The following is a 56,257-nucleotide window of genomic DNA, read 5'->3' on the forward strand; positions in this document are numbered from 1 at the left end:
GCCTCGGAGGTTTCAGGGGCCCCGGGCGCTTCGAGGTCGCTTTCGATCAACCGATAGCCGTGCGTGTAGACCGATACCAGGCGCACGCCGCTTGCATAGCCGAGCGACAGCTTCCTGCGGATTCTCGAGATGTGCGTATCGATGGTCCGCGATGCGCCGTCATGCTCGCGTCCCCATGCGAGGCGCGCGAGCAGATCGCGCGAAATGATCCGGCCGGGATGCTTGAACATCACGACCGCCATGTCGAATTCCTTGTCGGTGAGCGTGACGAGCTGGCCGTCGAGCAAGAAATGGCGGTTATGGATATCGAGCACGTATCTGCCGAGCCGGAGCGTGCTGCTCGACTGCGCGTCATTGCTTAGACGCCGCCGTAGCGCGTTGACGCGCGCGATCAGTTCGGACTGCCGGAACGGCTTGACGATGTATTCGTCGGCGCCGCTTTCGAGTGCCTGGACGATGTCGATTTCCAGCACCTTGCTCGTGAGGAACAGCACGCCGGGCTGATCGCCGAGCCGATGCCGGATCCATCCGAGCACCTCGAGTCCGGACATTCCCGGGAGCCGCCAGTCGAGAATGACGAGATCGACGAAGTTTTTTTCGAGAAAGATCACCGCTTTCTCGCCCGTGTCGACCCGCGTGATTTCGTGTCGGGCGTTGGTCAGCGCAGCCCTGACTGCCTCCGCCTGGGGCGAGTCGTCTTCTACCAACAGTATCTGCATGATTACCCCATATCAATCTGGCCTCGGTTTTGGTTTTTTGACCCGATGCCGGAAATTCTGAAACATGGTTTCGCGAAGAAATTGCCGAATTAACTTTTAATCGGATTTGTTACTGCATGCCCTGCGTTTCGACGCGTAGTGAAATTAACGCGTTTGCGAAAAAAGGTAAATTCGATATCAAGTTTATCGATGGACGCGGGGGGTGCGGCGGGCGTCTTTCATATGCTGATGCACAGCGAACCGCCTGGCTTCCTACGCCGGATGACAGCTTGTCGGCTTGTTGCCCAGCAGAAGAAGGAACGGGCAAATTATATGATTTGCAGTCCGTTAAAGGGGAATTCGATTGTGCCAAAGTGTTTAGTACGCGACGAATTTTTCAAATATTTGCAATCGCATGAAGCACAATTGTTGAAATTTGTTTCGACGTTTCATTTCTTATAATTTTATAAAAAATAGATAAATATAATGCGCGCCATTTTAATGGCACCTGTCGGGATGCCGATTTTTCCCGGTATTGACCACGCGTGCATCGGTATCACGACGGCCATTTCAGCAGCTTGCGCAACGCGCCAGCACGATCGGTCGCCGCGCGCCGTTCGTTTGCGTCGCCGGTCAGATACTGGCTGGCGTCCGACGTACCGGTTTTGTACAAACCCAGCTGTAGCAACGCGAGCGTGTTGCGCGTCAGCCGGGTGTCGGTACACGCATCGGATGCGGCACACCACTGCGTGATCATCGCGAGCGCGCTGCCGTTGCCGTGCGCCGCCAGTGTGAAGATGTGCTCGCCGAGCGTATCGTCGTCGCCGAGCGGGACGTCCATCCATTGCGCGGGGTAGCGGCTCGCGAGCGTCAACGTCGCGGCGGGTTGGCCGGCTTCGGCCGCCTTGCGCAGCAGCATGTCCGCATAGTGCGGGTCGCGCAGACGCGCATCGCCACAGCGCAACGCGCGGTCCTGCGCAGGCAGCGTCGAGCGCGCGCAGGCGTTGGCCCACGCGGCGGCTTCGAACAGTCCCTCCGGATCCGACCGACCGTCGAGCGCATCGAATGCGGGATACGAGAGGGCATGTTGCAGCGCTTCGTCGAACGTTTGGCTCGCGTTGGCGACATCCGGCGGCAGCGCATTGGCGTGCGCTTTTTCGAGGCGCGCGAGCGCGTCGATCGCCGTGTGCGCGGCGACTGGCGGCGAAGCGGGCGAGGGCAGCGTAGCGTTGAGCGTCTGTTCGGCGACCGCGCGTTCATGGTGCGCTGCCGCGACGGGTACAGGCGCGGGCACCGACGCGCTTTCCGACGGCAGCGACCATCGTCCCATCCACGCAAGCGTCAACGCTACGGCAATCATGCCGCACACGGGCCACGCTATCCATTGCGCGATGTTCGTGGCCGTGCGCTTTGCGGCTTCGGGTGATGACGTCATGCGCGTTCCTCGACGTTCGCCGTGCTTCTTCTTTCATACGGCCGATAGGACGGATCCCGAAGCATCATTGTCCCGATTTTCACCGAACGATTCGCTTCCTGCGATGCTCAAGATAACCCGGATCGCATCCTGCGGCGTAGTGGCAAATGCATATCGGCCCATGCACGCATTAATTCATTCGTTTGAAACATCGTGCAAATCGAATCCAGACAATGCGCTTCGCGATTGCACTTAGTTTGGATCAAAGGCTCTATGTACACGCCCGATCACTCGGACTAATGTACGCCCAACACAAATATCCGAATATCAGGCCAACGAGGACTGTCTACGAGCGACGCCCGAACCCCTTGAGGGAAGCCCTTTCGAGCGCCACGGCCTTGCTGTGGCGCGCGTTCCGATGCATGCGGTCGAATCTGCATTCGAGTCGATGCAATGGGCATTTTGTTGCCGTGCGATAACCCTTCGATAAAGAAGGATGAAGCGTGCGGAAAATCATGACGCCGTTTCTGTAAAAGCAGTTTAAGACGCCAGCCAGTAATGCAAAACAAGTACAAAACAAGCGCTGAACAAATGCAGAACGAATAAAAAGCGGAATTACCAATAATCGCTGAAATGGAGACACCGATGACCTGTCCACGCTGCTGGCCGGGGTTCGCGTCGCGATCCGCGTGCGAGCCCGCGCCTGATCCTCGCTGTCCACCTGTGATGAATCCATCGAACGCGTCCGGCGCAGCGGTGCTGCGTTGCATCGAGGCCGACCCGTTCCCGCATTGAACCGTTGAATTTCCGCATCAGGCAGGCGGCCCGGCAGTCCGGACATCTATCCGATATCCGGACGATCGGGCGACACCGGCGGCAGCACGACGACGAAGCGTGCGTTGCCGCGCCGGTATCGGTAGTCGTCAGCAGTGCAGTTCGTCAGTACCTCGGGAAAGCGGTGCGCACGGCACTGCTGTCGTGGGGTCATTCGCCCGGCAACTTCGTTGCCATTTACCAGGAAGGCAAATCATGAGAACCCTCAAGATGCGTGCATGCAGTGGTGCTGTCGCGGTCGTGTTCGTTGCTTTCTCGTCGCTGGCATCGGCGGCGACCATCGGGCCGGCAGGCGCGTCGTTCAGCGCGCCCGGCACGATCAATGTGAGTACGCCGATCGCGCCCAACGTGGCCTGCGGCATTACGCTGAGCGGCGTGGTCGCGAGCGATGGGACGTATGCGCAGATCAACTCGGTGGTGGTGACCGGCGGCGGACTATGCGGTGTGCCGCAGATCATCGGGCTGCCGTGGAAGCTGGTCGCGACCAGCACGACGACCGGCAACGTCGCGAACGTCGGCTTCAGCGTGCTCGGTGCGAACTGCGGTCCGTCGACGATCAACGGCGCGTGGAGCAACGCGACCAATACGCTGAGCGCGAGCGCCCAGCCGCTGACGGGCAACTGCACGGTCAACAGCCTGTCGGTCAGCCCGAACCCGGCGTTCACCGTTTCGCCGTAACCCGTTTCAACAGGCCGCAACAGGTCACAACAGGCCGCGCCACTCGCAACTACTCCGCGGGCTTTGCCATCGCGCAACGCATGGCGAAGCCCGCGGTTTATTTCCTGCTTACCCCTGCTGCACGCGCCAGCCGAGCCCGAGGCTCTTTTGCAGCGACACGAAATCCTTCAGCAATTCCGCGTGCCCGGCGACCACATTCTGCTGCGCGCTGAATTCCTCGCGCTGCGTATCGAGTAGATCGATCAGGCTCGACGCGCCGGCGGTATAACGCTGGCGCATCAGCGTCGCCGAATGATCGGCGGAGGTTTCCACCTTTTGCAGCGTCACGAGATGTTCGCGCTGATGCCCGTAGCGCGACAGCGAAGAATTCGCATCCTGTAGTGCGCCGAGCACGGCCTTCGTATAGCGTGCTTCGGCCTCGTCGCGGGATGCTTCGGCTGCGTGCACGGTGCCGAGCGTGCGGCCGAAATCGAACAGGTTCCATTGCAGATACGGCACGGCGAGCCAGCTGAAGTTGCTCTTGTGCACGAGGTGCCCCGGATCGCTTGCGCTGAAGCCGAGATCGCCGAGCAGCGACACCTTCGGGAAAAAGTCCGCGACGTGTTCGCCGATCTGCGCGTTGCTCGACGCGAGCCGGCGTTCGGCCGCGCGGATGTCGGGGCGCTGTTGCAGCAGCGACGACGGATCGCCGATCGCGACTTCGGCGGGCACCGCGGGCAGCGGCTGCGAGGCCGCGAGCTGCGCGTCGAGCGCACCGGGTGCGCGGCCCGTCAGCACGGCGAGCTGGTCGAGCGAATCGGTCACCTGCGCGTCGAGCGGAGTCAGCGTCGCGCGCGTGTTCTCGACCTGCGTCGTGAGCCGTTCGACGTCGACGTCGGCCGCAGTGCCGCGCGCACGGCGCTGCTGCGTGAGCGTCAGCATCTTCTGTTCGACGTCGGCCTGTTGCTGCGCGAGCGCGAGGCGCTGCTGCTGGTCGCGCAGATCGATGTAGGCCTGCGCGACTTCGGCCGCAAGCGACACCTGCGTGTCGGCGAGATCGGCATCGACCGCTTCGGCTTCCGCCGATGCTGCCTCGATTGCGCGCCGCGTACCGCCGAACAGGTCGATCTCCCACGTGGCGTCGAACCCGGCGGTGTAAAGCTGCAGCGGCCCACGACCGCTCGACGGCGAAGCGCCGCCCTGCGACGGACTGAGTGCGCTGACGTCGGGCGCGCGCGTGCGCAGCGCGGCTGCGTCGGCGGACACCTTGGGCAACTCGTTCGCGCGCTGCTGTTGCAGTTGCGCGCGCGATTCGCGCAGACGCGCCTGCGCGACGTGCAGATCGGGATTGTGTTCGAACGCGGCACCGATCAGGTCGTTCAGCTGCGGATCGTCGAACGCGAGCCACCACTGGTTCGGTGCGCGAGTAGTCGCGATGCCGGTGGCCGGCGCACGTACGAAGCCGTCGCTGTGCAATGCGCCGTCCGCGACCGGCGGCGAGCCGTGGTAGTCGGGGCCGACCGTGCAGCCTGCGAGTGTGGCGATAGTGCCAATCGCAGCAAGCACGGCAAGCGTGGCAGGCGCAAAACGGAAAGGACGAAAAGACATCATGGCGGTCGGTAAAAACATCAATGGGCGTCGGACGGCGGCGGTGGAGCGCCCCGGTTCGGCGTCTTCAGCAGCAGCGCGAGTGGAATGCAGGCGGCGAGCGCAATGCCCAGCAGAAAGAAGGTTTCCGAATAGGTCATCACGATGGCCTGCTGCGTGATCTGCGCGCCTAGCTGACCGAGCGCGCGCATCTGTGAGTACGCCATGTCGCCGGTATGCGCGAACCAGTTCGCGGCGTTCGCCGCCAGCCGGTCCTGGCCGATCAGCGAATTCGCGCTGACCGATTCGCGGATCATCGCGGTGTGAAACGCGGTGCGCCGGTCGATCACGGTACCGATGATCGCGAGACCGATCGATCCGCCGAGGTTGCGCGCCATGTTGTAGAGACCCGCGGCGTCGCCGGAATCTTCGCGCGATACCGCGGCCATCGATGCCTGGTTCAGTGGCATCATCGCGAGCATCTGCGCGGTGCCGCGAATCAGTTGCGACCAGACGAAGTCGTGTCCGACGCTCTGCGCGGTCAGGCTGATGTCGAGCATGCAGCTGATCGCGAACAGCACGAGGCCGGTGATCACGAGAATGCGGAAATCGACCTTGGAGAGCAGGCGCGGCAGGATCGGCATCACCATGAACGCGGGCAATCCGGACAGCAGCATGATCGCGCCCGACTGCTCCGCGTTGTAGCCAGCGACGATGCCGAGAAACTGCGGCAGCAGGTACGACACGCCGTACAACCCGGCGCCGACCGCGGACACGATCACGATCACGCTCGCGTAGCGCGGATTGCGCATCAGGCTCAGGCGCACGATCGGCTTTTTCGCGGTGAGCTGCGACGCCACGATCAGCAACATGCCGGCGATCGTCACCCACGTCAGCGAGACGATCATCGACGATTCGAACCAGCGCTCGCGCTGGCCTTCTTCAAGCACGACGGTCAGCGAGCTGAGGCCGATCGCGAGGCCGACGATACCGAGCCAGTCCGCCTTGAAGAAAGTTTCCCAATGCGGCCGGTCCGACGGCAGGCCGAGCACCAGTAGCGTCATCAGCGCGAGACACACCGGCAGGTTGATGAAGAAGCACCAGCTCCAGCTGATGTTTTCCGCGAGCCAGCCGCCGACCACCGGCCCGAGCAGCGGCCCGAGCAGCACGATCAGCCCGAACACGGTCATGCCGATCGGCATCTGCGACAGCGGCAGCCGCGTGCGGATGATGGTTTGACCGGTCGGGATCAGCGCGCCGCCGGTGAAGCCCTGGCCGATGCGGCCCGCGATCATCATCGGCAGCGAATGCGACCAGCCGCACATCATCGAGAACGCGATAAACAGCACCGAGCTCGCGAGCAGGAAGTTGCGCAGCCCGAACACGCGCGTGAGCCACGCGGCGAGCGGAATCATCACGATCTCGGACATCAGGTAGCCGGTCGAGATCCACGTGCCCTCGGTGCCGGTCGCGCCGATTTCGCCCTGGATCTGCGGCAGCGCGGAGTTCGTGATCGAGATGTCGAGCGTCGCCATCAGGGCGCCGAGCGAGCCCGCGGCGACGGCGATCCAGTCGGTAACGCTCGCGCGTTCCGGTTCCGCCGAGGGTCTCGCCGGCGCGGGAGCCGCGGCGTTCGGCGCAGTAGTCGACTCAGTCACGATGGTTCTCGGCTTCGATGCGCGCGTCGCGATCGCGTGCGGAACGCGTGTCGACGTCGGCGGTCACCGACAGACCCGGCAGCAGCACGCTGCGCGTTTCCGGACCGGTATCGAGGCGGATGCGCACCGGCACACGCTGCACGATCTTCGTGAAGTTGCCGGTCGCGTTTTCCGGCGGCAGCAACGCGAACTGCGAACCCGTACCCGGCGAGAAACTATCGACGACCCCATGCAGCGTCTGGCCGGACAGCGCATCGATATGCATCTCGACCGGCTGGCCCACGCGCATCCGGCCGATCTGCGTTTCCTTGAAGTTCGCGGTGAGGTAGGTGCTCTGCACCGGCACGACGGTCAACATGCGCGTACCGGGCTGCACGTACTGGCCGACGCGCACCGTGCGGTCGCCGACCTTGCCGCCCAGCACGCTGCGGACCACCGTGTTCTCGAGATCGAGACGCGACTGCTGCGCGCTCGCACGTGCCGCTTCGAGTTGCGCGCGCGCCTGCGAAAGTTGCGCGGTGCTCGACGCGATCTGCGTGCGGGCTGCGTCGACGGCGGCGGCATTCGCCGCGAGCGTCGCGACCGCCTGGTCGCGCGTGCTCGTCAGTTCGGCGAGCCGTTCGCTGCTTTCGGCGCCGGTCGCGGCGAGCGGCGCGTAACGCCGGACCTCGTCGCCCGCATGACGGGCGCTCACGCGCGCGACCTGCTGCTGCGCCAGCGTCTGTTCGATGTTGGCCTGCTGCTGCTTGATGTCGGCCTGCGCGCGTTCGATGTCGGCCGTGCGGGCGTCGACGGTGGCGAGCGCCTGGTCGAGCGAAACCTGATACTGACGCGCGTCGAGGTGCACGAGCGGGTCGCCGGGCTTGACGACCTGGTTGTCCGCGACGTAAACCTCAGTGATGTAGCCTGCGACTTTCGGTGCAACGGTCACGCTGTCGGCCTGGAGATAGGCATCGTCGGTGCTTTCGATGAAGCGGCCGACCGTCCACCAGCGCGCCCCCCACACCGCCGCGGCGATCAGCGCGGCGAGGCCGAGCACGATCAGCACGAGGCGTCGCGACGGACGTCGGGCGGGCGAGGCCGAAGCGTCGTCCTTGGGCACACTGCCGGGAGAAGTACCTGCGGTCGTTGACATCGTTTTGGGTCCAATATTTTCCAGTCGGCATAATTATTCCAGCCGTTCAAATTGTGTCAAGTGTTATATTTCACGATGTATCACGAGTGAGGAAGGGCATGAACGACGCAAAGAAGCTCCGCCGCCCGCCGGAAGGCGGTTATGCGCGTGGCGACGAGACACGGCGCCGGATCATCGACGCGGCCGTCGACCTGTTCGGCGAAAGCGGTTTCGAAGGCGCGTCGACCCGCGACATCGCTGCACGGGCGGGGGTTAACGCGCCAGCGCTGCAGTACTACTTCGAGAACAAGGAAGGCGTCTATCGCGCGTGCGTCGAGATGCTCGCCGACGAAGCGTGGCAAACCTTCGGCCCCGCGATCGAGCACGGGCACGACGTGCTGCGCGCCGGCGCGGACAAGGACGTGCTGATCGAAGCGTTCCTGCGCATCCAGTCGACGATGGCGGACAAAATGCTGACGAATGCGAAGACGCCAGGCCGCCGTCTCTTCTTCGCGCGCGAGCAGGCCGGCTACGAGCCCGAGAGCGCGACGCAGATCCTGATGTGCCGGATCCGCGTGCCGCTGAACGACGTGAGTTCGGCGCTGATCGCGCGCATCACGGGCCGGCCCATCGACGATCCGGTCATGCTGATCCGGATGTTCAGTCTGCACGGGCAACTGCTGATTTTCCACGTCGCGCATCGCTCGACACTGACGCTGCTCGGCTGGGATTCGTTCGACGCGGAAAAGGTCGAGTTGCTGAAAGCGACGACGCGGGACCAGACGCGGACATTGCTCGAGGCCTGGAGCCGGGAGACTGTTGAATCGGGTGAACCCGGCAGGAGCGAGGCGCCTGCGCCGGGTCCCGAAGACGCGGCAGTGCGCAGGAAGTGACGCATCGCGGCCGCACTTCGGTAATACTCTGTCTCAAATCGAGACACACATTTTCTCCAAGGACTCTTCATGCGTTTCCTGCTCCGACGGGCTTTCGCGTCCGCCATGGTGCTTGTCGCGACCCAGGCTGCCATGGCGCAGACACCGAAAACAGTGCAGCTGGAGGATCTGACATGGACCGAACTGCGCGACCAGATTCACGCTGGCAAAACCACCATCATCATCCCGATCGGCGGGACTGAGCAAAGCGGCCCGGACGTCGCACTCGGCAAGCACAATGCACGCGTGAAAGTGCTGTCGCAGCGCATCGCCGAGGGCCTCGGCAATGCGTTCGTCGCACCGGTCATCGCCTATGTGCCGGAGGGCGGCTATGCTCCGACGACCTCACACATGCGCTTTCCCGGCACGATCACCGTGCCGGACGACGTGTTCGAGAAAACGCTGGAATCCGCTGCGAACAGCTTCAAGGTTCACGGATTCACCAACATCGTCTTTCTCGGCGACCACGGCGGCTACCAGAACGACATCAGGCACGTCGTAGCCCGGCTCAACAAGAGCTGGACCGGCTCGAGCGCCCGCGCATTCCTGCCGCCGGAATACTACGGCATGAGCTCGGACGGCTACGCACAGATCCTGCGGCAACATGGCGTCAGCGACGCCGAGATCGGCACCCACGCGGGACTCGCGGATACATCGCTGCTACTGGCCGTTGCGCCGCAGATGGTACGGCTCGACCGCCTGCGAAGCGGTCCGAAACTGGGCGCTGCCGACGGCGTCTATGGCGGCGACCCGCGGCACTCGAGCGTCGAACTCGGTCAACTGGGCGTCGATGCGATCGTGTCGCGGACCATCGATGCCATCAAGAAAGAGACCGCAAGCCGTTGACGCATTTGACGCACTTCTGCTTCCGCGCCCGATCGCCCGATCCCCCATTCTCTCGATAACGGAATTCGCCATGCAATTGTGTTCTGGTCGTTTTTCGCGCCTTGCAATGACCGCTGCGGTTGCGCTGGCCGGCTACTGTGCCGCCGGCGCTGCATCGGCTGCATCGGCTGTCGCCACGGTGGCCGGCATGCCGCCCGTGGTGAACCCCGGCAATCTGTACAGCGAAGCGGGAGCGGGCCATATGAGCCCCGCGGTCGCCGGCGCGTTGCCGCGCGTCTACGTGCCGAACCTGCGTTCGAACGACGTCTATGTGATCGATCCGGCCACGTTCAAGGTGATCGACAGGTTCAAGGTCGGCTTCAGTCCGCAGCACGTTGTCCCCGCATGGGATCTGCAGACTTTGTGGGTGGCCAACAACGCCGAAGGCCGGCCCGACGGCAGTCTGACTCCGATCGATCCGAAGACCGGCAAACCGGGCAGGGAGATCATGGTCGACGATCCCTACAACATGTACTTCACGCCGGACGGCAAGGAAGCGATCGTGGTGGCCGAAGCGCACGCGCGACTGGACTTTCGCGATGCGCACACGATGGCGCTGAAATCGAGTCTGGATGTGCCGCAGTGCAAGGGCATCAATCACGCCGATTTCTCGATTGACGGCAAGTACGCGCTCTTCACCTGTGAATTCGGCGGCAAGCTGGCCAAGATCGATCTCGTCGACCGCAAGGTCGTGGGCTACCTCGAACTCGACAGGAAGGGCATGCCGCAGGACATCCGCATCTCGCCGGACGGTAAGGTGTTCTACGTCGCCGACATGATGGCCGACGGCGTCTACGTGGTCGACGGCGACGGCTTCACGAAGCTCGGCTTCATCAAGACCGGCGTCGGTACGCACGGCCTGTACCCGAGCCGCGACGGCACCCGGCTCTATGTGTCCAATCGCGGTTCCAATCTCGTTCATGGGCCGAGACATGGCAAAGGCAGCGTGTCGGTGATCGACTTCGCGACTCGCAAGATCGTCGCGAACTGGCCGATTCCGGGCGGCGGTAGCCCGGACATGGGCAACGTCAGCGCCGACGGCAAGATGCTGTGGCTGTCGGGACGGTTCGACGACGTGGTCTACGCGATCGACACGGCGACTGGTTCGGTGAAGTCCATTCCGGTCGGCATGGAACCCCATGGCCTCACGGTCTGGCCGCAACCGGGGCGTTATTCGCTCGGCCACACCGGGAACATGCGTTGACCCGTGAAAGGGACCATCGTGTGGAGGATGTGCGCGAGGCTTGCCACAGCGGCGCCTCTCCCGATCGATCAATGCCGCGCGATGCTGTCGTGGCCGCCTTCGATTTCGACGGCACGATCACCACGTCGGACAGTCTCCGTGATTTCGTGCGCTGTACGGTCGGTCGTACAAGACTGATCTTCGGGGCGATTTGCGCAGCGCCATGGCTGGCGGGCATGCTGATCGGCACATGCGAACGGGGGACCGCGAAGGCGCATTTTCTTGCCGCGACGCTCGGTGGCATGACGCGGCGCGAACTGGCGGACGCCGCGCAGCAATATGCAGCGGACGGATTGCTCATGCTGATCCGCCCGGAAATGGCAGTAAGAGTCCAGGAGCACAAGCGCCGCGGCCATCGGCTGGTCCTGGTCAGCGCGTCGCCTGCGCTTTACCTGAAGCTCTGGGCTCAGGGTGCGGGATTTGACGCGGTGCTCGCAACCGAACTCGAATTCCGCGACGACCGGTTTTCTGGTCGATTGGCCTCGCCGAATTGTTGGGGACCAGAAAAAGTGCGCAGGCTCCAACAGTGGTTTGGTAGCGAACGCCCGCGCGTGCTCTTCGCTTATGGCGATAGCGCGGGCGACAGGGAAATGCTCGCGCTTGCCGATCATGGATGGCTACGCGGCCAGGGCGAGATGCCCGCTATCGACGCATAGTGAGAAACTGAAGACACGTCCGGGCCGCCGTCTTGTCTTAACGCACGAAAAAATCCGTTGCTTGAGGGTCCCCGGTACAGCGCCGGTGATACAGGCACTATGAAACCGTCGCACTCGGCTGCTTCACGAAAGCGGAGGTCGACGTGCTGCGCAAACTGCTGAACCGTCTGTACGAAAATGCCGAACCGCTCGCACTGCAGGCGTGAACGGACCGCATCCAGGTGGACATGGGGTTACGGTAAGATTCGAGCGTTATTTTCCTTTGCGCGCAGTGCGATGAACGACGACGACAAGGCACCGCTCCCGACGCTTTCCACGACTCCCGACGCATCCACTCCGGTCCGCATGGCGGACGTCGCGCGGCTGGCGGGCGTGTCGAAGATGACGGTGTCGCGTGTGCTGACGGGGCAGCGGGTCGGCGCCGCGACACGCGAGCAGGTGTTGCGCGTGGTCGCGGAAACCGGCTACGTCGCCGATGCATCGGCGGGCGCGCTGTCGTCGGGCCGTTCGAGTTTCGTCGTCGTGCTCGTGCCGTCGCTCACCAGTTCGAATTTCGCCGACACGGTGCGCGGCATCAGCGATGCGGTCGAAGCGCGCGGCATGCAGCTGCTGCTCGGCTATACCGACTATCGCGAAGAACGCGAGGAATCGCTCGTGCGCGCGCTGCTGCGCTACGCGCCGCGCGGTGTCGTGCTGACAGGCGGTCACCATACTGCCGACACGCATTCGCTGCTCGCGCGCGCAGGCATCCCGGTCGTCGAAACGTGGGACTTGCCAGGCGATCCGATCGATCGTGTCGTCGGCTTTTCGAACGCCGATGCAGCACGCGCGATGGTGCGCCATCTGTATGAGCGCGGCTATCGGCGCATCGCCTTCGTCAGCAGCCCATCGAAGCTGGATCTGCGCGGCATCGACCGGCGCCGCGGCTATCTGAAGGAAGTGAAGGCGGCAGGGCTCGCGGAACCGCGCGACATCACGCATATCGAATGGACGACTGACATGGCGCACGGCGTGGCGATGGGCCACGGCGCGGCGGCGCTCGAACAGCTGCTCGAGCGCTGGCCCGATACCGACGCGGTGATGTGCGCGAGCGACATTCACGCGTTCGGCACGATCATGGCGTGTCATCGGCGCGGGCTGTCGGTGCCGCGCGATCTCGCGGTCGCTGGATTCGGCGACTTCGAGGTGTCGCGTCACTGCTATCCGAGCATCACGACGGTATCGGTCGACGCATATGGCATCGGTCATTCCGCGGGACTGTCGCTGCTCGCCGCGCTCGACGACCGCGAACAGCCGAACCGTTCACGTCGCGAGCACAAGGCGGTGCAAACCGACGCGGTGCCGACCGAACCGGCCGACATGCCGAAGGTCTTCGAGATCCACTATGAGGTCATCGCGCGCGAGAGCGCGTGACGACCTCGTCCAGCCCTACGCCAATGCAGGTGGTTTAGTGGTTGTGCCGCGACTCGCCGCGCGTTTCGAGAATGTTCAGGTACAGCGTCGCGGGCTCCAGGCATGCGCCGCTGCCTTGCTGGCCCACCATGCTCCGATAGATCTCTTCCCACGGCGTCTTATGGTCGAGCTTCGGTGGCCGGTAATCCGCGCGTCGCTGCGCCATCTCGGCATCGGGAATCAGCACGTCGACCTTGCGCGCGTTCAGGTCGATACGGATCGAGTCGCCGGTGCGCAGCAGCGCGAGATTGCCACCGACGGCAGCTTCAGGCGACACGTTCAGAATCGACGGGCTCGCCGATGTGCCGCTCTGCCGTCCGTCGCCAAGCGTCGGCAGCACGTCGATGCCACGCTTGAGCAGCGCTGCGGGCGGCTGCATGTTGACCACTTCGGCGCCGCCCGGATAGCCGACCGGTCCGCAGTTACGGATCACGAGCACCGAACGCTCGTCGATACCGAGCGCGGGGTCTTCGATGCGCGCGTGATAGTCCTCCGGTCCTTCGAACACGACGACCTTACCCACGAACACCTCGGGGTGCGCCGGGTCCGACAGAAAGCGCTTGCGGAACGACGGGTCGATCACGCTGATCTTCATCACCGCGCTGTCGAACAGGTTGCCGGACAGCACCACGTAGCCCGCCGCTTCCTTCAGCGGCGTGTCGTACGCCCGGATCACTTCGCGGTCCGGTTCCTGCACCGACGTGAGGTCTTCGGCGAGCGTGCGGCCGCTGACCGTACGCACGTCGCCATGCAGCTTGCCGGCTGCGAGCAGTTCGCGCATCACCGCGGGCACGCCGCCCGCGCGATGAAATGCTTCGCCGAGAAAGCGTCCTGCCGGCTGGCAATCGACCAGCAGCGGCACGTCCGGACCGAGGCGCTGCCAGTCGTCGAGCGTGTGGTCGACGCCCATGTGCCGCGCGATCGCGACCATGTGGATCGGGCAGTTCGACGACGCGCCGAGCGCCGCGGCGGCGACCACTGCATTTTCGAAGGCGTGTTTCGTCATCACGTCGGACGGGCGCAGATTTTCCGCGACCATCTCGACGATGCGCCTGCCCGTGTAATACGCCATCCAGCCGCGCTCGCGATGCGGTGCAGGAATCGCGGCGCATCCAGGCAGCGACATGCCGAGCGCTTCGGCGAGCGAGTTCATCGACAGCGCGGTGCCCATCGTGTTGCAGTGGCCGGCCGACGGTGCCGAGGCCGACACTTCGTCCATGAACTGGTCGTAGTCGATGTCGCCGGCGGACAGCCGCTTGCGCGCGTCCCAGATCACCGTGCCGGAGCCCGCGAGCTTGCCCTTCCACCAGCCGTCGAGCATCGGACCGCCGGATAACACGATTGACGGAATGTTGACGGTCGCCGCTGCCATCAGACACGCGGGCGTCGTCTTGTCGCAGCCGGTGGTGAGTACGACGCCGTCGAGTGGATAGCCATGCAGGATTTCGACGAGACCGAGGTACGCGAGGTTGCGGTCGAGCGCGGCGGTGGGGCGCTTGCCGGTTTCCTGGATCGGGTGCACCGGGAATTCGAGCGGAATGCCGCCCGCGTCGCGGATGCCGTCGCGCACGCGCTGCGCAAGCTGCAGATGATGGCGATTGCACGGTGCGAGATCGGAGCCCGTCTGCGCGATGCCGATGATCGGCTTGCCCGATTGCAGCTCTTCGCGGGTGATGCCGTAGTTCATGTAGCGCTCGAGATACAGCGCGGTCATGCCGGGATCGGCCGGATCGTCGAACCAGCGGCGGCTGCGCAGGCGAGCCTGGGCGGGAGTGTCGCCTGCTTGCGTTGCGTCGGCGTGGTGGTCTTGAGGGGAGCGGGCGTCGGTCATCGTGTCTCCATGATCGTAGTTCGTGTTTCGTGCGAAGGGCCGTGCGCCGCGTTCGCGAAAAGCATCTGCGGATTGTCGCGCTCCGGTCCGACCATGTCTGCATCGGGATCTCGCGCGGCTACCAACAAATCCGCCTTGTGCATGCTATCTCCGCATGTTAGATTCATTTTTGGTTACCGGTAACCTTAATTTCAAGTTTGCCCCGTTTGCCGGTTCATGTCCAGCGGCACAATCCGGCCGTATACAACAAGAAACGCACGACCAATAACAACTAATAACAACCAGAAAAACGCACGCCCGATGAACCCATCAACCGGGCACCCTTGTTTTCAAGGAGACATGCATGGATGCGCATCGAAGCCTGTCAGGAGGGCAGCATGCGGGCGTGGCCGTCGAACGCCCCGACACGACGACCGCGGTCGTACCGCCCGAGCAGTTGCGGCGCGCGATTCTCACTGGTGCGGTCGGCAGCGCGCTCGAGTACTACGACTTCGCGATCTTTGGGCTCGCGACGGCACTCGTGTTCAGCCACATCTTTTTCCCGGCGCTTGGTTCGAAGGCAGGTCTGCTCGCGAGTTTCGGCACGTACGGCGCGGGTTTTCTCGCGCGGCCGTTCGGTGGACTCTTTTTCGGTTCGCTCGGCGATCGCAAGGGACGCAAGTTCGTCCTGCTCGTGACGATCGCGATCATGGGCACCTCGACCACGCTGATCGGTCTGCTGCCGACCGGCACCGTCGGCGCGGTTGCGCTCGTGCTGCTGCGACTGCTGCAGGGCTTCGGCGCGGGCGCGGAACAGGCGGGCGCATCGACGTTGATGGCCGAGGTCGCGCCGGTGCCGCGCCGCGGATTCTTCGCGGCGCTGCCGTTCGTCGGCATCTTCGCGGGCTTTGGCCTCGCGACGGCCACGTTCGGCGTGATGCAGCACACGCTCGGCAACGAAGCGATTCTCGCGTGGGCGTGGCGCATTCCTTTTCTCTCGAGCATCGTGCTGATCGGCGTCGCGGTATGGATCCGGTTGCGGCTGCGCGAAAGCCCTGTATTCCTTAGCCTGGAGGGCGCGCAGAAGGTCGTGCGTTCGCCGGTGCGGGCGGTGCTCGGCAGTGCGCGGCGGCCAGTACTCGCGGCCGTGCTGATGCGCTTCGCGGAGCAGGGCGGCTCGACGATCTACACGACCATCGTGATCGCGTTTCTCGGCGGGACGGTGGCGGCCAAACTCGGCGCGCGACCGTCGGACCTCGCCGCGATCGGCACGACCGGCGCGTTGATCGCAACGCTCGCGAGCGTCGTCACGACGCCGCTGTTCGGCGCGCTGTCGGATCGCGTCGGGCGCATTGCCGTGTATCGCGCGGGCGCGATCTTCATGGCGTTGTGGTCGATTCCGTCGTGGTGGATGGTCAGTACCGGCGACCCGCTATGGATCGTCCTCGCGATGTTCGGTGGTCTCGCGATCGGCGCGAACAGCATGCTCGGCGCGCAGTGCTCGCACTTCGCCGAACTGTTCGGCAACCGGTATCGCTATTCGGGTGTCGCGCTCGCGCGCGAACTGGGCGCGGTGCTGTCCGGCGGTCTCGCGCCGGTGCTCGGCATCTATCTGGTCCAGCAGGCGGACGGCGCGTTCTGGGTGATGGGTGTCTACACCGCGTTGCTGTCGCTGCTGACGCTGACCGGCGTGTTTCTTTCGACCGAGACGCGCGGACGCAACCTGAACGATCTCGACGACGCGATCTGACTAATCAGTGACCGTCACCGGATCGTCATCCGGAGACGGTTATATTCAGAGTTGTAAAGAACGGAATTAACCTTGTATCCGATAGACGAACCGGAATCAATGGCGATATATTGCTGCCTGTGTCTGTGGTTTTGATCCGGTTTGATAGATAAAGCTGACCGCTTTGAAAAAGCACCAGCGATTATCGTCATGCTGACAGGCCAGGTCTGTTTTCTGGTGGCGCTCAATATTGTCAATCGATGCAGGAAGACTCATGCAAAAACCTGTGCATAAACACCGGCAACCCAAGCCGGCCAAAAAGAAATGGGAAGAAAAAGATCCGGCAAGCGTGCCTGCTTCGTCGCAGGATGCGCTGCGCAAGGCAATGACGATCGAGCAGAGGCCGGCGACCGAGTTCGACGATTTCCTGTGGATCATGGCTCAGGAGTCCGAGGGCGTCGTGAACGCACGCAATAACAGTTCGACGGCGCGTGGGTTATATCAGTTGCTGCGACCGCAATACGACCTGAATCCGCACGGAGAAAAATCGTTCGGTAATGCGGTCGAGGAATGCCAGGGCGGCATTCACTATATTCTCGGTCGCTATCACAGCACGCAAACCGCCAAGCTGTTCTGGCAAAAACATTACTGGTACTGATCCGATGCGGACATTTCTTATCGCGGCACTGGCCGCCGCGCTTTTCTGCGCGGGCCAGGTGCGCGCGGACGACGCTGTGCCCGCGTTCGACGACTACAAGGTGACGGACGGTTTCAGCGGCAAGCCCGCGAAAGTGCGGATCGTGTCGGCTCAGGATCGCAAGTTCGCCACGCGGTTGCGCGAACTGAGCGGGCAGAAGCCCAACTTCGCCGGACATTACTCGCTGGTGAACTGGGGGTGCGGCGCGTCGTGCGTGATGACCGCCGCGATCGACGCGAAGAACGGCCACGTGACATGGCTGCCGTTCACCGTCTGCTGCTGGGACATGGACGTGACCGAGCCGATCGATTTCAAACCCGATAGCCGGTTGATCGTCGTGCACGGCAGTCGCAATGAAGCGGGCGGCGGCGTGTACTACTACCAGTTGCAGCCGTCGGGCTTCACGCTGGTCAAGGCGGTCGAGAAGGCGAAGTAAGCTGCGCGGCGTGAGTGCCTGGCCCGGTGCTGACGACGATGGCCGCGCGTCTGACGGAGTGAAGTCCTCTATGCGCTCGGTGCCGGGGCACCGAAGTCTGTGGAGAACGCCAGATCCCGCTGGGCCTCCAGAGCCGCAAGACGTTCGGTCAGGGCCGCGTGAACCAGGGCATAGGCGTCGCTTCCGAGCAGCAGGCGTTTGGGGGCGGGTTCCTGATCGATGGATGCGATGATGGCCCGCGCCATCTTGACGGGATCGCCCGGCGGCGTGTACTGGCCCGCGGCAGCGTAGCGCCGCATCTGCCCCGCTGGCGTATCCGCATAGACGTCCAGTGCGGCGCCGGCAACGGCGCTGGAGCCTGAAAACTGGGTACGCGCGCTGCCAGGTTCCACCAGCGTGACCTGGATGTTGAACGGTGCGATGTCCTGAATCGTCGCTTCGAAGAATCCTTCGATCGCCCACTTGGTGGCGTGGTACAGCGAAAGGCCGGGCAGCGCAATCTGTCCGCCCATGCTGGAAAGCTGCACGATACGACCACCGCCTTGTGCGCGTAGATGAGGCAATGCGGCGCGGACGACCTGGATCGAGCCGATTACGTTGGTGTTGATCTGATGCGCGATCTGCTCGTCGCTGATCTCCTCGGCGGCCCCGAACAGACCGTAGCCGGCATTGTTGACGACGACATCGATGCGGCCCAGTTCAGCGAAAGCCTTATCCACCACACGACGGATACCCGGGGTGTCGGTCACGTCCAGCGACGCGAGCCACAGCTGTTCACCATAGCGGGCTTTCAGGTCGTCGAGCGCCTCCAGTTTGCGTGCGGTACCTGCTACGCGATCGCCTCGGGCCAGCAGATGCTCGGTCATCGAACGGCCGAAGCCGCTGTTGATGCCGGTGATAAACCATGTACGAATTGTCATAACCAGACTCCGTGAAAAGACCGCGCCTCACCTTGGTTGATGCGCGGTAAAAAATTCGCCAGACTCGATCGGGAGCCTGCCGGTGTGGATGAGCCGGACAGTGCTCGAGGGGAACGGTTTGGGCGCCATCAGCGTCGCGCCGCATCGCCATATCAGTGCCTGGCCCGGTCGCGTGCGGTGTCCGGCGTCATGCCGGTCCATGCATTGAACGCGCGAAAGAACGAGTTCGGATCGCGATATCCGAGCAGGAATGAAATCTGGCTGTACGGTAAATGCGAGTTGCTGACGTAGTGCCGCGCAAGCTGTTCGCGGACATCGGCGAGTATCGCCTTGAAGCTGACGTTCTCCTGCTCGAGCCGCCGCTGCAGCGTGCGTTTGGTGACGATGAGCTTGCGTGCGACGTCGTCGGCACTGCTCTGGCCGCTGGGAATCGATTCGAGCAATGCCGCCCGAACCCGTTCCGACATGGTCGCTTTCGACGACAGATGCGCGAGCCTTCTGCGCAGCTCGGGTTTGAAGACTTGCCACATCGCGTCGTTTTCCGTCACGAACGGTCGACGCGCATCGGCGAGCGAAAAACTGATGGTGATCGAATCGCCACGTCGCGGCGTGACACCGAGGAAATCGGCATATCCGTCGAGATGAGGCAGATCGTCCGGCGTCGTGACGCTGCGGGCATTGATCCGGGCACGCGTCGCGATCCGCGCCAGTTGCACGAAGAACCCCAGCTCGATGGCGACCACGCTGCCCGGGACAACCGCCTCCCGATCCAGGAAATCGATCTTCAGTGTAAGTGCGTCCGCTCCAGTCTCGACGTCCAGCCGCATCGGTCCGATCAACGGCTTGAACTCGCTGATGCGCCTGGTCGCAACTTCCAGGTTCGGGCTGCACAGCGCGGCGAAGATCGCTGGATCGAACGCTTCGACCGACATCTTCTCGAGAATGCGGGTTGCGAGCTTTGATCCACCGCCGAGATCTTCCACCGCCTGGCACAAGCGGAAATATTCCCGGCTCGCGAGACTGGCGTCGTTCTGCGCGAAGAGATCCGCGGGGAGTTGTGCGCGTCGCAGGACCGCATCGGGCGCGATGCCGATGTCGATAAGCAGGATTTTCCAACCGGGCATGATCGCGAAGCGGTTCATTTGGCAAACTGTCCCGCTTCCACGAACTGCTGGAAGAAGTCGTTCATCGAGTCGGCGAGCGGGCGATAGCGAATCCCCAGTTCGTTGCGGCTGCGACTGTTATCGGCCTTCCACGGGCGGTCGACGTTGCGCGCGATCATTTTCCGCGTGACCGATTTATCGGCGATCGGACCCACCAGCCAGACGAGCCATTTGGGCAGCGTGCGGCGGGGAATGGGGTAGTCGCGGCCGTATCGATCAAGCAGGGTGGAGGCCATTTCCGGGAAGCTGGAGTTGTGACCGGACGTGATGTAGCGACCGTTGGCCTGTGCGGTGAATGCTGCGCGGAAATGCGCTTCAGCGACGTCGCGCACATCCACCAGACCCAGTCGGATATTCGGCAAACCGCCTTTCGCCGTACCGTCACCCATGCGACGAATGATGTTGAAGCTTTCGGAGGTGCCGTCCGGGTTGATGCCCGGGCCGATCACGAACGAGGGATTGATCGCCACCAGATCCCAGCGATTCTGTTTCTTGACGATTTTCCAGGCTTCCTGCTCGGCAAGCGTCTTCGAGTAGGAGTACGGCTGATGCTTCAGGGATGAACTGGTATTCCAGATCTCCTCGGTGAATATCCCATTCGGTGTGTTGTCGAGATCGGCACTGTCGCCATAGATCGCCGCACAACTGCTGGTCAGCACGACACGCTTGACCGACGGTGTGCGGTCGACGGTCTCCAGAACATTCCGTGTGCCGATCTGGGCGGGTTCGATCAGCTCCTTCTGTGCGTCCTTGACGTCCATCCTGAACGGCGACGCGGTGTGGAACACCATCTGGCAACCGGCCATCGCCTCCTGATAGGAACCGGGCTGCATCAGATCCGCCTTGAAGTAGCGAATCTTCCCCGGCGCGTTTGCCGCGATTTCATTGAGGTATTTCAGCTTGCTCGCATCGTCCGGATTCCTGACGGGTGCGTGGACGGTCAAGCCTTCGTCGAGAAGCCGCTTGACCAGCCAGCCCGCGACGTAGCCCGTCGCGCCGGTCACCATGACCGGAAGGTTTTTGTCGATATTCATGCTTGCCAACCTGGAGAGAAAGGATGGAAATCATGATGACAGTGGAACCGCGCCATGTAACTAGCGAAGCGCGACAACTTGTATTCCGTGCGTGCCAGGCACGTGGCCAGCGAAATCTACTCGCAGCCGGTTCTTGTCAGCGGCTCTCATGTGGTGACAGGGTCGACAGGTCCGGAATCATCGCGGCACATAACACAGAGAGGGAGGAACACAGAAGGCCGGTCTCGGCAATCGCGAGATCGCGCAAAGCCTCTTTCTGTCCGAGGCGACGATCAAATGGCATCTGCACAACATCTTTTCCAAGCTGGGGGTCAGGAGCCGCACGGGTGCGCTCGCGCGGGCCGAGGCAAGCTCGCTGCTGTGATCCGCTTTGCGTCGCAGCGGTCCCGCTAGGGATTCAGCCGCCGCAGACTGTCGACCGCATCATCCGATGCCCATAGCAGCGTGTTGACGTACGTGTCGATGTGCACGACCAGCGCTTTACGTGGACCCTCTATCCATTCCGCGGAGTTGTAGAAAGCTGTCTGCTCCGCGTCCAGCGCCTGACGGCTCGCGTAAGCCCGTACCAGGTAGTAGCTCTCGCTTTCGTGGTCCGAGCGGCCATGACACACCACGTCCATTCCGCGTGCGCGGAGCATCGGAACAGCCTGGTGCTGCATGACGGTATGGAACGCATCCAGCGCGCCAGGCTTCAGGCGATACGTGCGGACTTCCAGCAGTCGATTCATCTGTAGACCTCCCAGGTGTCGCATGAAAAAGGGTTAACCCCGCTTGGCGCTATCCCCGAACCCACTTATTGTCTCCCTCATTAATTGAACGACCGGACGGTTTATTATTAACCGAAGCCCGGTGTCGTTCGGTTGATGCCGTGCCCTTCCGGATTACCCATCTACTGCCTACCGACGCGCAGGGATCCTGCTCGTGCCGCGTAAAGCAAAGGGTCAAGCAGTCGACGACGTAACGATAAACGTAGCGATAAGCGCGATATCAAAACCCGGAGGAGAGATCGTGGACACGTGGATCAAATGGAGTGCCGTGCGTTTCATGTTCGCACTGGCAGCAGGAGGGAGCGTTTTCGGCCTGGCAGGTTGCGGCGATACGGAGACCGCCGCGGCGCCCGTACCCGTCGTCGACTATGCGGCGCGTTGTACGAGGCTAGGCGGTCAACAGTTCAACGGCATCGCGGTCACGTCGAGCGTTCGGACCGCACCGGTTAATGGCACGTCTGGCACGCCCGGCACACCTGGCTATTGCAAGGTAACCGCAACCGGTGCAAGCGGCACGCAACTGGATATCGAGGTGGATCTACCCGACAACTGGTCGAACCGGCTGCTGCACCAGGGCGGCGGCGGCTTCGATGGCAGTATTCCCACCGTCGAGGCAACGTCCGCGCAGTTTCCGTTGATCACGCCGTTGCAACGGGGTATGGCGTACACCGCGTCGAACGGTGGAAATCGCACGGGCAACCCTGCCGAATTTCTGACCAGTCAGACCGAGCTGCAGGACTACGCGTATGCATCGACGGGCATCACGGTGCATTTCGCGAAGGCGGTGATCGCGGCGTTCTACGGCGTCGCGCCGAAATACACGTACTTCAACGGAGCGTCGAATGGCGGTCGGGAGGGTTACCTGGCGGCGCAGAATCTGCCCGGCGATTACGACGGCATCATCGCCGGCGACGAAACGATGAACATGGCAACGCAGGTCACCGCGATGCTGAAGACAGCGTCGCTTGCGGGCTCGGCTGCGATGCCTTCGAACGCGCAATGGACCGCGACCTACAACGCGGCGACCGCGCAATGCGGCAACGCGAACGGCGTCATCCTGAATCCCGCGTCGTGCACGTTCGATCCATCGACCTTGCTGTGCGGCGCGTCGGGCGCACCCGCGGCGACGTGCCTGTCGTCGGCTCAACTGCAAACCGTACAGAATCTGCTCGCGCCGTTATCGAGTGGCGGCCAGTTGCTGTTCTCCGGATATAACTGGGCGGACTTCGGCTATCAGCTGGGTGTCCCGTCGTATGGCGGGCTCGGTGGCGGCTTTGCCGCGATCGCGACCGGCAATGGCGGGTGGCTGCTGCCGGCAACGGCGCTAGGCAGTCTGCAGGCAAATTTCAGCGTCGACACGTCGTACCCGGTGATTGCCGCCGGGCTCCAGAACGTCGGGGCGGATCACAATCTGCAGGCCATCGCGCAGTACCTGACGTCGGGCAAGAAGATCATCTCGTTCCACGGTGGGGCGGACCCGTTGATTTCGCCGCGCGATCATCTACGCAACTGGCAGACGGTCGTGCAGCTCGCGGGTGCGGCGGGAACCAATACGAGGTTCTATCTCGAGCCAGGCGTCGGCCATGTGCTCGGAGGGAACGGTCCGGATCAGACCGACTATCTCGGCGCGATGATCGCGTGGGTCGAGCAGGGCAACGCGCCTGGGCAGTTGCTGCTGACGAAATTCAATGCGCAAGGCGGCGTCATAGCCACGCTGCCGGATTGCGCCTATCCGCTGGTTCAGCACTACGCCGGTTCGGGTGACCAGAGTCTCGCGGCCAGTTATACGTGCCAGTGATGCATGGTTAAACGGTTGACACGCCCGCCCGACCTCGACTGCGCAACAGGCGCGCATTCGACACCGTCGGGCGTCAACGCTTTTTTCTCGAGCGATCGGCGATGTGGCGCGACCATGCGAACGCGTAGAAGGGGTGAGCGAGTGCGCCGTGCAGTATGGCTGCGCGTAACGTCGGTGTTGTAACCTCTCATGCAGCCGCCCGGAGGAGCGCGTCGGACTCAGGAGAGTTGCATGATCGCTGGTTCGTTCAGATGCACGATACGCGCCGCCGCGCACACGCTTGCACTCGTGTGCGCGGCGTGGCTCGGTTGTGCGCCTGCCGTCGTTACGGCCGAGACATCGGCTGCATCGCCCACGCCGCCCGCAACGCTCCCCGCCGATGACCAGCATCGACTCGAACAGGCCTTCGCGCTGATCAAGCGCGACTACGTCGTCCCTCCCGACGACGAGAAGCTGATGACCGGCGCGCTCAAGGGCATGGTCGGCGACCTCGATCCGCATTCGACGTTCTACGACCGTGCCGAATTCGCGCGGCTGCAGGAACAGCTCGCGGGCGGGTTCGCCGGCGTCGGGCTGACGGTCGGCGAGGAGTATGGCCAGATTCGCGTGTACGCGCCGATCGAAGACAGTCCCGCCGCCCGGGCGGGTATCCACGCGGGCGACATCGTCTCGCGCATCGACGGCATACCGACACAGGGACTCACGGTCGCCGACGCCGTGAAGCGCATGCGGGGCGAGCCCGGTACGCAGGTGAAGCTCACCGTCTATCGTGGCAGCGACGACGCAACCCGGACCATCACGATCACACGCGCTTTCATTCATGCGCCGAGCGCAAAGTCGCGCGTGCCGATGCCGGGTTATGGCTACATCCGCGTGAGCACCTTCGACGACCGCGCGATTGCCGATCTGGTGACGAGCCTGCATGCACTAGTCGCCGCGAAGCCTCGGTTGAAGGGACTCGTGCTGGATCTTCGCTCGAACGGCGGCGGCATTCTGCAAGAAGCAGTGGGTGTCGCGGGCGCGTTTCTGCCCACCGGCGCAGCCATAGTGACAGTCCAGGAACGGGACGATCCCGGCAAGCGGAAGACGTATCGCAACACTTTCGATGACTATCGCCGCCCGTCGTTCGCAAGTGATCCGCTTGCTGGTCTGCCCGATATGTTCAAGACGCTGCCGCTCGTCGTGCTGACGAACGAGCAGTCGGTCTCGGTGACCGAAGTCGTCGCAGCCGCGCTGCAGGCTTCGCATCGTGCGGTCGTGATGGGTCGGCCGACGTTCGGCAAGGGTTCGATCCAGGTCACGGGCGGCCTGCCGGGCGGCACGGGCATCACGCTGACGGTCGCACGCTACTACGCACCGGATGGACACTCGATCCAGAACCTCGGCGTCGTACCGGACCTGCCGGTCGACGATTACCCGGACGGCAACGCGGACGATCTGCCGGCTATTCGCGAGATCGACCTGCCGCACCACCTCGATAATCCGCAGGATCCGGATGAAGCCGCGCACGAGGTGCTTCGCGAGCACGACGTGGTCGAGCAATTGCGCGAACACGAGGTGCGCGCGACTGATGATGCGCACAACCTGCGCAAACATCGCGTGCCGGTTGCGTTCGGCGAACCGAACGATTTCATGTTGCGGCAGGCGCTGAACTGGTTGCGGCACCGGCCGGTGTCGCTTGCGAAGCCGGGGTAGCTAGTGACGTTCAATTTCTTTTTCGCTGGATGATTGATTTCTTCCTATCATTGAACGCGGCAGCGGTAGAAACTCCAGGGAGATTTCCATGGCCATTGTTACGATCAAGAATCAGCAATCCGGGCAATTTATCGGTGTCGAAAACAACGAGCCGCATTTCGTGAATGCTCCATTTCAATGGGACATCAGGGGCGCGACCGCGGAACAGATCACACAGGGAACGTTCGAGCCTTCGGTCATTAGCAGCCTCGAAGGCTTGTACTGGGCTGCGCTTCCTGGCCGTACCGGGGTTCCGCTTCTGCTGACCATGGAAGAGTCTTATGCGTCCAGATTCAGTCCAGGAGGCCCCGTAACTGCCGATGGCTATCCGCTCTATGTCGCGGGCGCACGGCCTCCCTCATTCGTCTGTGTCAACGATGCAGATAGCATGGTGATGCTCGGCGACGATGAGCTTACGTGGGCAATCAAGCTTTCTCAGGGTTAGCGCGTGTCATCCACGACAGGCAATCGTTAGCGCATGTACAGGCCGCCGTTCACATCCCAGCACGCGCCATTGGCGAAATAGGCGTCGGCGGAGGCAAGCATCACGGCAACATCGGCGATATAGCTGGCAGACCCGAGCCTTCCCGCGGGAAGGCCGGCCATCACCTTCTGCAGTGTGTCGGCGGGAACGCTCTCGTGGACGATCGGCAGATCGAGAGGCCCCGGCGCGATGGCATTGACTGTGACTCCGCGGGAAGCCAGGTCGCGTGCAAAGACCTTGGTCAGCGTGAGTGTGCCGCCTTTCGCGGCGGCATAGTGCGCACCGGTAGCGGAACCCCCGTTCTGTCCGGCAAGCGACGCGATATTCACGATCCGTCCCGCACCGCGGTTAGCGAAATACTGGCCGAACACCTGGCAGCCGAACAGTACGCTGCGCAGATTCACGTCGATGACCTGATCGAACTGTTCGGCGGTGATCTCCATGACCGGTACGATCTTCGACGCGCCCGCGTTGTTGACGAGCACGTCGACGGTGCCCCAGCGCGTCAGCAACGCATCGCGCGCGGTTTCGAAATCCGCTTTCGACGTGACATCGAGTTCGATGGCGCATGCGGTCGATTCGTCCTGGCTTAGCTCACGTGCGAGGGCCTGCACGGGTGCGATCGCGATATCGGCCAGCGCGACGTTATAGCCGGCTTCATGAAAACGACGGGCAACGACTGCGCCTAGTCCTCGTGCGGCGCCTGTAATGAGCGCGGTTCTGTTTGGCATGTTGAAGATCTCGTCAGGCGTTGCCGGCAGCGACAGGCGGAACGGTCAGCGCACGGCCAACCCGTGCTTCGATCTTGCCGTAGCGCCACAGGTTGTACTCGCCGACGGGCGTCGTGCGGTACAGATTGCAGACGGCAACGGCGGTATCGAAGTCGGCGACATCCGCCATGATGTAGAAAGTCCAGGGCGCACTGTCGGCCTGACCGACGACGAGCCGGTCGTCATCCATTACGCCGAGTACACGCACGTTTTCCATCGATTCGACGGAGCTGAGCATCGTGCCGTAGGCTTGCCATACCTCGCCGATCCGGTCGCGCGGCAAGTCGAAGAAATTCTGTGAGACGGCGCAGCAGAACAGCACGCGCAACGGCAGGTTTCGAGTGTCGGTCATGGGGAATATTCCTTTAGTGTGGTCAACAGGCGCTAGGCCGCGGGCCGATAAAACATGCCGCGGATGGTTTCGCGTAACCACGCAATGCCCGGGTCCGCGGCAAATTGCGTGTGCGAATGCACCTGAATTTCGATGGGCGGCAGCACGAACGGCAGCGGCAAAATCCGGAATGCCTTGCCGCGATTGAAGCGCTGCGCGATGCTCTTCGGAAAGATAACCGCGAGATCCGTGTTCATCACGATCTCTGGCGCGACGACGAAATGCGGCATCCTGAGCACGACCTCGCGCTTGAGGTGTAGCTCGTCGAGCCACTGTTCGACCATCCGGTGGCCCGTTGCGTTGGTACTGGCGTAGACGTAACGCAGCGCCATGAGATCCTCGCGCGTCGGCTTCGTCTTGCGTAACGGATGTCCCGCGCGGACCACGCAGACGTGTTCATCGATGAAAAGCGTCTGGCTCACGCAGCCCGCGTCGAGTCCCGGCACATAGCCGAGTGCGAGATCGACCTCGCCGGCGCGCATCGCCGCGCTCACCGATGCGACCGGTACGTTGACCGCCTCGATGTGAATGCCGCGCGCCTCGCGATCCAGCAGCGCGAGCAGAGGCGGCAGGAAATAAAACTCCGACATGTCCGACATCGAGATGCGAAACACGCGTTGAGCGGTGGCCGGCTCGAACCTGGCAAGCTGCTGCACGGCCTCGTTGATGATCGTGAACGCCTGCGCGAGCGGAGGGTAGAGGTGGTGGGCGGCATCGGTCGGCGCCATGCCGCCTGGCGTACGCACGAAGAGCGGGTCTTCGAAGAGCGTACGCAGCCGGCGCAGCGCGTGGCTCACGGCAGACTGCGTGAGGCCCAGACGGTCCCCCGCGGCGGTGAGGCTGCGTAAATCCCAGATGGCGAGGAATACGCGCAGCAGGTTCAGATCGGCGATGCCGAGGTTCGGCTTCATCTTGCGCTTGCCTCCCGGACGAGCGGCGATCCGCGAATCAAGCGTTTTGTTGTCGCGCCGTGGCTGTTTGTCATGACGGTCGATGGCTTGGCGGAGGCCAGTCAATGTGACGCGAGATTACCGTAAAAGCTCCGCATCGCGTAGTGCGGGGTCGCCCCGCCATAGGCAGGCAACGCGTGGAAATCGCGGCGCATCGCGTCGCGCACGGGGGATGCGAGCGCGCGGGCAAGCGCGGCAGGATCGTCGAATACGACCTTGTTCCGCTGCATGGCGTTAGCCTGCGCGAAAGGCAAGCCGCTGCGGCTGTCCACACGCGTGTAGATCTCGAGCTCCCGGAGCGCAGGTAATTGCAGCATCAACGGGGGATGATGATCCAGGTAATGGGTGAGCCACGCGGAGAAATCTTCGGCTGGGCCCTCGTAAGCGACGAGGCAGGTGCATCGCTGGGCGGCGTCTCCTGCGGACACGATCTGTGGAGGAGCAAGCGCGCGCACGGCCATGACCTGTTGCGAGAACGCGTGTGCATCGACTGTCGCAAGCGACGCTGCATACAGCGCATCCTGGACGGCTCCCGCGGGCCGGAGCGCTGCTTCCAGCGCCGTGAGGTCGTCGAAGTACCATTGGAGCACGCACGGCGGCGAGTCCGGATTCGCGGCGATACGCGGATCGACATGGGCTTCGATCGACTCATGCACGATGAGCCGGCGCAAACCATCGATCGCGTTCGCTGCGTGTCGCAACGCAGGGATGTCGAGCGACGACGTGCGACCGTGCGCTCCGATCAGAAACAGGCAGACTTCCATCGCTAGCTCGCCGTGCACGCTTCGGTCGCGCGTACTAGCCGGTGAAACTGCCTGCCGAAGTAGATGAGGCCGTCGCCTTCGTCGCGCAGCGATATGTGTTCGATGCGCACGAACATCACCGAATGCGAGCCCACGGTCGTGGTTTCGCAAAGCGTGCCTTCGAGGCTCGCGATCGCATCGGCGAGTACCGGGACGGGCAAATGTCCTTGCTTCCACGCGGCCCCGTCGAAGCGTTCATCCATCGTGCAGCCGGTCATGCCGGCGAACAGACGCGCAAGAGCTTGGCTGCGTGCGCCGAGCACGTTGATGCAGACGTGCCGGTTGTCATGCAGTACGTCGTGCACGTAGCTGGACTGATTGATGCACACGAGCATCGTCGGCGGGGTGTCTGTCACCGAGCAGACTGCGCTCGCCGTGATGCCGCAACGGCCACGCGGGCCGTCGGTCGTGATCACGTTGACCGCTGCCGCGAGGCGGGCCATTGCGTCGCGAAAGATGGTGCGTGTTTCGTCCGGTGTGTCGTCCCGTGTCATCGCAGGGGCTCCGTGTCGATCAGGGATAGGGCGTGACCGGCGGGATGCCGACGAAGAGCGCACCCGATGCGTCGTACGTGCCCTCGCCGAGGAACGCGTGCTGTGTCACGACGATGGAGTCCCGCACAAGTCTCTGCAAACGATTCTCGCGATAGATGGCGGCCACACCGGCCATCTTGTAGGCCTGCATCACGACGTCGGCACAGGTGTGCGCCGCGTGCGTCGCGGAGAGGCGCAGGAGGTTCGCCTCGGCGGACGACACTGGATCGCCGGCGCTGACGGTGCGCCACGCAGCTTCCGCTGACTCGAAGAAAAACGCCCGCGCGCTACGCAGCTGCGCCTCGGCTTGAGCGAGACCGGTGCGGTAGTAAGCGCGATCGGCGAGGCGTGGTGCACCCGTGGTGGTTTGCGTCACGCCTGACATGCCTGCGAGCAGATCGAGCGCCGCGCGCGCAAGGCCGATGTTCACCGACGCATGCACCTGCGCCTGATAGGCAACTGCCGGGTAGCGATAGAGCGGCTCGTCGATGAGCGCGGCGCCACCTCGCACGAAGGTCCATTGCTCGTCGACGTACTTGTCCTTCAGGCGCAAATCGTGACTGCCGGTTCCCTGCATACCGACGACATTCCAGTTCTCGACGATCTCAACTTCGCTTGGCGGGAAGACTGCTGTAAAGGGCTTGCCTGCGTTGCCCCCCTGGCTTGCGTCGCCCGGCACGCCACCGATCCCCACGCCGATCCAGTCGGCGCCTTTGCAACCGCTCGCGAAGCGCCACTGTCCACTGACCAGAAAGCCACCGGGCGCGCTCACGGCTTTCTGCAGCGGATAGAGCCCGCCCGCGAAAACCTGATCCGGGCCGGACGCGTAGATGCGTGCCTGCGTTTCGATCGGCAGTGCCGCGAGGTACGTGTTCGCGGAGCCGAACGCAGCGACCCATGCAGTCGAACCATCGACGACGGCGATGCGTTCGAGTATCTCCAGAAAGCGCGGCGGCGGGAGCGCATCGCCACCAAAACGCTTCGGCGTACTCGCGCGGAAAATGCCGGCACGCTTCATCTTCGCGACCATGTCGCGCGGAACGTGCGACAGACGATCGAACTCGTCGCTGCGGCGTTCGACTTCATCGATCAACGCATCGAGCGACAGGGAACCGGGATACTCGGGAAAGTCCTTGATCGAATCGTCGCTCACGCGGGCGGCGGAGTGTGCAGTGTGCAGGACGTGCATATGCGATACCTCGTGGGAAATCTGAAGTGACGGCGATGTCATTCGGCGCTCTGCTGCGCCTTGATACGCATCGCTTTGGGAAAGGTCTCGCGGGCGAAGCAGGTGGCGATGACGGTGACGAGACCGAGCGCACCGAGGTAGAGCGCGACCGGCACCGCGCTTCGATAATGCGCGAGCAACGCGGTGGCGATCATCGGCGAGAGACCGCCACCGAGCACCGAGGAGATTTCCCGTCCGACGCCGAGCCCCGAGAAGCGCAGGTGCACCGGAAACATCTCGCTGATAAACGCGGGCTGCGCGCCTTCCAGAATGCCGAGCGTGAGGCTGTTGGCCAGCAGGAGGGCGGTGATGATCTTCCAGTACTCTCCGGAACCGAGCAGCGCGAAGTAGGGCCACGCGACGAGCACCATCGCAATAGAGCCGACCAGATAGACGGGCTTTCGTCCTACCTTGTCCGTGATATGTCCGACGAGCAGCGAGACGGGAATCATCAGCAGCATCGAAAGGGTGAGTCCTCCGAGTACCCAGCTCGATTTGATGCCGAGAAACTGGCTGTACGCGAGCGAGAAGGCGAAAAAGATGTATGACGCGCCGCCTTCGCCGAAACGCAGGCCGAAGACAGTCAGCACTTCGCGCGGACACTGCCGCAACACGTCGACGACCGGCATCCGGCTCTGGCGACGCGTTGCCCTCGCTTCGACGAATGCGGCGCTTTCTCCAACCGATCGACGCATCCATAAACCGAGCGCAACCAGTGCGACGCTGCCGAGGAACGGCACGCGCCAGCCCCAGCTATGGAAATCGGCAGGCGCGAGATTTTGCACGAGCAGAAATGCGCCCGTCGACAGAACGAATCCGAACGCTGCACCGCAGGGACTCCATGCTGCGAGTGCGCCGCGTTTCGACGCCGGCGCATTTTCGTGTATGAGCAGAATGCTGCCGCTCCATTCGCCGCCTGCAGCGAGGCCCTGCAGAATACGCAGCAACACGAGCAGGACAGGTGCCGCGATGCCGATCTGCTGATAGGTCGGCAACAGGCCCATCAGCGTGGTCGCAGTACCCATCGCGAGGAGAGTGAACATCATCACGACCTTGCGGCCATAGCGGTCGCCAATATGACCGCTTAGCACGCCGCCGATCGGTCGCGCGATGAAGCCCACCGCGAAGCCGCCGAACGCCGCGACGGTGCCAATCAGCGGATCGGTTCCGACCGGAAAAAACAGCTTGCCGAACACCAGCGCGGCAGCGGTGCCATAGAGAAAGAAGTCATACCACTCGAGGATTTGCCCGAGCACGGCGGTGGTCACCGCGCGACGCATCGCGCTTGGCCGGTAAGCTGATCGAGGCGCGACGAGCGGCGCGCTCAGGTTGGGATTCACGGCGTCATGGTTCATGGTGGAGGGCGAGCATGAGTTGTGTTTCCCGCTTTTCCATCGTTCCGGGCGGCAGGGGCGAGTCACATCGAGACGACATGGCTCAACGATAGGAGTCGCGCAGGCGCCGGTCAAATTCAGGCCAAAAATGCGCGATATGAATCGCGTGCATGGGGGATGCACGTTAGCCCGCGTTGCATCAGCCGGGTTTATCGATGCATGGGGTTCTACATGATTTGCCGCGTGGGCGAGTCCGCGGGTCTGGACGTTGGCACGAAGAAGGCGAGTCGCGCTACGCCTATGCCGCTAGAACATATCCTCGTGCCGGCAATTGACGAGAATCTCGGCGACGCTCGCGGAGTTCGGCATCTCGATCGTATTGGCAACCAGACGCGCGATATCGTCAGGTTGGGTCATCGCCTCCGGCGCGAGATCCGCGATACCGGCCGCCATTTCCGTGTTGACGAATCCGGGGCATATCGCGGTTGCACGCAGACCGTCATCCCAGCCGGCGCGCCGTACGGCATGAGTGAGTGCGACCGCCGCATACTTCGACATCGGATAGCCCGCGTTGAGGTTCTTCACGCGCTTGCCCGATAGCGACGCGATCTGGATGAACCGTGCATCGTCTGCACGACGCAGATGCGGCAGCGCCGCCTGGATGAGCCGGAACGGCGCCTTCACGTTGATGTCGAGCGTTTCCTCGAGCAGCTCGTCGGTGCCGTCTTCCAGGCCGATGTGCGTGCAGATTCCCGCATTGCTCACCAGCACGTCGATGCGGCCGAAGCGCTCGATCGTCGCGTCGACCCAGCGGCGGCCCGCGTGGGTGTCGCGTGCCTCGTATGAGAACGTGAACGCATCGAAAAGACCACCGAGCGTCGACGGATCCCGCACGCCGAGCGACAGCAGGTAGCCGCGTCGCGACAACTCGGTGGCGATGGCGAGTCCAATGCCGCGACTCGCCCCGGAGATCATCGCTACTTTTTGCATGAGGCTCTCCTCGGAAGCGTGGCCTTAGAAGCCCGCGTCGATGACGATTTTCGTCCCATCGCTGAAGCGGTTGAAGCGGAATGCATGCGGATCGACGAGCGGCGTATCGTTCGTCACCAGATCCGCCATCAGTTTTCCGGCGGCTGGCCCGATGCCAAATCCATGCCCTGAAAAGCCGGTGCCGATAAACAGGCCCGGCACGGTATCGACACCGGAGATGACGGGAATCGCATCGGGCGTCACATCCATGTAGCCTGCCCAGCGCTGCGCAATACGCGCATGCGACAGATGCGGAAAAGCCTTGGTGAACTCGCGTAGACCCGCATCGGTGTACTCGACGATCGGCTCGGGATCGAGCGTGCGAACCTGTTCGAATGCCGTAGGGCGATCCAGCGGCCAGTGACGCGGACGGCGCAGTTCATCGAAGAAACGCGCGCCGATGCCGATCCGCAGCGAACCCAGCTGGCTCTTGAGCGCCTCGATGTATTTAAAGAACAGGCGAAACGAATCGGGCGTGAGATCGCTATACGTGCGAAAGCCGGGAGCGACCGTATAGCCGCCATCGGCCCGCTTGCGAAACGCGAACCGCTTGTTGCTCGCGGAGCAGGTCGGGCCACCGTCCAGTGGTTCGGTACGCAGTACCGATGCCCTAACCAGCAGTTGCGGCACATCGATATCCAGGTTGCCGCAGAACAGCCGCGACCATGCGCCGCCGGCGACGACGACGCTGTTGCAGCGGATCGTGCCGTATTCGGTGACGACCGCGCTGACACGTCCCGCACTCGTTTCGACGCCGCGTGCCGCGCATGGCGTCAGGATCTTCACGCTGCGTTTGCGCAGCGCATTGGCGATCGCGGGCGCAGCCTTTTGCGGTTCGGCACGGCCGTCGCCGGGGGTATAGAGTCCGCCTTTGAACGCTTTCGTCGCGCCCGGTAGCAATGCGGCGACCGCTTTTCCATCGACCTCGCGTGTGTCGAACGCATCGCCAGCGACGTGACGTGCGTTGTCGAGCCACACGCGATGCTGGTTCATGACGTCGTCTTCCTCAGTCATGTAGAGAATGCCGCATTGATTGAAGCCGGTGTCGATGCCAAGCGTCTCATCCATCTTTCGCCAGAGCTTCAGGCTTTCGATGCTCAGCTCGAATTCGCGCATGTCGCGATGAGTGACGCGCACCCAGCCCCAGTTGCGGCTCGATTGCTCGCCTGCGATATGGCCTTTTTCGCAGAGCGCAACCTGCAATCCTTTGTCGCTTAGATAAAGCGCCGTACTCACGCCGATAATGCCGCCGCCGATGACAACGACGTCGACCTGCGAAGGCAAGATAGTGTCGTTGGCGACCGTCTCTACTTGAGGTCCCATAGTGGTCGATGTCCCGCTCGTAGTGGCTAGTTATGCTGGTCGGCGATGCCTGTCATTGCGGAAGCCTGCGCCTTGCGTTGCCGGCGCGACGCGCCCGCGTTCGTGTTGCCGCGCGTCGGGTTCGAATAGCGGTTGGTCCAGCGGTCGATATGGTTGATCGCGTGCGTGAGCGGCACCGTGACCAGCAGATACACCACGCCCGCGGCGACCAGCGGCGACAGGTTCGCGGTATTCACCGACGTATTCTGGCCGATCGTAAACAGATCACGCTGCGACGTCAGAAGGCCGAGAAAATAGACCAGGCTCGAATCCTTGACGATCGAAATGAACTGGTTCGCTAGCGCCGGCAAAATGCGCCGCACGCCTTGCGGCACGATCACGTGACGCATGCTGCTCCAGTACGTCATGCCGAGCGCCTGACACGCGGAGAGCTGCCCGCGTCCCACGCTTTGAATACCGGAGCGGAAAATCTCTGCGATATACGCGGACGAGATCAGCCCAAGCGCGACGATCGCGAGCGGATAGGGATTGGGCCCGAAGATCGAGAGTCCGATGGGCGCGAGTCCCTGGCCGACCAGCAGGATCACGAGGGCCGCGGGCAGCCCGCGGAACACGTCGATGAACACCTGCGCGGGTAGCATCAGCCAGCGGGTATGCGATACCGCCATCAACGCGAGCACCATGCCCACGACGATCCCAAGCACCGTCGAAAATATCGACAACACGAGCGTGTTGACGAGACCCGTGCACAGCAAGGACGGCATCGACGAAACGAGCAATGGCCAGTCGAGAAAATTCTGCAGGAAAGCATTCATGGTGCGCTCCGTGTTGAGCGTCGACAACGTGCGATCAGACGCGCTCAGCTACCGGTTTTCATCGCATACGGCGGAAGGCTCGCGGGCTTCGGATAGCCCGGATGAAACTGCAGATACAGCTTCACCCATGTTCCATCGGCGACCAGCTCGTCGATGGTCTTGTTTAGAGCGGCCTCCAGCTTCGTGTTGCCTTTATGTACCGGAAAACCGGCGGGCAGATTGACCGCCGAGATGTCGAGCTTGTCGGCGATATTCATTTGCGGATACTTCGCCTGCAATCCTTCAACGAGCGTCTTGTCGACGAAGTAGCCGTCGATGTATTTCGAGCGTAACGACAGGAACCCCGTGTTCAGGTTCGGAAAGCGCACGATCTGCGCGCCCGGCAGATAGCTGTCCGAATACGTGTCCTCGATAGTGCCTTGCACGACACCGATTCGCTTGCCCTTCACCGATGCGGGATCGCTGGTAATCACGCTGTCGGGTAAGGTCGCAACGCTAAGCAGACCGGTCAGATAGCCTTCTGAGAAATCGACCATCTTCAGGCGCTCCTTCGTGATCGAAATCGAGCCGGCAGCCAGATCGATCTGCTGGCTCGCGACGCTCGGCAGCAAGCCGCTGAAGTCCTGCGCACGGAACTCCGTACTCAGGCCGAGCTTTGCTGCGACAGCGCGAAGCAGCTCGACGTCGAAGCCCGTCATCTTGCCGTTGTCGATATACGAATACGGTTTGTTGTTCGCATCGACGCCGGCGATCAGCTTGCCCGGCGTTAGCGTGCCGACGTCGTCAGCACGCGCGTTGCCTGTCAACGCAAGCGATAGCGGTACGATGACCGCGATGAGACTGAGAAGGTGGCGTAAGCGCATGATGTTTGCTCCGTCGAGAGGACCTGGACTTGCGATGCAAGGAAAAGGGTGGACATGCTGTCAGGAAAGAGCGGCACGTACGCGGCCGCTCCAGAGATCGTCGAACTGATAGAGGGCCGTGCCGACCGGCACGGTCAGGCGGCTGGCGATACCCGCGCGGCTGACCGGAAATGCGCCTTCGCCGAATGCGCCGAGTTGCGCATCGAGTCCAAGCATATGTTTCGCGACGCGCGTGCCGAGATAGCTCATCAGCGCGACGCCGTTGCCGTTGCAACCCAGTGCGTAGTGAATGCCGTCCTGCTCGCCGATGTGCGCGAGCTTGTCGCCCGTCATCGCGACATAGCCCTTCCACGCGTGCGTGATGCGCACGTCGCGCAAAGCGGGCCACAACTCGATCATCTTCGCGTGCAGCATCCTGGCCGCGTCGCGCTCGCTGACTTCGCGCATCGCGGGGCGGGAGCCGAACAGCATCCGCGTGCCGTCGGGCGATGGCCGCGTGTAGAACAGATTGCGCTTCGAATCGCTGATCATCCGGCGCCCCGGATTCAGCACAGCCATCAGGCCTGGCGGCAGCGGTTCCGTGGCGATCTGGTAACTCGCGACCGGTAGCACGCGTCGCGAGAAGAACGGTAACAGTCGCCCGGTATAGCCGTTGGTCGCGACCAGCACATGCTTTGCGTCGACCGTGCCGCGTACGGTGTGAATCCGAAAGCCCGTGTTGTGCTCATTCCGTTCGATTCGCTCCACGCCCGCATGCGAATGCAGACTCGCGCCGCAACGCCGCGCGAGATCGCGCAACGCACGATGATATTTAGCCGTATGAAGGCCGCCATATTCGTCGACGAGAATGCCGCCGTAGTAGTAGTCCGAGCCGATCACCGTATGCTGTTCCGCGCGCGGCACGACATGGACCGTGACGCCGGTCTTGTCGCGCAGCAAATCGCCCTGGCGGCGCAAACGCTCGAAGTGGCCTGGGGTGAATGCGCCGAAGAAGCGGCCAGTGATCTGCAGATCGGCGTCGAGCGATTCATCGGCGACGAGGCGCTTCAGATAGTCGAAGCTGGCCATCGACTCGCACATCAGCCGTCCCAGCCGTTCCGCCGACACCCCGCGAATCGCGTTGGTCAGCGCAAGTTTCTGTCCGCTCGACACCATGCCGCCGCTGCGCGTGCTGCCGCCTGCGCCGATCTCGGCGGCGTCGAGCACGGCGACGCTGGCACCGTGTCGCGCGGCTTCCGCTGCCGCTGACAAGCCGCAATACCCGCTGCCGACGATTACCACATCGACGCTGGACGGCAACGCGTCGCGCACCGTCTCGGGTGGCGCCGCGTCCCACCAGTACGGAGCCGCACGGAAGTCGTCGTGAAACAGCAGGGCATCGGAGCGCATCGGATAGTGCAGGGGACGGGTTGCGAACCAGTCTAGATTTGCGCCGTCCATCCGGTCAAATACCGCCAAAAAGGCATGCTATTCAATTTTGATATGGCAACCTGAAGGCGGAAGCAACGAAAGCAGACGAGGCGAGTGGATGAATCAACGTCAGATCGAAGCGTTCCGGCTGGTCATGTTGCGTGGCTCGATGACCGCGGCCGCCGAGGAATTGGGCACGTCGCAGCCCAGTATCAGCCGGCTGATTGCGGAACTGGAGGAGTCGTCGGGGCTGGCGCTGTTCACGCGCAACGGTGGACGCATTCAGGCCACGGATGCCGGCAGTGCGTTCTATCGCGAAGTGGACCGGAGCTTTGTAGGCCTCGAGAAACTCGCGCACTCCGCACGCGAGATTCGCGAGCTAGGAAGCGGCCGTCTGCGGCTGGTCGCATCGCCCGTGCTTGCATTGTCATTTGTGCCCACCGTAATCGAGCGGTTTCTCTCGACGAATCCACGCATCGTGATATCGCTTGAGATGCGTAGCGAGGGAACGATCCAGCGTTGGGCGTCGTCGGCCTATTGCGATGTCGGATTCGCCACGACGACGCCCGACGTGTTCGGTGTCACGAGCGCCGAGCTATACCGGCTGCCTGGCGTGTGCGCACTGCCGGCCGGACATCCACTCGCGGCACGCAAACGCATCCATGCACGCGATCTGCGCGGCGAGAGTTTGATCTTGCCGTCGTATGCGGACGATACGCGTTCGTCGCTGGATCGCGTGCTGCGGCAGGCGGAAGTCAACCAGGTGCCGACGATCGAAACGCCATACGGTGCGACGATTTGCGCGATGGTGTCGCGCGGGTTGGGAATCGGCGTCGTGAATCCGCTTGCAACTGTCGACGCGAATCCCGCGAAGATCGCGTTCCGGCCGTTTTCACCGGACGTCATGTTCCGCGGTTTTACCGTGTGTCCGAACCTCCAGTACACGAACCCGATCGTCGACAGTTTTCTGGAGGTCGTGCGCGACGCGATGGCGTTCGAGGTTAGACATTGGGGGAAATGATCCGGCGCGTGGGCGAGGACACGAAAAATCGCAATGGCATGATCTCGCCGACTCCTTGCTGATTGCAGGTGCGATTTCGACCCGGTCCGCTGCAACAGGGTTCATGCCCGTGTGAGCCGCGATTGCGCCGGTTGTGGCACGGTAGTGCGCGGTGGCAAGACTGATGGCAGCGCGGAGGTTTATTATTTAATCCGCGTTCGTTCAGCTAGTCCGAACTGGCAGACCACCTGACAAGAGGACACGAAGTGAAGATAGCAAAGCTTGCGGGAAACGCGGTGTTGTGTGCCGCCATGGCTGGCGGTATCTCACCGGTTGTATCGGCCGAGGCGCAGGGCGATTACGGACCACCTCTCGAAACCGTCAAGACCTTCGACACGTTCAAGCTCGTGGGTATCGGCGTGTCTCACGAAGGTCGTATCTTTGCCAGTGCCCCCGCAGCCCAGTCCGGCGACAGGCTCGTCGAGGTCGATGCGCAAACCGGCGCGGTGACCCCGTACCCCGATCAGGCCTGGAACACGTCCGGCACCGACACGGAGCATGAGTGGGCGGTCCCTCAGGCGATGTGGGTCGACAAAGCCGACCACCTGTGGGTGCTCGATTCCGGGCGGGCTGTGCTGGCGGCCGCGGGTCCAGGAGCGAAGCCCAAGCTGGTCGAGTTCGACCTCGGCAGCAACACGATCATCCGCAGCTATGGCTTCGAGGGCACAGTTTCCGCGACCGACTCCATCAACGACGTACGCATCGACCTGGTCCATCAGTACGCGTACCTGACCAACGTCGGTAGTCGCGGTAGTCTGATCGTGCTGAACCTCAAAACAGGTCAATCGCGGCAGGTTCTGGTCGGCGATCGCTCGACTTTTGCCGATCCTCAGCAGCATCTGATGATCGGGGATCAGCCTGCGGAAACTGACGCGGGCAAGCAGGTTGCGATCCACGCCGATGGCATCGCCCTCTCTCCGGACGCCAGATGGGTCTACTACCGACCGCTGACCGATCACCACTACTGGCGGGTGCCAACCCGTGCGCTGATCGACATCGGGCTGACCGCCGACCAGTTATCGCGGAAGGTGCAATATCTCGGCTCGGCCGAACTGACCGGCGGTTTGATCATGGATCGGCATGGGACGCTTTACGGTGGCGATCTCGAACACAGCACCGTCGTTGCGCTGGACATCGATCCCGCTACACACCACGTGAAATCGCGCCTCTTCGTGCGCGCTCCTGGGCGGCTTTCCTGGGCGGATGGTTTCGCCATCAGCCAGGGCTACCTCTACATCGCGGACTCCCACCTCTGGGAGGTGGCATTCAAGAATCGTCTGCCGCGTTCCGGACCGTTCACCATTTTCAGGGTGAAGTTGCCGGGATGACCGCCGGCTGACAGGCGCTACCGAACGTCTGCGGCCAGGTACTGGTGGAGCGACTGCATGACGGCCGCTCCTTCGCCCACCGCTGCAGCGACCCTCTTGACCGAGCCGCTACGAACGTCGCCCACTGCAAAGATTCCCGGCTGGCTTGTCTCCAGACAGTGCGGAGGGCGCTCTGAAGTCCACTTGTCGTCCGTGCCGGCTCCGGTTAGTACGAAACCTGTTTTATCGAGGGCAACGCAGTCGCCGAGCCAGCCGGTATTGGGCTGCGCTCCGAGAAACAGGAAGACATGCCGGATAGGTTTGTGCTCGATGCGCCCCTGTCGATCCCATTTGACGGATTCCAGTGCTGTATCGCCGCACAATTCAGCAAGCTGTGTATGTAGATGAAGCGTGATATTGGCCGCAGCGCCGATTCGTTTGATCAAGTAGTCGGACATGCTTGCATTGAGTCCGTCGCCCCGAATCATGACGTGAACATGGCGCGCAAATCCTGACAGGAACACCGCGGCCTGTCCCGCTGAATTCCCACCGCCGACGACAATCAATTCTTCGTTGCGTGCGAGCGCGGCTTCCATGAACGTCGCGCTGTAGTAAACACCTCGTCCCTCGAAGTTCTCGATGCGGGCAAGCGGTGGCTTTCGATAGCGTGCGCCGGTCGCGATGATGACGGCGCGCGCGAAAACGCTCTCGTCGTAATTGAGCCTGATATGAAAGGGCGGTGCGCCCCGGCACTCTATTCCGAGCGCTTCGACAGGCACGCCCACCTCGGCGCCGAATTTTCGGCATTGAGACAAACCCCGGCCGGCAAGCGCTTGCCCCGTGATGCCGGTTGGGAATCCAAAGTAATTTTCGATCTTCGAACTGGTTCCGGCCTGGCCGCCCGGCGCTTTCTTGTCCACGACCGCGACTTTCAATCCCTCGGAGGCTGCATAGACCGCGGCCGCGAGGCCTGCCGGTCCGGCGCCGACCACGACGACGTCGAAGTGCTCGCCATCTAACCTGTCGGGACTCAGACCGATTGCATCAGCCAGTTCGCGGGTATTCGGTTGCTTGAGCACCACGCCTTGCAACGTGATGATGACCGGGACATCGGCACCCGTTGCACCGTGGCGAGTGAGTAGTTCGGTTGCCTCTGGATGCTCGACGATATCGAAGTAAGCCGAAGGTTGACCGTTGCGGCTGAGAAAATGACGCAGGCCGAGCGTAGCGGCGGACGATGTGCTGCCAATCACCAGGACGCCCCCGAACTGACCTTGGATAAATGCGACCCGGCGAAGAATAAAGGCACGCATGATGGTTTCGCTTAGCTCAGCTTCTGCGATCACCAGCGCGCGTAACGACTCCTCGTTGATGACGATGACTTCACACGCCGAAATCGCGCGTGCAGTGGCTACCGCGGCACGACCGGCCAGTGTCCCGACCTCGCCGGTGAAATTTCCCGGCCCATGTATGCCCAGCACGTGAGGACCATCGGGGGCGCTTCTCGTCACCTCGATTGATCCGGAGACGACAGCGAACATGGAGATGTGGCGTTCACCCTCGGTGAACAGCACCTCGCCCGTTTCCAGCCTGCGCCGCTCGCCATATCTTTCCAGCAACGCAAACTGTCTGTCGTCCAGCACCGGAAAAATCTGATGGTGACGACGGCCGCCTTGCACCAGATCGTCGGACGGTCCTGAGGATTTGCTGCTCATGGTCGTTTCCATGTCGGTGGGCGCGTCGGGCAACCCTGTGGGCGTGTCCTTGAATAGTACATCCGCGCGAATCCGGGATCGAAGGCGCAAAAGTGGCCGGCGAGGGTGCTGAAAGCGGCGGGGTTGTCTGCCGCGTGTGATCGGATCGGCAGGGGCGGCAATTTAAGTTCTCTTTAAGCAACGCCGCGTACAGTACACCTGCCTGACGAAGGCTTTTCACACATTGATGTATTCGCCTGCATCGGGCCGGAAGTACGATGCACTCTTGCAGCAGCATGAGTTGATAGCTGGAACCGATGGCCCAAGCCGACCCTGCGAGGTCGGCTTTTTCATGGCCGGAACGTATTGCCGGTGGTTGAACATTTAACCGGCTGAAACTTCAGCCGCCGTGGATTTTCCGCGCACCCGTCTGGCGGATCGGCTCTGCCAGTTCGATCAGCAGGTTGCGTAGCCACCGATGAGCCGGGTGAGCATCTGTCCGTCGATTCCAGAGAAGATGGAACGTTACCGGGGCAACCTGAATCGGTAACGCATGGATGCTCAGTCGTTCCGCGACACTGCAGTTGGCTGCGATTCCGAACATCACGGTCGCGATGTAACCGGTTTCCGCGACCACGATAGGGGCGATGTAGGGATGTGCCACGGAGATACCCACGCGCCGGGCGCGACCCATCTCTGCGAGGGCGATGTCGACGACACCTTTGCCGTCGCCTTCCGGAGAAATAAGGACGTGAGTGGCTGCGACGAACCCATCCACCGTATCGAACGACGAAGAAGCGGGCGAGCCCGCACGCGCGATGCCGACGAACGGCTCATCGAACAACGGGTAGTGAAGAATTCTCGTCTCGTTTCCCGGCGCTACCCCGATTGCGAGGTCGACGTCCCCGCTATCGAGAAGCGCGATGGCATCCCGGCGATCAACGAAGGAGCGTGCCCGCAAATCGATGCCCGGAGCGCTGACGGACAGCTTTGCGGCGAGCTGGGGCAAAAGAACGTAGGCAGGGTGATCGGCGAGCGCAAGCGTGAATACGTGGTTGCTGGTCGCTGGATCGAAAGCCGGCTCCAGATGAAGGGCGGTGCGGACAGTTTCAAGCGCCTGCCGAAGTGGAAGCGCGAGATCGCTTGCTCGAGGCGTGGGAGCAAGCCCATGCGAACTGCGCACAAATAGCGGATCCCCGGTTGCTTTCCGCAATCGAGCGAGGGCCGCGCTCATAGCCGGCTGACTAATCCCTATGCGCGCCGCCGCGCGAGTGACGTGCCTCTCTGCTATCAACGCGTCGAAAGCCACTAGCAGGTTCAGATCGAAGCCTTCAATATCCATGCGGTGAATAATATCAAATAAACGTCATTTGTTGGATATATGCCGGTGCACTTCCATACTCCATTCGAAGCTGATGGCTCAGTCAGCGAGATAGTCGAAATATCGAAGGAGAGGTTGCCGATGTCTGTTCCATCTAATGTCGCGATCGTCACAGGCGCTTCGCGTGGTATCGGTGCCGCGATTGCGCGCCGATTGGCCGCAAGCGGCTTCGCTGTGATCGTCAACTATGTTTCAAATAAGGAGGAGGCAGACAACGTTGTCGCCTCCATCACCGGGGCCGGCGACATTGCATATGCCATACGGGCCGACATCAGCAAGGCGGATGACTTTGCTCGATTGTTCGACGAGGCGGAGACGAAGGCAGGCCCTGTTGCACTGCTCGTCAACAACGCCGGCCTCATGTCTGCGAAGCGTATCGCGGAGGTCGACGATGAATGGTTCGACCGGCTGTTCGCGATTAACGTGCGGGGCACGCTCAATGGCTGCCGTCTCGCCGCGACCCGGCTTGTCGACGGTGGTGCCATCGTCAACCTCTCGACGAGTGTGATCGGCATGTCCCCGCCGGGATACGGTCCGTATTGCGCTAGCAAGGCGGCTGTCGAGGCACTCACGCGCAGCTTGTCGAAGGAGCTGGGCGCGCGCGGAATTCGCGTCAATGCCGTGGCGCCAGGGCCGACGGATACCGAACTGCTCCACGATGCGAACACACCGGAACGGACGCAAAGTTTTCGCGACATGACGCCGCTCGGTCGTTTGGGCAAGCCCGATGACATCGCCAACGTGATCGCTTTCCTTGGCACGCCTGCTGCAGCGTGGATCAACGGACAGACTATCCGGGTCAATGGAGGCATCGTTTCATGAGCCAGCAACAGACCATCCTGATCACGGGAGCCGGCTCCGGCTTCGGCAAGGTCATCGCTCTTGAGCTTGCGCGGGCAGGGCACATCGTCTACGCGTCAATGCGCGACGTTGGCGGGCATTCAAAAGAACGGGCTTCGGAATTGCGTGCCGTCGCCGACAACGAAAAGATTGCGCTAAGACCGGTTGAACTCGATGTGCGAAGCGAGGAGAGCGCACGGGCTGCGGTCGATCTGATTCTTGCGCAGGAAGGGCGCATCGATGTGGTGATCAACAATGCCGCGATGATGATGCACGGACTGACCGAGGCGTTTCGACCCGAGCAAGTTGCGGAAATTATCGATCTCAACGCGATCAGCTGGGTGCGGGTGAACCGGGCCGCATTGCCTGCGATGCGTCGCGCGGGCCGTGGCCTGCTGGTTTATATCGGCAGCGGCATCAACCGGTTGCCTGATCCGTTCACTGGTCCGTACGCGGCGTCCAAGGCCGCCGGCGATGTGCTCGCTGAAGTCATGGGACTGGAGGTCGCACGCTACGGTATTGAGACCGTCATCGTTCAACCCGGTGCATACACCACCGGTACCAACCACTTCAAGCATGCGGTGAGCCCGATCGACACGGAAGTGGTGTCGCAGTACGGCCGTCTCGAGGGTCTTGCTGGAGAGCTGGCCGAACGTCTTGATCGGACCAATCTGCCGGACCGACGTCACGACGTCGAGGAGGTGGCTGAAGCCGTTCGCGACATCGTCTCGATGACGCCTGGGACACGCCCCAGACGAGTCGACGTCGATCCGCAAGGTCGAAATGTTGGTCGCATCAATGACGTCACTGCCGAACTGCAGCGTGACTACTTCCGTCGGTTGGGCGTTGAAGACCTGCTGCGGCCGAGTATCGAAGGTGCGGGGTAGTGAAGTCATCCTGGCGGTGGATTGCTGGGCAATGAATAAACATAGATGAGGTCAAATTGACGGTGTTAACTGAAACGACAGGCAATGGCGTAAGAGCGAAGGTCGCGGTAGTCACGGGCGGTACGCGCGGCATAGGAGCTGCCCTGGCTCGTGAATTCATTGCACGTGGCTTTACCGTCGTGATTACCGGACGTCGTGCGGACGAAGCCGGGCAAGTCGCGCGGGCGCTTTCGAAAGAGGGCGTGAAAGTATCTGGATACCCCCTTGAAATTGGCGATGAAGAATCGGTTGTCCAATTCGCGGGCTGGCTTAAGAACAGCTTTGGAACGATCGATGTGCTTGTGAACAATGCCGGGGCGCACTTCGATTTCGCGAACGATGTGCTTGCACCGGATCTGGCGGCTGCGGAGATGGCATTCGGGACCAACGTAGTCGGTACGTGGCGCATCACGACAGCATTGCTGCCGCTGATGGATCGAAGCGGCCGCGGCCGTATCGTTAACGTGTCCAGCGATATGGGCTCGTTGAGTCTGCATTACCCGGGAGCACCGGGTTACAGCCTTTCTCGTGCAGCGCTGAATATGCTCACGGTGAAACTCGCAGACGCGTTGCACAGCGAGCGAATCCTGGTCAATGCAGCATCGCCTGGTCATGTGCGAACCGCGCAAGGTGGCCCGGATGCACCGCTATCGGTGGAGGAGGGAGCGACTGCTGTGATACATGCCGCGTTACTTCCCGATGATGGTCCGACTGGTCAATTTTTTCGTGAATCCGCTCCGGCGGCATGGTGAACAACATGGTTTCCAACAACGTTTCCCGGTTGATGCAGCGGTTTTACGCTGCATTTGAAAAGCAGGATGTCGATGCGCTCAGGGCGGTAGTGACTGAAGACTGGCAGGATATTCCGCTCGCGCCGACGCAGACCCCTGGATCCGACGGAGTCGGTCCGGTGTTCGCGATGCTGTCAAACGCATTCGACTCCCTTGAGGTCATCGTCGACGATGTGCTGGTCGATGGCGATCGCGTCGGTGTGCGTGCGCGAATGAGCGGTTTCCACGTCGGCTCGCTGTTTGGCGTGGAGGGCAAGCAGGCCAGATTCAACATCGCACTGCACGAATTTCACGAGATTCGGGACGGACGGGTTGCACGCACCTACCATCTTGAGGACTGGCTCGCTTTCTTTACGCAGGTAAAAGCATTTCCAGCTTCACCCCAGGATTGAAAATCCAGCGCAGCATCGAGCGTGAGGTGGAGCGGAAGTGGCGGCCAGAACTTAAACCTTCTACAGACGAATCCATGATGCGAGCAATCAACCCGGCTGGACAATCGATTCCCCAGCCTTCGCAGGCCATGCTGGTTTCCGGCGACAACCTGCTGTTCATTTCCGGGCAAGTGGCATATGGAACTGAAGGGGTCATCGGCACTGATCTGGAGACTCAACTCGACGAGGCGTTCAAGAATCTACGGACCGTTTTGCATGAGGCCGGTGCCACGTTCGAGAATGTGGCACGTCTAACCCTCTATGTGGTGGACTACGATCAATCGATGCTGTCGACGATCCGATCTGTCCGGGGACGTTACATCAATATGGAACGTCCTCCCGCAAGCACGCTACTTGGCGTTAGCGCCCTGTTCCTTCCTGGAGTCCTTGTCGAAGTTGAGGCTGTAGCAGCAATTCCGCGGTAGGGTCTCGACCGGTGCCCCTAGACCTGCGCCGATCCGCCATCCACGAAGAGTTCGCTTCCTGTGACGAAGCTGCTGTCGTCGCAGGCGAGAAAGAGGGCGGCGCTTGCCGATTCGGCCGGGTCAGCGAGACGACCGAGTGGGGTGGTCGTCTCAACGAATCGGATCATCTCCTTGCTCGTCTCGTCCGACGACGCGAGCGCATGCCAGCCCGGTGTCGACGTGGCACCCGGCACGAGCACGTTGACGCGGATCTTGCGCGGCGCCAGATCGAGAATCCAGCTGCGCGCGAAATTGCGAATGGCTGCCTTGCTCGCACTGTAGACGCTGAAAGCCGGCGCCCCGGTGACCTGGGTAGTCGAACCGGTAAGGATGATCGAACTGCCGTCCTTGAGCAGCGGTAGCGCCTTTTGCACCGTGAAGAGCGTGCCCTTCACATTGGTCGCAAAGGTCTTGTCGAAATGCTCTTCCGTGATCTCCCCGAGTGCCGCAAATTCGCCGCCGCCGGCGTTCGCGAAAAGCACGTCGATGGTGCCAACTTCCTTTTTAATTGTCGCAAAGAGACGGTCCAGGTCGGCAAGATTTGACACGTCGCCCTGAATGCCGCACGCGTTGTCGCCGACTTCGGCGACTGCTGCATCGAGCTCTTTCTGGCGTCGCCCACTCATGTAGACGCGCGCACCTTCCTGTGCGAAACGCTTTGCCGTAGCGAGACCAATGCCGCTATTCGCTCCTGTCACGACAGCGACCTTTCCTGTCAGCTTACCCATCTTGCAATCTCCCGATTCGGTTGGAGTCGTGATTATGGGTACGCACGATCTGATATGCTAGTACCTACCAAAAGGTAAGTACGGAGAATGATTCGATGGAACAGCGATCGCAGGGTTGTGGACTTGAAGTTGCGCTCTCGGTTGTGGGCGGGAAGTGGAAGCCGCTTGTGCTCTATCACCTCAATGGCGGACCGCGGCGTTTTGGCGAACTGAGGCGCCTCGTTGGTGCGATCAGTGAGAAGGTTCTGACCCAGCAGCTTCGAGAGTTGGTGGATGACGGGATCGTGATCCGGCGGGACTACCGCGAGGTGCCGCCGCGGGTCGACTACGAGATGACGGGTTTCGGACGAACGCTCGCGCAGGCGCTGATGCCGCTTTGCGCGTGGGGCGATGCGAATAGACAGCAGATCGAACGTGAGCTGGATAAGGCGACTGGGGAGGAAGAACGGGCGCTGGACTCTGAGGCGTCGAGTTGAAGAAGCTGCGTCGTACGACCGTGGTTTGGGCGCACAACGGGTCGGCCAGTTTGACGAAATCCATCCGATTCCGACGAGATGCCTGGCGAGATTTAAAGTTGATAATTTATCTTATGTCAAATACTATGCCCAAGCTACATCGACTGCCGAACGCAGCCAAAGCAGCTTCTCGACGGCACTGCTTCACCCACGCGACAACGCATCGATTCCCATCCGCAGCACAGCAACCACACCCGCCCAATCCCCCGGCGAAGTTTGCCGGAACAGACGCGCCGTCGGGTACCACGGACTATCCCTTCTACCGAGTTGCCACCGCCAGTCCGGCATGAACGGCAACATGAGCCATAGCGGTTTGCCGAGCGCGCCGGCCAGGTGCGCGACCGCTGTGTCGACACTGATCACGAGGTCGACACGCGAGATCAATGCCGCGGTATCGGCGAATGTGACGAGCCGCGCAGACAAATCCCGTAGCACCGCGCGCTGTTCCAGCTGGACCACACACGCACGGTCGCCATCGCGCACATCCTGCTGAAGCGCGAAAAAATCCGCATCGGCATCGAACAGCGGCATCAGTTGTTCGAGCGGGATCGAGCGCCTGCGATCGTTCACATGCGTTCGACTCCCCGACCACACGATCCCGACACGCGGCCTCCGACCAACATGTGCATCTGACGCAAACAGATCGTCCCATTGCGCGGCGCGTGCATCATCAGCACCAAGGTAAGGACCCACCATCGCGAGATCGCCCGCGCGGATTTTCAGCGCAAACGGCAGGCTCATCAGCGGAACGTGAAAGTCGAACGGCGGCACGGGTGCCGTTTCGCCGATGACTTCCGCAGTGCCCGGATAGTGCTGGAGCAACGGCAGCAACGCATCCTGAACGCGCAATACAACCCGCGCGCCAGCGGCACTCAGCCGATCGACGAAACGCACGAACTGCAGCGTATCGCCGAACCCCTGCTCGTGATGCACGAACACGGTCTTGCCGGCGAGCGACTGCGCACCGGTCCAGAGCGTATCGACGGGAAAACCGTGGCTTGATGTCCCGTCGCGCCAACGCCATTCATATTCACGCCAGCCGTGCTCGAATTCGCCGAGCAGCAGATTTGTCTGGGCGCGATTGGTGCGCGCGCCCGCATCGTTCGGATCGATCGACAGCGCTTTTTTGAATTGCAGCAACGCATCGTCGAAGCGCTGCAGGTCACGCAGCGCTACACCAAGATTGACGTACGCGCGCACGAAATTCGGCTTGAGCGCGATCGCCTTGCGGTACGCGTCGAGTTCTTCGTCGTGACGCTCCATCCGGCCGAGCAGCGAGCCGCGGTTGTAGTGCGCTTCGGCGAGCTGCGGCTGTTTCGTACAGATCTGCGTGAGGATGTCGAGTGCCCGTTGCAACTCGTCCAGCGCGATCAGCGACATCGCCATGCCGTGCAACGACGGCAGTTGACCCGGAGCCTGCGCGACACAGCGCTCGAACAGCGCGACCGCGTCGGCATGACGGTCCGCGAGCTGACACACCTGTGCCGAGAAATTCAGCTGTTCCGCGGACATCGACATCCGCGACGACGCCCGCGTCATGTAGTCAGCCGCACGCGCATGATCGCCCTGCTTCGCCGCAATGAAACCGAGCCCCGCCAGCGCATCGCCGTGGTCCGGAACAGTCGACAGGATGCCGTGCAGCAGTTGCGCGGCCGCGTCGAACTGGCCGCTCATCAGGTGCCTTTGCGCGGCGGCGAGCGCTTGATCGATATCGTGATTCATGAGGAGGTTCACTGCGAGGCGGTGGACTGTCGACGGAGCGAAAAGCGCACATTGTACAGAGGCCGTCTCGTTCCACGCAGTGCGCGCCCTACCCGTTCAGAACCCCTCAAAACGCGTAATTCACCGACACGTCGACCACCGCGTTCGTCGAACTCTGCGTGATCGGGCTGTGCGCCGCGCGGCCGACCAGCTGCTCGATCGCGCCGTCAGCGGTCATGAACCAGTGCTTGCGAAAAAACCAGACCATCGTGATGCCCGCGCCGACCGATTTCAGCCCTGCATTCGCCGAGTAGCGCGGGTAGCCGGAGCGCACCGACTGTTCGGAACTGACACCGAACCAGCGGTTCATGTAGCGCGAATCCGCGAACGTCATCGTCGGGCCGCCAAACCAGTAGAACTTCTCCGAACTGCCCGGCAGCGGCATGTACGCACCCAGATCGCCGACCCAACCGTCGGTGCCGCCGAGGCTGCGGCGAATGTCCGCGCGCAGCACGAGCGGGAAATCCTTCGAGATCACGTAGTCGGTCGCGATCTTGATCTCCGGCGCCGCATTGATGTTGCCAAGGCCGTGCAGATGCTGCTGGTCGTCGGCGGCACGCCTGCCGAGATCGTAGGCGATCGCGATGCTGGTGCGCCAGTGCGTGCCGTTGATCACGTTCGCGCCGATACCGTCGCCCGTCGACGCGAAGAACAGGTCGCGGTAGCGCAGATCGAAGCTGGGGCCGGCCATCATGTGGTAGCGGTCCGCACCATCGTAGCGCGGCTGGAACGTCGTCGCCGCACCGAGGCGGAACTGCCAGTCGGGCTGGCTCTCGCCATACAGTTTTTGCAGCGGAATGCCGGACGAATACTGCCATTCCGCGAGCGGTGACGGGGTTTGCGCGTGCGCGGGCGTGCAGACCGATATCGCATAGCCGCACACGATCGTTGCCACTGTGGCAGCGCTACGACCGCCTTTTCGCCATGCTCGCTTTTGTGTCCGCTTCCCTGCCCGCTTGCGTGTCGCTACTGCCGTTTCGATCCGCATTCTTTGAACTCCCGGCGAGGCGCCGACGGTGTTGCCGGCAAAAAGCGGCGATTGTTCGCGTACCGGGATGCCGGATGCGATCGCCATCGCGTAAGAACGACGCGGCCGGAATGCAAGTCCTGCCGCAACCGGGATGCACGCGCATCGATCCGCACGACGGCAAGTCAGATTTGCAGGTCCGGCAAACGCTTTCAAGCAAGCGTCGTTCCCGAATACGATACGGAGAATGGGAAGCAAAAAAAGCCGGCGCATGAAGCACCGGCATCGATGTTCGAAACAGCGTCAGGCCGCGGCTTACTTCGGCTGCGTCACCACGCGCAGGTACGGCTTGAGCGTCTTGAAGCCTTGCGGATATTTCTTGCGCGCGTCGTCGTCCGATACCGACGTCGGAATGATTACGTCGTCGCCCGGCTTCCAGTTCACCGGCGTCGCGACCGCATGTTTCGCGTTCAGCTGCAATGCGTCGAGCAGGCGCAGTACCTCGTCGAAATTGCGCCCCGCGCTCATTGGATAGACCAGCATCGCCTTGACCTTCTTGTCCGGCCCGACGATGAACACCGAGCGCACCGTCGCGTTGTCGGTCGCGGTGCGCGGACCGCCGCCGCTCGCGTTCGGATGGATCATGTCATACAGCTTCGCGACGGTCAGGTCGTCGTCGCCGATCATCGGGTAGTTGATCGCATGACCCTGCGTCTCCGCGATGTCGCCGACCCATTTCTTATGGTCGCTCACCGGGTCGACGCTCAGGCCGACGATCTTCGTATTGCGCCGGTCGAACTCCGGCTTCAAGCCCGCCATGTAGCCCAGCTCAGTCGTGCAGACCGGTGTGAAATCTTTCGGGTGAGAAAACAGGATCGCCCAGCCGTCGCCGATCCACTCGTGGAAGTGGAGCGTGCCTTCGGTCGTCTGGGCCGTGAAATCGGGTGCTTCGTCGCCAATCCGGATGGTCATGTCGAATCTCCTGTATGCGTGAAGTTCAGAACGCGGTCACGTCCGCGGTGGCGCTGCGCATAGACCACTGACGGACAACGGACGACGCGACAACCCGCGCATCGCCAGTATCTACTGGACTGCCGCGAACGCCGGCAGTTCCTGCCGTACGTGCGGCCATGTGCCACATCTTTGCCTGTTCAAGTTATATGACGGCGTTGCGTGGAGGGCCAGTCGTTGCGCAAACCGCGCGCCCCGGCGATGTTCATTCCGTCCTGTACCAGACCCTGATGCCAGAGTACCAGTGGCTGACGCTGGTGTCGTCGCCGCTACCGAATGTCGACAGGCTTTCGACGTTGATCACGTCGACCCCGTGTTCCGCGATCCAGATGTTCGCTCGCTCGACGAGCGCCGCGGCGTTTTCGTAGACATGTCCTTTGATCAGATGGCGTTGCACCACCTGGCGCTCGAAATCGGCAAAAGCGATTTTCATCGATGTCTCCTAGGTCGGCCGCAGTTAGTGCTTTAGCGCTTACTCCGATGGTTGCCGGCCATTTTTTGTGCGGCGCGCCGAACTGTCCATCGCGCACCGTTGCCGTGGTCAGTCTAGCAAATGCGCACGCTCAACGCTCGGTGTGCGTCGCCCACATCTGCCGGTAGGCGGCCTCGATCTGCCGCGCGAAGCGTGCGCCATCCATCAGCGGCGAGCGTTCCATGCGGGCGCGCAGGCCGTTGCGCAACGCCGCGAGCGCCGGCAGGCCCCCGGCGAGCGCGAGCACGGTGCGCACGAATGCTTCGTCGGTAGGGGCCGCAAATTCTGCGAGGCCAAGATTCGTCAGTTGACTCAGACCGCCGCGGCCGACCGCTGTCTCTCCGACGCGCGTGACGACCGGCACACCCATCCATAGCGCGTCGAGGCTCGTCGTGTGGCCGTTGTACGGAAACGTGTCGAGCCCGATGTCGATGTCGCGATAGCTCGCGAGGTAATCGGCGCGCGGCCGGAACGGCACGAACGCGAGACGCGCGGCATCAATGCCCTGCCCGGCTGCGCGTGCGGCGAGCCGTTCGCGCGCGATACCGGGCGCGGCCATCAGGACGAGCCGCGCATCGGGCAACGCGTGCATCGCGCCGGCCCACATCCGCAGCGTGCGGTCGGTCAGCTTGCACGGATTGTTCAGACAACCGAACGTGATGTAGCCGTTCGCGAACGCCGGCAGCGGACCGGGTTCCGGTCGCGCGAGCGGGTCGGCAACCAGCGGGTCGTAGCACCAGAACGTGTCCGCGAGCCGCATCGAGCGTTCGCGGTAGTGACCATCGTGCTCCGGCGGATCGAGATGCGGGTCGGTGAGCCGGTAGTCAATCGCGTCGAGCCCGGTCGTGCCCGGGTATGCGAGCCACGCGACCTGCACCGGCGCAGGCCTGCGCGCGAATGCCAATGGACGTCCATCAGCCATGTGCATCGTCAGATCGACGAGGATGTCGATGCCGTCCGCGTGGATCGTGTGCGCGAGACGCTCGTCGTCGAGCGCGCGAATGTCACGCCACACGTCCACGTGGTGAGCGAGGCGCCGGGTCATCGCATCGGGCCGCTCGACGTTCGCATAGCAGACGATCTCGAACGCGCTGCGGTCGTGATGCGCGAGCAGCGGCATCAGGAACAACGCCTGGCAATGGTCGCGAAAATCCGCGGACACGTAGCCGATGCGCAGCCGTCGCGCGGATGCATGCGTGCACGGTGAATCCTCGTGTGCGAGACGCGTGGCCCGCAGCGGCGCTTCGTGCCGTGCGGACCAGCGATGCGCTTCGTCCAGCACCGCACGCGCGTCCTCGGACTCGAACGTCAGCGCATACAGCAGATTGCTGTGCGCGACCACGTTGTCCGCGTCGCAATCGACCGCACGACGGTAGCTCGCGATCGCGTCGTTCAGCGCGCCGCCATCCTTCAGTACGTTGCCGAGATTGTTGTGACTCACCGAATGCGCGGGTGCGACCGCGAGCGCGCGGCGGATGCAAGTTTCGGCCTCTTCGATGCGGCCGAGTGTCCGATGCAGATTGCCCAGGTTGTTGTGCGCCGCGACGTGCGTCGGCTGCACACGTAGCGCATGTTCGAACGCATCCGCGGCAGCGTCGAACGCACCGCGCTGCTTCAGCACGTTGCCGAGATTGTTGTGCGCGTCCGCGTGGTCCGGCTGCTGCGCGATCGCGCGACGATAATGGGCGAGCGCGTCGTCGTGACGACCGAGCGCGTGTGCGGCGTTGCCGAGGTTGTAGGCGATATCGGCCGCAGAAGGATCGAGTGCGGCTGCCCGCTCGATCAGCACGAACGCGTCAGCCGGATCGCCGGCGTCGCCGCGTTCGAGCAGCGCGACGCCGAGATTCGCGTGTGCGGCCGCGCTGTGCGGATCGGTGTCGACCGCTTCGCGCAGCATCGCTATCCCTTCGTCGTTGCGTCCAGCCGCGCGCAGCAGCGTGCCGAGATTCGTCAGCGCGCCGGCGTGCCGGTCGCATGCCAGGGCGCGACGATACGCGGCTTCCGCAAGCGTGGCGTCGCCGAGCAGTCGATACGTGTTGCCGAGGTTGTTCAGCGCGTCGACGTGAACCGGCTCGAGCGCGAGTATGGCTTCGTATGCGGCAGCGGCGTCACGCCAGTCGCCACGCGCGTGCAGCGCATCGGCCAGCAGCAGGCGGGCATCCGTGACCGCAGTATCGTCCGCGAGCAACGCACGGCATGCGTCGACCGTCTCGTCGAACCGCTGCAGCGTCGCGAGAATCCGTGCACGGCCCAGGCGGTAGCGCGATTCGTGCGGCGCGTGTTCGAGCGCGCGCTCCACGCACGCAAGCGCTTGTACGGGTCGACCGCATTGCAGTTCGAGAATGCCGAGCCGGAAGCGCACGTCGGCGTGCGCGGGGTCGTCGACGAGCATCGCTTCGTAGCATGCACGTGTCGCATCGAGATCGCCGGCGACGTGCAACGCTTTTGCCTTTGCCAAACGCTCAGGATCGAGCACGCTGCCCTGCTCCAGGCGACCGGTTTCGTACGTCGTCATGATCGCGACTGCACGCTACGTAGCAACATGCGAGCGCTCGTCCTGCAACTGCTCGAACGCATCGACGATGCGCTGCACGAACGCATTCTTGTGCGCGAGCGGACCGTCGGCCGTCTCGCGATGAATCAGCATCGTCGCATTCGCTTCGAATACGAACACGCGGCCGTCGGGCAGCATCGTAAAGTCGATCCCGCCGTAATCGAAATCGAGCCGGCGGCCGATCGCTTCGATCGCCCGCATCGCACGCTCACCCAGCGCGGCGCGCGGATCCTCGAGAAAACGCCGTTCCTCGGCGATCTTGTCGGGGTTCTCGAGCATGCCGGCCGTGTAGTAATGGACCATCCAGTGCGGCGAAATCGCGAGGTGATACGGAAACGGCTTCCGGTCCACGAACACGATCCGGTACTTGCGATACTGTCCGTCCGCGCTGCGAAAATCGTCGAAGCGGGTCACGTAGCGCGGTTCGTCGGTCTCCTTCAGTGCGGCCCATAGCGCGTCGAACGACGTATGCAGCACGAGCCCATCGCCGCCATGCGTCGCGAGTGGTCGCATCAGCAACGGAAACACGAGGTTCGCGACCTCGAGTCGCTCCGCGAATGCACGCCGCGATTCCGGCATCCGCACGACGCGAATGCACGGGGCAACCGCGACGCCGTCGATGCCCGCCAGCAGCAACGCCATCCGGTGACGCTGTGTGCGCGCGACGGCGTCGGGGCGATTCAGCAACGCGCGTCCGCAGCGTTTTGCAAAACGTTCGAGCCGTGCAGTGAGCGGCTGCGCGATATCCGGTTCGCCGATCGCGTTGAACACCAGATCGAACGGCGGCAACTGCGCGTCTTCGGCGTCCGGCGCGTAGTCGATTGCGTACTTGATCCGGTCGATGGTGTCGGACGGCAACAGTGTATCGACCGGCACATTGCCGGACGCGTACCCCGAACAGAGAATCAGCAGCCGGCGCCGCGGGTTCTGCGCCGGCTCGATGAACACGCGCTGCAGCGTATACGCACGACTGCGATGCTGCTCCGCGTCGGCACGCTGCCCCTGTGCGTCGCAGATCGCCGCGAGATTCTGATGCGCTATCGCGAGATCGGGATGTACGCTCAGCGTGTGGCCGTACCAGTGCTTCGCCGCATCGTTGTCGCCGCGCATGTAGTAGACGGTCGCGAGGTTGTAGAGCGCGATCGATGCGAGTTCCGGCGCGCCGGCCACGATCGTGTCGAAGGTCGCGACCGCGATCCGGTGCGCGAGAAAACCGGTCTCGTCGCCGGCCGCCTGCAACGCTTCGGCCATCGCCGTGTGCAGTTCGAGGTTGAGCGGGTCGGCGTCGAGCGCCCGTTTGATCTGCCCGGTGTCCCGGTGAATGACCGGTGTCGTCACAGCGTTCATACGCGTTGCAGACAGAATTCGGTCAATGCGTCGCACAGCGTATCGACCGCTGTTTCGGTGACCGCGTTGTACAGCGACGCACGCAATCCGCCGAGCGACCGGTGCCCTTCCAGACCGACTATGCCGCGTTCGCGCGCGGCGTCGATGAAGGCCGCATCGAGACGCGGGTCGCCGAACGTGAACGCGACGTTGGTCCGCGAACGCCATGGAGCGTCCGCATGAATCGTCGCAGCGCCGCCGAGTGCGTCGAGCGTTGCGTACAACCGCGCGGCCTTGCGCACGTTGATGTGGCGCATCGCATCGAGGCCACCGATCTCGTCGCGCAGCCAGCGCGTGATCAGCGTCAGCACGTAGATCGCGAACACCGGTGGCGTGTTGTAGTTCGAACCGTGCTCGACGTGCGTGCGGAAATCGAGAATCGCCGGCAGATTATCGGGAATGCGTTCGAGCATCGCGCGGTCGACGATTGCGACCGTCACGCCTGCCGGACCGAGGTTCTTCTGTGCGTGCGCGTAGATCATCGCGAAGTGCCCGGCATGGATCGGCTGCGACAGGAAATCCGACGACATGTCCGCGATCAGCGGCACCGGTAACGCTCCTTCGCACGCGGGAAACTGCAGCCCTTCAACCGTTTCATTCGACACGTAGTGCAGATACGCGGCCGATCGCGCCACGTCGAGACGATGCAGATCCGGCAGACGGCGGTACCCCGTGTCGCGCCCGTCCCATGCGATCTTTGCTGCCGAGACGCGTACCGCTTCCGCCGCGGCGCGTGCGCTCCAGTAGCCCGACGCAATGTATTCCGGCGGCGCGGCCGCGTGCGCGGCGAAGTTCATCGGGATCATCGCGAACTGCAG

General features: G+C 62.6%; 54 protein-coding genes and 1 pseudogene (2 of these 55 cut by a window edge). 21 read left to right on the plus strand and 34 right to left on the minus strand.

What is annotated here, in order from left to right; all coding sequences use genetic code 11:
* The 4 genes from ACREXZ_RS05420 to ACREXZ_RS05435 form a co-directional block, all read right to left on the minus strand.
* Positions 1-719, minus strand: partial view of a response regulator transcription factor gene (locus ACREXZ_RS05420; protein WP_431763020.1) — the 5' portion only. The gene continues 25 nt to the left of window position 1, outside the view; 719 of the gene's 744 nt are visible here — the first part of the coding sequence; its start codon is at positions 717-719; its stop codon lies beyond the left edge, outside the window.
* A 535-nt stretch (positions 720-1,254) separates the two neighbouring features.
* Entirely contained in the window at positions 1,255-2,133 is an 879-nt protein-coding gene (locus ACREXZ_RS05425; protein WP_431763021.1) for a hypothetical protein, read from the minus strand.
* Positions 2,134-2,458: 325 nt separating this feature from the next.
* Entirely contained in the window at positions 2,459-2,953 is a 495-nt protein-coding gene (locus ACREXZ_RS05430) for a hypothetical protein (protein WP_431763022.1), read from the minus strand.
* Positions 2,954-3,100, minus strand: a complete 147-nt coding sequence (locus tag ACREXZ_RS05435) for a hypothetical protein (RefSeq protein WP_431763023.1) — start codon at positions 3,098-3,100, stop codon at positions 2,954-2,956.
* Positions 3,101-3,141: 41 nt separating this feature from the next.
* Between ACREXZ_RS05435 and praA the strand changes: the two genes are divergently transcribed.
* Positions 3,142-3,624 carry an alkane oxidation protein activator PraA gene (praA, locus tag ACREXZ_RS05440; protein ID WP_431763024.1) on the plus strand — a complete coding sequence of 161 codons (483 nt, stop codon included), beginning with the start codon at positions 3,142-3,144 and terminating at the stop codon, positions 3,622-3,624.
* 108 nt (positions 3,625-3,732) lie between these two features.
* Here the strand turns inward: praA and ACREXZ_RS05445 are convergent, their stop codons facing one another.
* The 3 genes from ACREXZ_RS05445 to ACREXZ_RS05455 are packed head-to-tail and all read right to left on the minus strand — an operon-like array spanning position 3,733 to position 7,983.
* Positions 3,733-5,214, minus strand: coding sequence for an efflux transporter outer membrane subunit (locus tag ACREXZ_RS05445; protein WP_431763025.1), 1,482 nt, complete (start codon positions 5,212-5,214; stop codon positions 3,733-3,735).
* A 17-nt stretch (positions 5,215-5,231) separates the two neighbouring features.
* Positions 5,232-6,848, minus strand: a complete 1,617-nt coding sequence (locus ACREXZ_RS05450; protein WP_431763026.1) for an MDR family MFS transporter — start codon at positions 6,846-6,848, stop codon at positions 5,232-5,234.
* Entirely contained in the window at positions 6,841-7,983 is a 1,143-nt protein-coding gene (locus ACREXZ_RS05455) for an HlyD family secretion protein (RefSeq protein WP_431763027.1), read from the minus strand. Before ACREXZ_RS05455 ends, ACREXZ_RS05450 begins: the two co-directional genes overlap by 8 nt.
* 98 nt (positions 7,984-8,081) lie before the next feature.
* On the opposite strand from ACREXZ_RS05455, the gene ACREXZ_RS05460 reads away from it, so the two are divergent.
* From ACREXZ_RS05460 to ACREXZ_RS05480, 5 genes are all read left to right on the plus strand, one after another.
* On the plus strand, positions 8,082-8,855 hold the full coding sequence (locus tag ACREXZ_RS05460) for a CerR family C-terminal domain-containing protein (RefSeq protein WP_431763028.1): 774 nt from the start codon (positions 8,082-8,084) through the stop codon (positions 8,853-8,855).
* A 69-nt stretch (positions 8,856-8,924) separates the two neighbouring features.
* The gene (locus tag ACREXZ_RS05465; RefSeq protein ID WP_431763029.1) at positions 8,925-9,740 is read left to right on the plus strand and encodes a creatininase family protein; all 816 of its coding nucleotides are present in this window, start codon (positions 8,925-8,927) and stop codon (positions 9,738-9,740) included.
* A 70-nt stretch (positions 9,741-9,810) separates the two neighbouring features.
* Positions 9,811-10,983: a hypothetical protein gene (locus ACREXZ_RS05470; RefSeq protein ID WP_431763030.1), complete on the plus strand. Its 1,173-nt coding sequence runs from the start codon at positions 9,811-9,813 to the stop codon at positions 10,981-10,983.
* A 71-nt stretch (positions 10,984-11,054) separates the two neighbouring features.
* Positions 11,055-11,678, plus strand: a complete 624-nt coding sequence (locus ACREXZ_RS05475) for an HAD-IB family hydrolase (protein WP_431763031.1) — start codon at positions 11,055-11,057, stop codon at positions 11,676-11,678.
* Between the two features lie 345 nt (positions 11,679-12,023).
* Positions 12,024-13,091 (plus strand): LacI family DNA-binding transcriptional regulator, encoded by a 1,068-nt coding sequence (locus ACREXZ_RS05480; protein ID WP_431763348.1) that lies wholly within the window; start codon positions 12,024-12,026, stop codon positions 13,089-13,091.
* A 34-nt stretch (positions 13,092-13,125) separates the two neighbouring features.
* Here ACREXZ_RS05480 and ACREXZ_RS05485 read toward each other — a convergent pair whose 3' ends face one another.
* Positions 13,126-14,961, minus strand: coding sequence for an IlvD/Edd family dehydratase (locus ACREXZ_RS05485; RefSeq protein WP_431763032.1), 1,836 nt, complete (start codon positions 14,959-14,961; stop codon positions 13,126-13,128).
* 343 nt (positions 14,962-15,304) lie between these two features.
* Here ACREXZ_RS05485 and ACREXZ_RS05490 point away from each other — a divergent pair, with 343 nt between their 5' ends.
* From ACREXZ_RS05490 to ACREXZ_RS05500, 3 genes are all read left to right on the plus strand, one after another.
* Positions 15,305-16,690, plus strand: a complete 1,386-nt coding sequence (locus ACREXZ_RS05490) for an MFS transporter (protein WP_431763033.1) — start codon at positions 15,305-15,307, stop codon at positions 16,688-16,690.
* Between the two features lie 229 nt (positions 16,691-16,919).
* Positions 16,920-17,327: a hypothetical protein gene (locus ACREXZ_RS05495; protein WP_431763034.1), complete on the plus strand. Its 408-nt coding sequence runs from the start codon at positions 16,920-16,922 to the stop codon at positions 17,325-17,327.
* A 4-nt stretch (positions 17,328-17,331) separates the two neighbouring features.
* Complete coding sequence (locus tag ACREXZ_RS05500; protein ID WP_431763035.1) at positions 17,332-17,802, plus strand: hypothetical protein; 471 nt, start codon at positions 17,332-17,334, stop codon at positions 17,800-17,802.
* A gap of 68 nt (positions 17,803-17,870) precedes the next feature.
* Here ACREXZ_RS05500 and ACREXZ_RS05505 read toward each other — a convergent pair whose 3' ends face one another.
* The 3 genes from ACREXZ_RS05505 to ACREXZ_RS05515 all read right to left on the minus strand — a co-directional run bounded on the left by ACREXZ_RS05505 (position 17,871) and on the right by ACREXZ_RS05515 (position 20,919).
* The gene (locus ACREXZ_RS05505) at positions 17,871-18,722 is read right to left on the minus strand and encodes an SDR family oxidoreductase (RefSeq protein WP_431763036.1); all 852 of its coding nucleotides are present in this window, start codon (positions 18,720-18,722) and stop codon (positions 17,871-17,873) included.
* A gap of 152 nt (positions 18,723-18,874) precedes the next feature.
* A complete protein-coding gene (locus tag ACREXZ_RS05510; protein WP_431763037.1) occupies positions 18,875-19,864 on the minus strand; it encodes an AraC family transcriptional regulator ligand-binding domain-containing protein in 990 nt (329 codons plus the stop codon).
* On the minus strand, positions 19,861-20,919 hold the full coding sequence (locus tag ACREXZ_RS05515; protein ID WP_431763038.1) for an NAD-dependent epimerase/dehydratase family protein: 1,059 nt from the start codon (positions 20,917-20,919) through the stop codon (positions 19,861-19,863). The genes ACREXZ_RS05510 and ACREXZ_RS05515 overlap by 4 nt, the downstream gene beginning before the upstream one ends.
* 229 nt (positions 20,920-21,148) lie before the next feature.
* Here ACREXZ_RS05515 and ACREXZ_RS05520 point away from each other — a divergent pair.
* Positions 21,149-21,283, plus strand: a pseudogene (locus ACREXZ_RS05520) (response regulator transcription factor); the annotation flags it as partial.
* 25 nt (positions 21,284-21,308) lie between these two features.
* On the opposite strand, the gene ACREXZ_RS05525 reads toward ACREXZ_RS05520, so the two are convergent.
* Positions 21,309-21,647 (minus strand): NIPSNAP family protein, encoded by a 339-nt coding sequence (locus ACREXZ_RS05525; RefSeq protein ID WP_431763039.1) that lies wholly within the window; start codon positions 21,645-21,647, stop codon positions 21,309-21,311.
* Positions 21,648-21,927: 280 nt separating this feature from the next.
* Here ACREXZ_RS05525 and ACREXZ_RS05530 point away from each other — a divergent pair, with 280 nt between their 5' ends.
* The 3 genes from ACREXZ_RS05530 (at position 21,928) to ACREXZ_RS05540 (ending at position 25,663) form a co-directional block, all read left to right on the plus strand.
* Positions 21,928-23,484 carry a tannase/feruloyl esterase family alpha/beta hydrolase gene (locus ACREXZ_RS05530; protein WP_431763040.1) on the plus strand — a complete coding sequence of 519 codons (1,557 nt, stop codon included), beginning with the start codon at positions 21,928-21,930 and terminating at the stop codon, positions 23,482-23,484.
* A gap of 231 nt (positions 23,485-23,715) precedes the next feature.
* Positions 23,716-25,179 (plus strand): S41 family peptidase, encoded by a 1,464-nt coding sequence (locus tag ACREXZ_RS05535; RefSeq protein WP_431763041.1) that lies wholly within the window; start codon positions 23,716-23,718, stop codon positions 25,177-25,179.
* Between the two features lie 88 nt (positions 25,180-25,267).
* Complete coding sequence (locus tag ACREXZ_RS05540) at positions 25,268-25,663, plus strand: hypothetical protein (RefSeq protein WP_431763042.1); 396 nt, start codon at positions 25,268-25,270, stop codon at positions 25,661-25,663.
* Positions 25,664-25,689: 26 nt separating this feature from the next.
* Here ACREXZ_RS05540 and ACREXZ_RS05545 read toward each other — a convergent pair whose 3' ends face one another.
* The 12 genes from ACREXZ_RS05545 to ACREXZ_RS05600 all read right to left on the minus strand — a co-directional run bounded on the left by ACREXZ_RS05545 (position 25,690) and on the right by ACREXZ_RS05600 (position 37,130).
* Entirely contained in the window at positions 25,690-26,433 is a 744-nt protein-coding gene (locus tag ACREXZ_RS05545) for an SDR family NAD(P)-dependent oxidoreductase (RefSeq protein WP_431763043.1), read from the minus strand.
* Between the two features lie 13 nt (positions 26,434-26,446).
* Positions 26,447-26,824: a hypothetical protein gene (locus ACREXZ_RS05550; protein WP_431763044.1), complete on the minus strand. Its 378-nt coding sequence runs from the start codon at positions 26,822-26,824 to the stop codon at positions 26,447-26,449.
* Positions 26,825-26,856: 32 nt separating this feature from the next.
* A complete protein-coding gene (locus tag ACREXZ_RS05555; RefSeq protein ID WP_431763045.1) occupies positions 26,857-27,774 on the minus strand; it encodes a LysR family transcriptional regulator in 918 nt (305 codons plus the stop codon).
* Positions 27,775-27,875: 101 nt separating this feature from the next.
* Entirely contained in the window at positions 27,876-28,577 is a 702-nt protein-coding gene (locus ACREXZ_RS05560) for an EthD family reductase (protein WP_431763046.1), read from the minus strand.
* Between the two features lie 2 nt (positions 28,578-28,579).
* Entirely contained in the window at positions 28,580-29,110 is a 531-nt protein-coding gene (gene hpaC / locus ACREXZ_RS05565) for a 4-hydroxyphenylacetate 3-monooxygenase, reductase component (RefSeq protein ID WP_431763047.1), read from the minus strand.
* 19 nt (positions 29,111-29,129) lie between these two features.
* Positions 29,130-30,338 carry an acyl-CoA dehydrogenase family protein gene (locus ACREXZ_RS05570; RefSeq protein ID WP_431763048.1) on the minus strand — a complete coding sequence of 403 codons (1,209 nt, stop codon included), beginning with the start codon at positions 30,336-30,338 and terminating at the stop codon, positions 29,130-29,132.
* A 38-nt stretch (positions 30,339-30,376) separates the two neighbouring features.
* On the minus strand, positions 30,377-31,732 hold the full coding sequence (locus ACREXZ_RS05575) for an MFS transporter (protein ID WP_431763049.1): 1,356 nt from the start codon (positions 31,730-31,732) through the stop codon (positions 30,377-30,379).
* Positions 31,733-32,017: 285 nt separating this feature from the next.
* A complete protein-coding gene (locus tag ACREXZ_RS05580) occupies positions 32,018-32,701 on the minus strand; it encodes an SDR family NAD(P)-dependent oxidoreductase (protein WP_431763050.1) in 684 nt (227 codons plus the stop codon).
* 24 nt (positions 32,702-32,725) lie between these two features.
* On the minus strand, positions 32,726-34,063 hold the full coding sequence (locus tag ACREXZ_RS05585; protein ID WP_431763051.1) for an NAD(P)/FAD-dependent oxidoreductase: 1,338 nt from the start codon (positions 34,061-34,063) through the stop codon (positions 32,726-32,728).
* Positions 34,064-34,089: 26 nt separating this feature from the next.
* Positions 34,090-34,878: an amino acid ABC transporter permease gene (locus ACREXZ_RS05590; protein ID WP_431763052.1), complete on the minus strand. Its 789-nt coding sequence runs from the start codon at positions 34,876-34,878 to the stop codon at positions 34,090-34,092.
* A 44-nt stretch (positions 34,879-34,922) separates the two neighbouring features.
* A complete protein-coding gene (locus ACREXZ_RS05595) occupies positions 34,923-35,741 on the minus strand; it encodes a substrate-binding periplasmic protein (protein WP_431763053.1) in 819 nt (272 codons plus the stop codon).
* Positions 35,742-35,801: 60 nt separating this feature from the next.
* Positions 35,802-37,130, minus strand: a complete 1,329-nt coding sequence (locus tag ACREXZ_RS05600) for an NAD(P)/FAD-dependent oxidoreductase (RefSeq protein WP_431763054.1) — start codon at positions 37,128-37,130, stop codon at positions 35,802-35,804.
* A 139-nt stretch (positions 37,131-37,269) separates the two neighbouring features.
* Between ACREXZ_RS05600 and ACREXZ_RS05605 the strand changes: the two genes are divergently transcribed.
* Together ACREXZ_RS05605 and ACREXZ_RS05610 are read left to right on the plus strand one after the other, a co-directional pair.
* Positions 37,270-38,172, plus strand: a complete 903-nt coding sequence (locus ACREXZ_RS05605; RefSeq protein WP_431763055.1) for a LysR substrate-binding domain-containing protein — start codon at positions 37,270-37,272, stop codon at positions 38,170-38,172.
* 245 nt (positions 38,173-38,417) lie between these two features.
* Positions 38,418-39,539, plus strand: a complete 1,122-nt coding sequence (locus ACREXZ_RS05610) for an L-dopachrome tautomerase-related protein (RefSeq protein WP_431763056.1) — start codon at positions 38,418-38,420, stop codon at positions 39,537-39,539.
* 17 nt (positions 39,540-39,556) lie between these two features.
* On the opposite strand, the gene ACREXZ_RS05615 is transcribed toward ACREXZ_RS05610, so the two are convergent.
* Together ACREXZ_RS05615 and ACREXZ_RS05620 are read right to left on the minus strand one after the other, a co-directional pair.
* Positions 39,557-41,233: an FAD-dependent oxidoreductase gene (locus tag ACREXZ_RS05615; protein ID WP_431763057.1), complete on the minus strand. Its 1,677-nt coding sequence runs from the start codon at positions 41,231-41,233 to the stop codon at positions 39,557-39,559.
* A gap of 379 nt (positions 41,234-41,612) precedes the next feature.
* Entirely contained in the window at positions 41,613-42,554 is a 942-nt protein-coding gene (locus ACREXZ_RS05620) for a LysR family transcriptional regulator (protein ID WP_431763058.1), read from the minus strand.
* A gap of 120 nt (positions 42,555-42,674) precedes the next feature.
* On the opposite strand from ACREXZ_RS05620, the gene ACREXZ_RS05625 reads away from it, so the two are divergent.
* The 5 genes from ACREXZ_RS05625 to ACREXZ_RS05645 all read left to right on the plus strand — a co-directional run bounded on the left by ACREXZ_RS05625 (position 42,675) and on the right by ACREXZ_RS05645 (position 46,006).
* Positions 42,675-43,415: a glucose 1-dehydrogenase gene (locus ACREXZ_RS05625; protein WP_431763059.1), complete on the plus strand. Its 741-nt coding sequence runs from the start codon at positions 42,675-42,677 to the stop codon at positions 43,413-43,415.
* A complete protein-coding gene (locus tag ACREXZ_RS05630) occupies positions 43,412-44,320 on the plus strand; it encodes an SDR family oxidoreductase (protein WP_431763060.1) in 909 nt (302 codons plus the stop codon). Before ACREXZ_RS05625 ends, ACREXZ_RS05630 begins: the two co-directional genes overlap by 4 nt.
* A gap of 62 nt (positions 44,321-44,382) precedes the next feature.
* Positions 44,383-45,111, plus strand: coding sequence for an SDR family NAD(P)-dependent oxidoreductase (locus ACREXZ_RS05635; RefSeq protein WP_431763349.1), 729 nt, complete (start codon positions 44,383-44,385; stop codon positions 45,109-45,111).
* Positions 45,112-45,116: 5 nt separating this feature from the next.
* Positions 45,117-45,542 carry an ester cyclase gene (locus tag ACREXZ_RS05640; RefSeq protein WP_431763061.1) on the plus strand — a complete coding sequence of 142 codons (426 nt, stop codon included), beginning with the start codon at positions 45,117-45,119 and terminating at the stop codon, positions 45,540-45,542.
* 74 nt (positions 45,543-45,616) lie between these two features.
* Positions 45,617-46,006 (plus strand): RidA family protein, encoded by a 390-nt coding sequence (locus ACREXZ_RS05645; RefSeq protein ID WP_431763062.1) that lies wholly within the window; start codon positions 45,617-45,619, stop codon positions 46,004-46,006.
* 17 nt (positions 46,007-46,023) lie between these two features.
* Here ACREXZ_RS05645 and ACREXZ_RS05650 read toward each other — a convergent pair whose 3' ends face one another.
* A complete protein-coding gene (locus tag ACREXZ_RS05650; RefSeq protein WP_431763063.1) occupies positions 46,024-46,773 on the minus strand; it encodes an SDR family NAD(P)-dependent oxidoreductase in 750 nt (249 codons plus the stop codon).
* 95 nt (positions 46,774-46,868) lie between these two features.
* On the opposite strand from ACREXZ_RS05650, the gene ACREXZ_RS05655 reads away from it, so the two are divergent.
* Entirely contained in the window at positions 46,869-47,249 is a 381-nt protein-coding gene (locus ACREXZ_RS05655) for a winged helix-turn-helix transcriptional regulator (protein ID WP_431763064.1), read from the plus strand.
* A gap of 183 nt (positions 47,250-47,432) precedes the next feature.
* Here the strand turns inward: ACREXZ_RS05655 and ACREXZ_RS05660 are convergent, their stop codons facing one another.
* The 7 genes from ACREXZ_RS05660 to ACREXZ_RS05690 all read right to left on the minus strand — a co-directional run.
* The gene (locus tag ACREXZ_RS05660; RefSeq protein WP_431763065.1) at positions 47,433-49,010 is read right to left on the minus strand and encodes a tetratricopeptide repeat protein; all 1,578 of its coding nucleotides are present in this window, start codon (positions 49,008-49,010) and stop codon (positions 47,433-47,435) included.
* Between the two features lie 106 nt (positions 49,011-49,116).
* On the minus strand, positions 49,117-50,037 hold the full coding sequence (locus ACREXZ_RS05665; RefSeq protein ID WP_431763066.1) for a MipA/OmpV family protein: 921 nt from the start codon (positions 50,035-50,037) through the stop codon (positions 49,117-49,119).
* A 294-nt stretch (positions 50,038-50,331) separates the two neighbouring features.
* Entirely contained in the window at positions 50,332-50,988 is a 657-nt protein-coding gene (locus ACREXZ_RS05670; protein ID WP_431763067.1) for a peroxiredoxin, read from the minus strand.
* A gap of 244 nt (positions 50,989-51,232) precedes the next feature.
* Complete coding sequence (locus ACREXZ_RS05675; protein WP_431763068.1) at positions 51,233-51,460, minus strand: hypothetical protein; 228 nt, start codon at positions 51,458-51,460, stop codon at positions 51,233-51,235.
* Between the two features lie 130 nt (positions 51,461-51,590).
* Positions 51,591-54,014 carry a tetratricopeptide repeat protein gene (locus tag ACREXZ_RS05680; protein ID WP_431763069.1) on the minus strand — a complete coding sequence of 808 codons (2,424 nt, stop codon included), beginning with the start codon at positions 54,012-54,014 and terminating at the stop codon, positions 51,591-51,593.
* A gap of 15 nt (positions 54,015-54,029) precedes the next feature.
* Positions 54,030-55,400: a hypothetical protein gene (locus ACREXZ_RS05685; RefSeq protein WP_431763070.1), complete on the minus strand. Its 1,371-nt coding sequence runs from the start codon at positions 55,398-55,400 to the stop codon at positions 54,030-54,032.
* Positions 55,397-56,257, minus strand: partial view of a phosphoserine transaminase gene (locus ACREXZ_RS05690; RefSeq protein ID WP_431763071.1) — the 3' portion only. It continues 231 nt past the right edge of the window; 861 of the gene's 1,092 nt are visible here — the last part of the coding sequence; its start codon lies beyond the right edge, outside the window; the stop codon is at positions 55,397-55,399. Before ACREXZ_RS05690 ends, ACREXZ_RS05685 begins: the two co-directional genes overlap by 4 nt.

Origin of the sequence: Paraburkholderia sp., from assembly GCF_050742655.1 — a bacterium.
Classification (GTDB): Bacteria; Pseudomonadota; Gammaproteobacteria; order Burkholderiales; family Burkholderiaceae; genus Paraburkholderia.

Excerpts from the sequence above, each read along its gene's own strand:
- ACREXZ_RS05465 (WP_431763029.1), top strand. The coding sequence starts at position 8,925 with ATGCGTTTCCTGCTCCGACGGGCTTTCGCGTCCGCCATGGTGCTTGTC.
- ACREXZ_RS05555 (WP_431763045.1), bottom strand. The coding sequence starts at position 27,774 with ATGAAGCCGAACCTCGGCATCGCCGATCTGAACCTGCTGCGCGTATTC.
- ACREXZ_RS05510 (WP_431763037.1), bottom strand. The coding sequence starts at position 19,864 with ATGAACCGCTTCGCGATCATGCCCGGTTGGAAAATCCTGCTTATCGAC.
- ACREXZ_RS05460 (WP_431763028.1), top strand. The coding sequence starts at position 8,082 with ATGAACGACGCAAAGAAGCTCCGCCGCCCGCCGGAAGGCGGTTATGCG.
- ACREXZ_RS05430 (WP_431763022.1), bottom strand. The coding sequence starts at position 2,953 with ATGTCCGGACTGCCGGGCCGCCTGCCTGATGCGGAAATTCAACGGTTC.
- ACREXZ_RS05685 (WP_431763070.1), bottom strand. The coding sequence starts at position 55,400 with ATGAACGCTGTGACGACACCGGTCATTCACCGGGACACCGGGCAGATC.
- ACREXZ_RS05425 (WP_431763021.1), bottom strand. The coding sequence starts at position 2,133 with ATGACGTCATCACCCGAAGCCGCAAAGCGCACGGCCACGAACATCGCG.
- ACREXZ_RS05515 (WP_431763038.1), bottom strand. The coding sequence starts at position 20,919 with ATGAATATCGACAAAAACCTTCCGGTCATGGTGACCGGCGCGACGGGC.
- ACREXZ_RS05670 (WP_431763067.1), bottom strand. The coding sequence starts at position 50,988 with ATGACCATCCGGATTGGCGACGAAGCACCCGATTTCACGGCCCAGACG.
- ACREXZ_RS05650 (WP_431763063.1), bottom strand. The coding sequence starts at position 46,773 with ATGGGTAAGCTGACAGGAAAGGTCGCTGTCGTGACAGGAGCGAATAGC.
- ACREXZ_RS05570 (WP_431763048.1), bottom strand. The coding sequence starts at position 30,338 with ATGCACGTCCTGCACACTGCACACTCCGCCGCCCGCGTGAGCGACGAT.
- hpaC (WP_431763047.1), bottom strand. The coding sequence starts at position 29,110 with ATGACACGGGACGACACACCGGACGAAACACGCACCATCTTTCGCGAC.
- ACREXZ_RS05485 (WP_431763032.1), bottom strand. The coding sequence starts at position 14,961 with ATGACCGACGCCCGCTCCCCTCAAGACCACCACGCCGACGCAACGCAA.
- ACREXZ_RS05455 (WP_431763027.1), bottom strand. The coding sequence starts at position 7,983 with ATGTCAACGACCGCAGGTACTTCTCCCGGCAGTGTGCCCAAGGACGAC.
- ACREXZ_RS05575 (WP_431763049.1), bottom strand. The coding sequence starts at position 31,732 with ATGAACCATGACGCCGTGAATCCCAACCTGAGCGCGCCGCTCGTCGCG.
- ACREXZ_RS05605 (WP_431763055.1), top strand. The coding sequence starts at position 37,270 with ATGAATCAACGTCAGATCGAAGCGTTCCGGCTGGTCATGTTGCGTGGC.
- ACREXZ_RS05525 (WP_431763039.1), bottom strand. The coding sequence starts at position 21,647 with ATGAATCGACTGCTGGAAGTCCGCACGTATCGCCTGAAGCCTGGCGCG.
- ACREXZ_RS05585 (WP_431763051.1), bottom strand. The coding sequence starts at position 34,063 with ATGGGACCTCAAGTAGAGACGGTCGCCAACGACACTATCTTGCCTTCG.
- ACREXZ_RS05640 (WP_431763061.1), top strand. The coding sequence starts at position 45,117 with ATGGTTTCCAACAACGTTTCCCGGTTGATGCAGCGGTTTTACGCTGCA.
- ACREXZ_RS05660 (WP_431763065.1), bottom strand. The coding sequence starts at position 49,010 with ATGAATCACGATATCGATCAAGCGCTCGCCGCCGCGCAAAGGCACCTG.
- ACREXZ_RS05545 (WP_431763043.1), bottom strand. The coding sequence starts at position 26,433 with ATGCCAAACAGAACCGCGCTCATTACAGGCGCCGCACGAGGACTAGGC.
- ACREXZ_RS05475 (WP_431763031.1), top strand. The coding sequence starts at position 11,055 with ATGCCGCGCGATGCTGTCGTGGCCGCCTTCGATTTCGACGGCACGATC.
- ACREXZ_RS05615 (WP_431763057.1), bottom strand. The coding sequence starts at position 41,233 with ATGAGCAGCAAATCCTCAGGACCGTCCGACGATCTGGTGCAAGGCGGC.
- ACREXZ_RS05435 (WP_431763023.1), bottom strand. The coding sequence starts at position 3,100 with ATGACCCCACGACAGCAGTGCCGTGCGCACCGCTTTCCCGAGGTACTG.
- ACREXZ_RS05500 (WP_431763035.1), top strand. The coding sequence starts at position 17,332 with ATGCGGACATTTCTTATCGCGGCACTGGCCGCCGCGCTTTTCTGCGCG.
- ACREXZ_RS05505 (WP_431763036.1), bottom strand. The coding sequence starts at position 18,722 with ATGACAATTCGTACATGGTTTATCACCGGCATCAACAGCGGCTTCGGC.
- ACREXZ_RS05535 (WP_431763041.1), top strand. The coding sequence starts at position 23,716 with ATGATCGCTGGTTCGTTCAGATGCACGATACGCGCCGCCGCGCACACG.
- ACREXZ_RS05480 (WP_431763348.1), top strand. The coding sequence starts at position 12,024 with ATGGCGGACGTCGCGCGGCTGGCGGGCGTGTCGAAGATGACGGTGTCG.
- ACREXZ_RS05645 (WP_431763062.1), top strand. The coding sequence starts at position 45,617 with ATGATGCGAGCAATCAACCCGGCTGGACAATCGATTCCCCAGCCTTCG.
- ACREXZ_RS05600 (WP_431763054.1), bottom strand. The coding sequence starts at position 37,130 with ATGCGCTCCGATGCCCTGCTGTTTCACGACGACTTCCGTGCGGCTCCG.
- ACREXZ_RS05540 (WP_431763042.1), top strand. The coding sequence starts at position 25,268 with ATGGCCATTGTTACGATCAAGAATCAGCAATCCGGGCAATTTATCGGT.
- ACREXZ_RS05595 (WP_431763053.1), bottom strand. The coding sequence starts at position 35,741 with ATGCGCTTACGCCACCTTCTCAGTCTCATCGCGGTCATCGTACCGCTA.
- ACREXZ_RS05625 (WP_431763059.1), top strand. The coding sequence starts at position 42,675 with ATGTCTGTTCCATCTAATGTCGCGATCGTCACAGGCGCTTCGCGTGGT.
- ACREXZ_RS05630 (WP_431763060.1), top strand. The coding sequence starts at position 43,412 with ATGAGCCAGCAACAGACCATCCTGATCACGGGAGCCGGCTCCGGCTTC.
- ACREXZ_RS05590 (WP_431763052.1), bottom strand. The coding sequence starts at position 34,878 with ATGAATGCTTTCCTGCAGAATTTTCTCGACTGGCCATTGCTCGTTTCG.
- ACREXZ_RS05550 (WP_431763044.1), bottom strand. The coding sequence starts at position 26,824 with ATGACCGACACTCGAAACCTGCCGTTGCGCGTGCTGTTCTGCTGCGCC.
- ACREXZ_RS05490 (WP_431763033.1), top strand. The coding sequence starts at position 15,305 with ATGGATGCGCATCGAAGCCTGTCAGGAGGGCAGCATGCGGGCGTGGCC.
- ACREXZ_RS05665 (WP_431763066.1), bottom strand. The coding sequence starts at position 50,037 with ATGCGGATCGAAACGGCAGTAGCGACACGCAAGCGGGCAGGGAAGCGG.
- ACREXZ_RS05680 (WP_431763069.1), bottom strand. The coding sequence starts at position 54,014 with ATGACGACGTACGAAACCGGTCGCCTGGAGCAGGGCAGCGTGCTCGAT.
- praA (WP_431763024.1), top strand. The coding sequence starts at position 3,142 with ATGAGAACCCTCAAGATGCGTGCATGCAGTGGTGCTGTCGCGGTCGTG.
- ACREXZ_RS05560 (WP_431763046.1), bottom strand. The coding sequence starts at position 28,577 with ATGGAAGTCTGCCTGTTTCTGATCGGAGCGCACGGTCGCACGTCGTCG.
- ACREXZ_RS05445 (WP_431763025.1), bottom strand. The coding sequence starts at position 5,214 with ATGATGTCTTTTCGTCCTTTCCGTTTTGCGCCTGCCACGCTTGCCGTG.
- ACREXZ_RS05675 (WP_431763068.1), bottom strand. The coding sequence starts at position 51,460 with ATGAAAATCGCTTTTGCCGATTTCGAGCGCCAGGTGGTGCAACGCCAT.
- ACREXZ_RS05655 (WP_431763064.1), top strand. The coding sequence starts at position 46,869 with ATGGAACAGCGATCGCAGGGTTGTGGACTTGAAGTTGCGCTCTCGGTT.
- ACREXZ_RS05470 (WP_431763030.1), top strand. The coding sequence starts at position 9,811 with ATGCAATTGTGTTCTGGTCGTTTTTCGCGCCTTGCAATGACCGCTGCG.
- ACREXZ_RS05580 (WP_431763050.1), bottom strand. The coding sequence starts at position 32,701 with ATGCAAAAAGTAGCGATGATCTCCGGGGCGAGTCGCGGCATTGGACTC.
- ACREXZ_RS05620 (WP_431763058.1), bottom strand. The coding sequence starts at position 42,554 with ATGGATATTGAAGGCTTCGATCTGAACCTGCTAGTGGCTTTCGACGCG.